Annotated in this window: 53 protein-coding genes and 3 tRNA genes (1 of these 56 running past the window's edge); 36 read left to right on the top strand and 20 right to left on the bottom strand. The window is 70.5% G+C overall.

From position 1 onward, the window contains the following. The 3 genes from M3667_RS12170 to M3667_RS12160 form a co-directional block, all read left to right on the top strand. Positions 1-117, top strand: partial view of a PfkB family carbohydrate kinase gene (locus M3667_RS12170; RefSeq protein ID WP_251508357.1) — the 3' end only. Its footprint begins 765 nt before the window's first position; only the last 117 of its 882 coding nucleotides appear in the window; its start codon lies off the left edge, out of view; it ends in the stop codon at positions 115-117. A gap of 91 nt (positions 118-208) precedes the next feature. Then, a tRNA-Tyr gene (locus M3667_RS12165) sits at positions 209-293 on the top strand. Between the two features lie 566 nt (positions 294-859). After that, on the top strand, positions 860-1,264 hold the full coding sequence (locus M3667_RS12160; protein WP_251508354.1) for a hypothetical protein: 405 nt from the start codon (positions 860-862) through the stop codon (positions 1,262-1,264). A 237-nt stretch (positions 1,265-1,501) separates the two neighbouring features. Here M3667_RS12160 and M3667_RS12155 read toward each other — a convergent pair whose 3' ends face one another. Further along, positions 1,502-2,377: an IS3 family transposase gene (locus M3667_RS12155; RefSeq protein WP_308196462.1), complete on the bottom strand. Its 876-nt coding sequence runs from the start codon at positions 2,375-2,377 to the stop codon at positions 1,502-1,504. A 1,505-nt stretch (positions 2,378-3,882) separates the two neighbouring features. Here M3667_RS12155 and M3667_RS12150 point away from each other — a divergent pair. Then, complete coding sequence (locus M3667_RS12150; protein WP_251508352.1) at positions 3,883-5,139, top strand: hypothetical protein; 1,257 nt, start codon at positions 3,883-3,885, stop codon at positions 5,137-5,139. Further along, positions 5,136-5,630 carry a hypothetical protein gene (locus M3667_RS12145; protein ID WP_251508350.1) on the top strand — a complete coding sequence of 165 codons (495 nt, stop codon included), beginning with the start codon at positions 5,136-5,138 and terminating at the stop codon, positions 5,628-5,630. Before M3667_RS12150 ends, M3667_RS12145 begins: the two co-directional genes overlap by 4 nt. 580 nt (positions 5,631-6,210) lie before the next feature. Here the strand turns inward: M3667_RS12145 and M3667_RS12140 are convergent. Further along, positions 6,211-6,558 (bottom strand): hypothetical protein, encoded by a 348-nt coding sequence (locus M3667_RS12140; RefSeq protein WP_251508348.1) that lies wholly within the window; start codon positions 6,556-6,558, stop codon positions 6,211-6,213. A 91-nt stretch (positions 6,559-6,649) separates the two neighbouring features. Next, positions 6,650-7,018: a hypothetical protein gene (locus tag M3667_RS12135; RefSeq protein WP_251508346.1), complete on the bottom strand. Its 369-nt coding sequence runs from the start codon at positions 7,016-7,018 to the stop codon at positions 6,650-6,652. Positions 7,019-7,160: 142 nt separating this feature from the next. Here M3667_RS12135 and M3667_RS12130 point away from each other — a divergent pair, with 142 nt between their 5' ends. After that, positions 7,161-7,589: a MarR family transcriptional regulator gene (locus tag M3667_RS12130; protein ID WP_251508343.1), complete on the top strand. Its 429-nt coding sequence runs from the start codon at positions 7,161-7,163 to the stop codon at positions 7,587-7,589. Here M3667_RS12130 and aztA read toward each other — a convergent pair. After that, positions 7,561-8,211: a zinc ABC transporter ATP-binding protein AztA gene (gene aztA, locus M3667_RS12125; RefSeq protein WP_251508341.1), complete on the bottom strand. Its 651-nt coding sequence runs from the start codon at positions 8,209-8,211 to the stop codon at positions 7,561-7,563. The two genes, M3667_RS12130 and aztA, sit on opposite strands and share 29 nt — an antisense overlap. A 56-nt stretch (positions 8,212-8,267) precedes the next feature. On the opposite strand from aztA, the gene aztB reads away from it, so the two are divergent. From aztB to aztD, 4 genes are read left to right on the top strand one after another with little or no spacing between them, the layout of a single operon-like run. Continuing rightward, positions 8,268-9,122, top strand: a complete 855-nt coding sequence (gene aztB, locus M3667_RS12120; protein WP_251508339.1) for a zinc ABC transporter permease AztB — start codon at positions 8,268-8,270, stop codon at positions 9,120-9,122. A gap of 14 nt (positions 9,123-9,136) precedes the next feature. Further along, positions 9,137-10,345, top strand: coding sequence for an ABC transporter (locus M3667_RS12115; protein WP_251508337.1), 1,209 nt, complete (start codon positions 9,137-9,139; stop codon positions 10,343-10,345). Between the two features lies 1 nt (position 10,346). Then, entirely contained in the window at positions 10,347-11,246 is a 900-nt protein-coding gene (aztC, locus tag M3667_RS12110; RefSeq protein ID WP_251508335.1) for a zinc ABC transporter substrate-binding protein AztC, read from the top strand. Between the two features lie 31 nt (positions 11,247-11,277). Continuing rightward, entirely contained in the window at positions 11,278-12,483 is a 1,206-nt protein-coding gene (aztD, locus tag M3667_RS12105) for a zinc metallochaperone AztD (RefSeq protein ID WP_251508333.1), read from the top strand. Between the two features lie 48 nt (positions 12,484-12,531). Here the strand turns inward: aztD and M3667_RS12100 are convergent, their stop codons facing one another. Beyond that, positions 12,532-13,419, bottom strand: a complete 888-nt coding sequence (locus M3667_RS12100; RefSeq protein ID WP_251508331.1) for a LysR family transcriptional regulator — start codon at positions 13,417-13,419, stop codon at positions 12,532-12,534. A gap of 99 nt (positions 13,420-13,518) precedes the next feature. On the opposite strand from M3667_RS12100, the gene M3667_RS12095 reads away from it, so the two are divergent. Continuing rightward, entirely contained in the window at positions 13,519-16,989 is a 3,471-nt protein-coding gene (locus tag M3667_RS12095; RefSeq protein WP_251508330.1) for a bifunctional proline dehydrogenase/L-glutamate gamma-semialdehyde dehydrogenase, read from the top strand. Between the two features lie 322 nt (positions 16,990-17,311). Here M3667_RS12095 and M3667_RS12090 read toward each other — a convergent pair whose 3' ends face one another. Then, positions 17,312-17,986: a pyridoxamine 5'-phosphate oxidase family protein gene (locus tag M3667_RS12090; RefSeq protein WP_251508327.1), complete on the bottom strand. Its 675-nt coding sequence runs from the start codon at positions 17,984-17,986 to the stop codon at positions 17,312-17,314. 81 nt (positions 17,987-18,067) lie between these two features. On the opposite strand from M3667_RS12090, the gene M3667_RS12085 reads away from it, so the two are divergent. Beyond that, the gene (locus M3667_RS12085; protein ID WP_251508325.1) at positions 18,068-19,474 is read left to right on the top strand and encodes a PLP-dependent aminotransferase family protein; all 1,407 of its coding nucleotides are present in this window, start codon (positions 18,068-18,070) and stop codon (positions 19,472-19,474) included. On the opposite strand, the gene M3667_RS12080 is transcribed toward M3667_RS12085, so the two are convergent. Then, the gene (locus M3667_RS12080) at positions 19,471-21,060 is read right to left on the bottom strand and encodes an NAD(P)/FAD-dependent oxidoreductase (protein ID WP_251508323.1); all 1,590 of its coding nucleotides are present in this window, start codon (positions 21,058-21,060) and stop codon (positions 19,471-19,473) included. The two genes, M3667_RS12085 and M3667_RS12080, sit on opposite strands and share 4 nt — an antisense overlap. A gap of 61 nt (positions 21,061-21,121) precedes the next feature. On the opposite strand from M3667_RS12080, the gene M3667_RS12075 reads away from it, so the two are divergent. From M3667_RS12075 to M3667_RS12060, 4 genes are all read left to right on the top strand, one after another. Further along, entirely contained in the window at positions 21,122-21,919 is a 798-nt protein-coding gene (locus M3667_RS12075) for an inositol monophosphatase family protein (RefSeq protein WP_144832600.1), read from the top strand. A gap of 253 nt (positions 21,920-22,172) precedes the next feature. Beyond that, complete coding sequence (locus M3667_RS12070) at positions 22,173-23,546, top strand: M23 family metallopeptidase (RefSeq protein ID WP_251508321.1); 1,374 nt, start codon at positions 22,173-22,175, stop codon at positions 23,544-23,546. A gap of 67 nt (positions 23,547-23,613) precedes the next feature. Then, positions 23,614-23,685, top strand: a tRNA-Thr gene (locus M3667_RS12065). Between the two features lie 34 nt (positions 23,686-23,719). Beyond that, positions 23,720-23,793, top strand: a tRNA-Met gene (locus M3667_RS12060). Positions 23,794-23,976: 183 nt separating this feature from the next. Here M3667_RS12060 and M3667_RS12055 read toward each other — a convergent pair. After that, positions 23,977-25,359 carry an aminotransferase class V-fold PLP-dependent enzyme gene (locus M3667_RS12055; RefSeq protein ID WP_251508319.1) on the bottom strand — a complete coding sequence of 461 codons (1,383 nt, stop codon included), beginning with the start codon at positions 25,357-25,359 and terminating at the stop codon, positions 23,977-23,979. 354 nt (positions 25,360-25,713) lie between these two features. Between M3667_RS12055 and M3667_RS12050 the strand changes: the two genes are divergently transcribed. From M3667_RS12050 to M3667_RS12040, 3 genes are all read left to right on the top strand, one after another. Then, positions 25,714-26,847: an adenosylhomocysteinase gene (locus tag M3667_RS12050; protein ID WP_251508317.1), complete on the top strand. Its 1,134-nt coding sequence runs from the start codon at positions 25,714-25,716 to the stop codon at positions 26,845-26,847. Positions 26,848-26,860: 13 nt separating this feature from the next. Continuing rightward, on the top strand, positions 26,861-28,330 hold the full coding sequence (locus M3667_RS12045) for an MFS transporter (protein ID WP_251508315.1): 1,470 nt from the start codon (positions 26,861-26,863) through the stop codon (positions 28,328-28,330). Positions 28,331-28,563: 233 nt separating this feature from the next. Continuing rightward, entirely contained in the window at positions 28,564-31,998 is a 3,435-nt protein-coding gene (locus M3667_RS12040) for an Ig-like domain-containing protein (protein WP_251508313.1), read from the top strand. Positions 31,999-32,163: 165 nt separating this feature from the next. Here the strand turns inward: M3667_RS12040 and M3667_RS12035 are convergent, their stop codons facing one another. Then, on the bottom strand, positions 32,164-33,132 hold the full coding sequence (locus tag M3667_RS12035; RefSeq protein WP_251508311.1) for a LacI family DNA-binding transcriptional regulator: 969 nt from the start codon (positions 33,130-33,132) through the stop codon (positions 32,164-32,166). A gap of 199 nt (positions 33,133-33,331) precedes the next feature. On the opposite strand from M3667_RS12035, the gene M3667_RS12030 reads away from it, so the two are divergent. From M3667_RS12030 to M3667_RS12010, 5 genes are all read left to right on the top strand, one after another. Then, positions 33,332-34,153, top strand: coding sequence for an ABC transporter permease (locus tag M3667_RS12030; protein WP_251508310.1), 822 nt, complete (start codon positions 33,332-33,334; stop codon positions 34,151-34,153). Beyond that, positions 34,150-34,947: an ABC transporter permease gene (locus M3667_RS12025; protein WP_251508308.1), complete on the top strand. Its 798-nt coding sequence runs from the start codon at positions 34,150-34,152 to the stop codon at positions 34,945-34,947. The genes M3667_RS12030 and M3667_RS12025 overlap by 4 nt, the downstream gene beginning before the upstream one ends. Continuing rightward, positions 34,944-35,933 carry an ABC transporter ATP-binding protein gene (locus M3667_RS12020; protein ID WP_251508305.1) on the top strand — a complete coding sequence of 330 codons (990 nt, stop codon included), beginning with the start codon at positions 34,944-34,946 and terminating at the stop codon, positions 35,931-35,933. Before M3667_RS12025 ends, M3667_RS12020 begins: the two co-directional genes overlap by 4 nt. 84 nt (positions 35,934-36,017) lie before the next feature. Further along, the gene (locus M3667_RS12015; RefSeq protein ID WP_251508303.1) at positions 36,018-37,094 is read left to right on the top strand and encodes a PotD/PotF family extracellular solute-binding protein; all 1,077 of its coding nucleotides are present in this window, start codon (positions 36,018-36,020) and stop codon (positions 37,092-37,094) included. Between the two features lie 116 nt (positions 37,095-37,210). After that, positions 37,211-38,344, top strand: a complete 1,134-nt coding sequence (locus M3667_RS12010; RefSeq protein ID WP_251508301.1) for a hypothetical protein — start codon at positions 37,211-37,213, stop codon at positions 38,342-38,344. Between the two features lie 10 nt (positions 38,345-38,354). Here the strand turns inward: M3667_RS12010 and M3667_RS12005 are convergent, their stop codons facing one another. Next, positions 38,355-38,555, bottom strand: a complete 201-nt coding sequence (locus tag M3667_RS12005) for a zf-TFIIB domain-containing protein (protein WP_251508299.1) — start codon at positions 38,553-38,555, stop codon at positions 38,355-38,357. Between the two features lie 54 nt (positions 38,556-38,609). On the opposite strand from M3667_RS12005, the gene M3667_RS12000 reads away from it, so the two are divergent. After that, a complete protein-coding gene (locus M3667_RS12000) occupies positions 38,610-39,524 on the top strand; it encodes an aldo/keto reductase (protein ID WP_251508296.1) in 915 nt (304 codons plus the stop codon). A 7-nt stretch (positions 39,525-39,531) separates the two neighbouring features. On the opposite strand, the gene M3667_RS11995 is transcribed toward M3667_RS12000, so the two are convergent. From M3667_RS11995 to M3667_RS11980, 4 genes are all read right to left on the bottom strand, one after another. Continuing rightward, on the bottom strand, positions 39,532-39,915 hold the full coding sequence (locus M3667_RS11995; RefSeq protein ID WP_251508294.1) for a hypothetical protein: 384 nt from the start codon (positions 39,913-39,915) through the stop codon (positions 39,532-39,534). After that, positions 39,912-40,907 (bottom strand): hypothetical protein, encoded by a 996-nt coding sequence (locus tag M3667_RS11990; protein ID WP_251508292.1) that lies wholly within the window; start codon positions 40,905-40,907, stop codon positions 39,912-39,914. The genes M3667_RS11995 and M3667_RS11990 overlap by 4 nt, the downstream gene beginning before the upstream one ends. Further along, positions 40,894-41,409, bottom strand: coding sequence for a sigma-70 family RNA polymerase sigma factor (locus M3667_RS11985; RefSeq protein WP_251508290.1), 516 nt, complete (start codon positions 41,407-41,409; stop codon positions 40,894-40,896). The genes M3667_RS11990 and M3667_RS11985 overlap by 14 nt, the downstream gene beginning before the upstream one ends. Positions 41,410-41,726: 317 nt before the next feature. After that, complete coding sequence (locus M3667_RS11980) at positions 41,727-42,128, bottom strand: PaaI family thioesterase (protein ID WP_251508288.1); 402 nt, start codon at positions 42,126-42,128, stop codon at positions 41,727-41,729. A 172-nt stretch (positions 42,129-42,300) separates the two neighbouring features. Here M3667_RS11980 and M3667_RS11975 point away from each other — a divergent pair, with 172 nt between their 5' ends. Beyond that, complete coding sequence (locus tag M3667_RS11975) at positions 42,301-43,626, top strand: MFS transporter (protein WP_251508286.1); 1,326 nt, start codon at positions 42,301-42,303, stop codon at positions 43,624-43,626. An 86-nt stretch (positions 43,627-43,712) separates the two neighbouring features. Here M3667_RS11975 and M3667_RS11970 read toward each other — a convergent pair whose 3' ends face one another. The 4 genes from M3667_RS11970 to M3667_RS11955 all read right to left on the bottom strand — a co-directional run bounded on the left by M3667_RS11970 (position 43,713) and on the right by M3667_RS11955 (position 46,933). After that, positions 43,713-44,333: a TetR/AcrR family transcriptional regulator gene (locus M3667_RS11970; RefSeq protein WP_251508283.1), complete on the bottom strand. Its 621-nt coding sequence runs from the start codon at positions 44,331-44,333 to the stop codon at positions 43,713-43,715. Between the two features lie 12 nt (positions 44,334-44,345). Beyond that, positions 44,346-45,755, bottom strand: a complete 1,410-nt coding sequence (locus M3667_RS11965) for an NAD(P)/FAD-dependent oxidoreductase (RefSeq protein ID WP_251508281.1) — start codon at positions 45,753-45,755, stop codon at positions 44,346-44,348. A gap of 75 nt (positions 45,756-45,830) precedes the next feature. After that, entirely contained in the window at positions 45,831-46,094 is a 264-nt protein-coding gene (locus tag M3667_RS11960) for a hypothetical protein (RefSeq protein WP_251508279.1), read from the bottom strand. Continuing rightward, positions 46,091-46,933 (bottom strand): NAD(P)-dependent oxidoreductase, encoded by an 843-nt coding sequence (locus M3667_RS11955; protein WP_251508277.1) that lies wholly within the window; start codon positions 46,931-46,933, stop codon positions 46,091-46,093. Before M3667_RS11955 ends, M3667_RS11960 begins: the two co-directional genes overlap by 4 nt. Positions 46,934-47,124: 191 nt before the next feature. Here M3667_RS11955 and M3667_RS11950 point away from each other — a divergent pair, with 191 nt between their 5' ends. From M3667_RS11950 to M3667_RS11925, 6 genes are all read left to right on the top strand, one after another. Continuing rightward, a complete protein-coding gene (locus M3667_RS11950) occupies positions 47,125-47,667 on the top strand; it encodes an RNA polymerase sigma factor (RefSeq protein WP_251508274.1) in 543 nt (180 codons plus the stop codon). 5 nt (positions 47,668-47,672) lie between these two features. After that, positions 47,673-48,242, top strand: coding sequence for an Asp23/Gls24 family envelope stress response protein (locus M3667_RS11945; RefSeq protein WP_251508272.1), 570 nt, complete (start codon positions 47,673-47,675; stop codon positions 48,240-48,242). After that, positions 48,242-48,562, top strand: coding sequence for a hypothetical protein (locus M3667_RS11940; protein ID WP_251508269.1), 321 nt, complete (start codon positions 48,242-48,244; stop codon positions 48,560-48,562). Before M3667_RS11945 ends, M3667_RS11940 begins: the two co-directional genes overlap by 1 nt. A gap of 70 nt (positions 48,563-48,632) precedes the next feature. Next, positions 48,633-49,481 (top strand): SDR family oxidoreductase, encoded by an 849-nt coding sequence (locus M3667_RS11935; protein ID WP_251508267.1) that lies wholly within the window; start codon positions 48,633-48,635, stop codon positions 49,479-49,481. Between the two features lie 126 nt (positions 49,482-49,607). After that, positions 49,608-50,612 carry a pyridoxal-phosphate dependent enzyme gene (locus M3667_RS11930; protein WP_251508264.1) on the top strand — a complete coding sequence of 335 codons (1,005 nt, stop codon included), beginning with the start codon at positions 49,608-49,610 and terminating at the stop codon, positions 50,610-50,612. Then, positions 50,609-51,769: a cystathionine gamma-synthase gene (locus tag M3667_RS11925; RefSeq protein ID WP_251508262.1), complete on the top strand. Its 1,161-nt coding sequence runs from the start codon at positions 50,609-50,611 to the stop codon at positions 51,767-51,769. The genes M3667_RS11930 and M3667_RS11925 overlap by 4 nt, the downstream gene beginning before the upstream one ends. An 81-nt stretch (positions 51,770-51,850) precedes the next feature. On the opposite strand, the gene M3667_RS11920 is transcribed toward M3667_RS11925, so the two are convergent. Continuing rightward, positions 51,851-52,486 carry an NADPH-dependent F420 reductase gene (locus tag M3667_RS11920; protein WP_251508260.1) on the bottom strand — a complete coding sequence of 212 codons (636 nt, stop codon included), beginning with the start codon at positions 52,484-52,486 and terminating at the stop codon, positions 51,851-51,853. 266 nt (positions 52,487-52,752) lie between these two features. Between M3667_RS11920 and M3667_RS11915 the strand changes: the two genes are divergently transcribed. The 4 genes from M3667_RS11915 to M3667_RS11900 are packed head-to-tail and all read left to right on the top strand — an operon-like array spanning position 52,753 to position 55,634. After that, a complete protein-coding gene (locus M3667_RS11915; RefSeq protein ID WP_308196461.1) occupies positions 52,753-53,607 on the top strand; it encodes a sulfite exporter TauE/SafE family protein in 855 nt (284 codons plus the stop codon). Between the two features lie 40 nt (positions 53,608-53,647). After that, entirely contained in the window at positions 53,648-54,097 is a 450-nt protein-coding gene (locus M3667_RS11910) for a MaoC family dehydratase N-terminal domain-containing protein (protein WP_251508257.1), read from the top strand. Continuing rightward, positions 54,094-54,498, top strand: a complete 405-nt coding sequence (locus M3667_RS11905; protein ID WP_251508255.1) for a MaoC/PaaZ C-terminal domain-containing protein — start codon at positions 54,094-54,096, stop codon at positions 54,496-54,498. Before M3667_RS11910 ends, M3667_RS11905 begins: the two co-directional genes overlap by 4 nt. Continuing rightward, positions 54,498-55,634, top strand: coding sequence for a UDP-N-acetylmuramate dehydrogenase (locus tag M3667_RS11900; protein WP_251508253.1), 1,137 nt, complete (start codon positions 54,498-54,500; stop codon positions 55,632-55,634). The genes M3667_RS11905 and M3667_RS11900 overlap by 1 nt, the downstream gene beginning before the upstream one ends. A gap of 71 nt (positions 55,635-55,705) precedes the next feature. Here M3667_RS11900 and M3667_RS11895 read toward each other — a convergent pair whose 3' ends face one another. Further along, a complete protein-coding gene (locus tag M3667_RS11895; RefSeq protein WP_251508251.1) occupies positions 55,706-56,362 on the bottom strand; it encodes an endonuclease domain-containing protein in 657 nt (218 codons plus the stop codon). Positions 56,363-56,852 lie beyond the last annotated feature (490 nt).

Genomic DNA, 56,852 nt, shown 5'->3' with positions numbered 1-56,852 from the left:
GTACGCGACCGGCTCCCCGCGGATGCGGGGGAGTGGGATGCCGTGCTCTCGCGCGCCATGGACGTGGCGGCCGCAACCTGCCGCCACGAGGGTGCTCTGCTGCGCACGCCGGAGTGAAGGTGGCGATGGTTTCGAGCATCGCCCGCGGGATAGTAGAGTGGTCTATCGCGCCTCCGGTCGACTGAACAAGCCGGACGGGTGCGCACCTGGCGAGTTACCCAAGCGGCCAAAGGGATCTGACTGTAAATCAGACTGCATTGCATTCGGGGGTTCGAATCCCTCACTCGCCACCACGGGGTATCCCCTTATCTCAGGGATTTTGTCCCCGTATCTCAAATCTCCAGGCCAGGCCCGAAATCGGACCTGGCCGGAGGTGTTTTTGGGTCGAACGACGCCCCCGTGTCCTCTCGACGGGCTCACGTTGCGCGTGTGGAGCAAGCCCTTGAGCGGCAGGTCCAGCTCATCCAGGGCCGCCGCGACACCTGCCAGGAGGAGTCCACGGGACGCCATCGGCGCCAGCCGGCGGACTCGTCCGATGTGATGAAGAATCCCCTTGAACTTCGGACGCGGAAGCTCTCAAACCCGGGCCGGTTCTGAGCCCATGGTCAACCCACGAGCGCGCTCTCCTCTTGTTCCAAAATGTCTTGTGGTGTCGGGCGCGGGCAGTTGCCGCGAGAGTTCGCGAGGACCTCACCCGGGCCCCACGCCCGCTTTTGCGGAACCCTCGCGCTGAATTTCGCTCGCATGACTTCGCTGGTTTCCGCAGGGTGACTCGACCAGTCCTCGGAGCAAGAATGCGCTCGAGGTGTGCGGCGCTTCAGCGGCGAAGGATGTCGGGGGTGCCAGTTACGGTCACTTGGTGGCCATGAGCAAAGACCAGCAGGTGAAAGAAGTCGTAGAGGCAGTTGCCCTCGCAGTGCTGCAACTCGGGGTGCGCGCCGTCACGAGCAACAAGATGTCTCTGGAGTTCGCGTTCAATCACGCCTGGCGTAGATGGGGATGCACACGATTATTCCCCAGCATTAAAGGGCACGACCCGGGCAATCAGTTCTGGATCGGCGTCGGACGTTCGGAACGCCGCCGTGGCGCCTTCGCAGCGTGGGAGACCGGTGCGTGGGCACAGCCTTACGTGAAGATCGCTTCTTGGACCGCGGAGGAAGCGTTGCGGGCGCACGCCAGCGAGGAGATCTCTTACGAGGACTGGATGGAGTTGGGCCGATTGTTCGTCGAGTACTTCAAGCCCGAAGAGGTGGACTATGTCTGATGAGGTCGCGCTGCGTGAGCGGTTCGACGGCTTCAATTACGACTACCGGATGCGTTGTGAGTGTGGGGCGACAGTCACTCTTCACGCGGAGGCGTACAAGCGTGAGAGCACGCGCGGCGCTCAGACTCCCTGTGAGAGCTGCGGGGGCTCCGTCCATTTCGGCCCGAGTGTTGCGGCCATCAGGGACGCACACGATCGGAGCTTGACCCGGTTTCCCGGACAGTTTTTATGTATTGATCATGCCGCGATTTCTGTGGTGGTGTGAAGGGCTTCGTAGTCGGCGGGGCTGAGATATTCGAGCGCGGAGTGCCGGCGGCGGGGGTTGTAGAAGCCCTCGATCCACTCGAACATCGCCGACGCGAGCTGCGCCTTCGAGTCCCAGGTGGTGCGGTCGAGGAGCTCGCGTTGCATGGTCGACCAGAAGCTCTCGATGAGCGCGTTGTCGACGCTGGATGCGACTCTGCCCATCGATCCAAGGAGGCCGGCTTGACGAAGCCGGTGCCCGAAGATCCAGGAGGTGTATTGCGCTCCTCGATCGGCGTTAACGATGGTGCCGGGTTCGGGTCGGCGGCGCCAGCGCGCCATCTCGAGCGCGTCGACGACGATCTCCGCGGTGATCCGGTCCGAGATCGACCATCCCACGATCCGACGCGAGTATGCGTCGATCACGGCCGCGCAGTAGACCCACCCGTCTTTCGCGCGATGCTGGGTGATGTCGCAGAACCAGAGCCGGTTCGGCGCGTCCGCTCGGAACTGCCGTTTCACGAGGTCCTCGTGCGTGGCGGTGTCCGGCTTCCAGCCGCGCCGCTTCCGGCGATGCGAGACCCCGACCAAGCCGTCCAGCCGCATCAGCCTGGCAACGCGTTTGCGGGCGACGTGAATGCCGAGTCCGAGCCGCAGCTCCGCCAGCACCCGAGGAGCACAGTAGGTCTCCCTGGAGTCAGCGTGGATGCGGCGGATCGAGGTCGTCAATTCCGCGTCCGCGATCGCGCGCGCCGACGGCGGCCGGCTGACCCAGTCGTAGTACCCCGACCGAGAGATGTTCAAGAACCGGCAGGCCACCGCGACGGGGATTCCGTCCGCGGCGAGTTCCTGGACCAGCCGGAACCCTATTTTGGGAGCACGTTCTCCCTCGCGAAGTACGCCGACGCACGCTTGAGAATCTCGTTCTCCATCTCCAACACCCGGATTCGCCGGCGAGCTTCGACGAGTTCCTGGTGCTCATCCGACGTCACGCCAGGCTTGCGGCCGGCGTCGATCGCGTCGCGGTTCATTCAGTTCCGCAGACACGACTCGCTGATCCCGAGATCACGAGCGGTCTGACCGACGGGATTGCCCTGCGCGACAAGATCCAGGGCTCGACGCCGGAACTCCGGCGGGTGGGCAGCAGGCATCTCACGGACTCCTTCCGAGACGATCATCGCCTCACAGTTGGTGTCCGGGGAACCGGGTCAAGCTCCCATGTCGCAAAGGTGGCGAGATGTCGTGTCGCGACGTCGACTCAAAAACGCTGAGGTCGTTCGACGCTGCGGCGACTCAGATGATCTGGTCGCGATGCTGCGAACCGTGATTCGAGCAGGGTCTTTCAGAGCACGATCTGATGAGCCCGGGCCAGCAAATCAGCAATGGGTCCCTGCCCTACGCGTCGGAGGTAAGGGATGAGGAATGTCATCGGCGGGTGGCCTGATCGGTACGGGTTGTCATCTGGTCCGGTATACAGGCCACCGCCGGGACCGGTATAGAGCCCGCCACCAGGACCGGTGTACAGCCCCCCGCCGGGCCCCGTGTACAGCCCTCCTCCAACACCCGTGTAGAGCCCGCCCCCGACTCCGGTGTAAAGACCGCCTCCTACGCCGGTATATGCACCTCCACCGACACCTGTGTCGAGACCGCCCCCGACGCCGGTGTAGGCGCCGCCTCCGACACCCGTGTACAGGCCCCCGTCCACACCGGTGTACAGCCCTCTGCCGACGCCGGTGTATCTGTTGCGGGGCCATGTGTTCTGGGTCATGGTCACATCATGCATGTCGTATCGACTCGCGCTCGGGACCGGTGATATTTGCTTGTGGGTAGTGGAACTGCTCTCATTTCGGCCGGCCCGGTTTTACCAGAGCGATTATCGAGCGCACGAGGAGGGTCAGAGCCCAGATAAACAAAATCTTCCGGGAGCTATACACGAACAGTTTTCATCCGTTCGGACGAGCAGGCTCGTGTCTCGCAACCGACTCCGTGCACGCGCGATGCGGACCCAGCAGATGTTCGGGAGCTTCAACTGAAGTCTGTTCGCCGTGTCAGTCACCCACGGGCTCCGCGGCGTGGCACCCAAATGTGGGTCGCCCGTTGACGCGCCATGGATGCACCTCGATTCCCCACTATGTTTGGCCTGATGCTTTGCATCTGCTGTGTCACCGAACAGAGGAACCTACTTGCGGCTGTTAAATCGTCGGCGCCTTACCGCGACCCTTACGTCAATTTCCTGTATAGCGATCATCGGCTCGATAGCTCTCGCTGCTCCCGCCACCGCATCGGCCACTGCTGAAGGAGAGGCGAACGAGCCATCTACCGCCATCGTTGCATCCGAGTTGTCCCCCGACATTCCGGATGACCGAGTCCTAATCGTGTACTGGGATGGTGACGAAGCCGACCTGACATCTGAACAGGCGGCGGCGCTCGACGAAGCGGGCGTTGACCTCAACGCCGAGCCTGAATCGGAGCCGCACTCGGAGGTCAATGACGAGCTTCTGGACGAGGCTGGCGCCTGCGACATCGCGCTCGGGGCGGATGTAGTGAACGCGCTGGAGGCGTGTGCCGCAGACGACGAGGGAAACCCTTCCGGCATGAGGTCCCTCGCGGTCGAGTCCACCAACGTGGAGGAGGTGGACGACGAGGGGGCGGAGCCCGATCTGGAGAGCATGTCGGAGATTGCGACCCTCAGCGCGGCAGAAGCTCCGCCCACGACCTCGCCATGCATGAAAATGCAGTGGGAGGTGCGGTATATGAGCCGCACCCAGGCATGCATCGCCAACTCGCACCAGGTTTATGCCGTCTCGGATAAGACCGGCCAGGTAGTCGGAGATTTCCTACTCGAAGTCGTGACGCACACCATCACCCAGCGCTCGCTAGTGATGGAGGCAACGAACTACACGTGGCTGAGGGCTAGTTTCGCTACGGGGTATGCGCTCGGGAGGTCAGTAACCGCGTCCGGCACCTACGGATGTAACACGGCGGGCTGCGAGACGGGCGCCACTGGGTTCACTGGCGCCATCTACGGCACATGGAAAAAAGCCCAAGCCTCGAGCAGATTCACTTTTAAGCCGACGGCAGGTGTCAGCAAGCCCCTGTCAGAGAATTGGACGTTCTCGGTCGGCGTCTCGGGAGCAAAGCCTGTAAAGATTCAGGGGTTGGCCCTCAAGCCTCGGTGTGACAACAACGCGATTAGCGGCCTCAATAAGGGATGCGTCTATCCCCAGTACATTCCCACAATGAACATCCCTGCAACAGGGTCCTCCGCCGCAGCCGGTCAACACATTGCCAAGGCAATCGCATCAGGGTTGCCAAGTCTGTTGAGCCGGACATCCCCAGCCGAAGCCGAGACCAACCGCAAGAGATCCTGCGCGTCTGTGGCTTCGCTTCCTCGGATCGATAAGTGGCAGTGCGACGAGTACCCGTTCGCCTCCTCCGAGCAAGGGGGCAGCATCGACCGACGCATTCTCAAGGGATGCGTGTGGGGCGAAAAGCCCGGGAGCGGTCCGGGAGGCGTGAGTGTGTGCTTGATTCCAGAAACCGACAATAATAAGGGAGGCGCTCTAATGGCCGAATTCTATCGGGTCAACCGCATACTCGAGGGCGACGACTTTAGGGTGCGTGTACCGTGACCGATGATCGAGACTCGTACGAGATCAAAGTTGGATCGTGGTTCCATTCGTTCTGGATCGGCGATGAAGAATGGGCTTCAGGCCGGGGACCGTTGCAAGCAGGCCTTCTGGAGATCGCTGACACCCGAAACGGCCTGTTCGTCGACACCGCGGTGCATTCGGGCCTCGTGAGTGTCAGGATTCAAGTGTTACTCGACCCTCCACGCACCCCGCTGTCGCAATGGGACGATATCGCCGAAGCATCTATCCGATTGAGCAGCGACCAGTTGTACGTGATACCCCTAGGCGGTTTGGGGGATATGTTGGAGGCACCCGTTCGTCGTGCGGGAGAATTTGGTATACAGGTCGCGGGCAAATGCCGCGATCAGGACGCTGACTTGGGTCAGCTGGAGTCATACCTAATCTCGGTCTGGCCGGTGAATGAGGTTATCGAACCAAAGTCGCTCCGCCTTTCATCCCCTCGCGCAAAGGAGAAAGGGTCGTCTACCTGAACGGTAGCTTCCATCTGCAATAGCGACCAGTGTGCGCCCGTGGCAGTGCCACGGGCGCACACTTTGCGCGTCGTCGGATTCAAACTTTTCGAACGACCTCGGATGCGTCCCGGGGCAGGAATGGACATTCCGCAGGGCTTGCCTCTGAACTATAGGGGGACGTCGCCCTCCGTGCCGCCGCCTCGGTTCACACAGATGGGCCCGAGCGGGCAGGAGAAGAATCCGTACAGGTACGCCTCGGGCAACCCCATCAACGCCATCGATTCGCGTGCGCTCCTTTCAGCCGGTGAACGACGGGCTTCTGGCAAATCCGGCCGACAAGTTCGTCCTTGCGAGTGAGGGCGTCAGCTCTTGCCGAGCGCCAATGCTCGTCGCGCAGCCGCGAGGAAGGCGGCGCGTGCGGCGAGTTCGCCAGACTTGCCCGTGGGAATATCGATGGGAGCGCGTGGGAAACCGCGTCGGAAGGGAGGCCCGAGATCCCTTTCGCCTCGAGGGCTCGGAGAGATCCGGGGAAACCCCACCACGAAGAAAAGGGCACCCGGATCGGGTGCCCTTTCTCGTTGCCGCCGAGGATCGCTGCTTAACTCGCCGCGAGCAGTGCCTTCGACTTCGTCTCGAGGAAAGCGACGAGGGCGCCGAGCACGTTGACCTCGTTGCCGAGGTTCACCAGTTGCACGGCGCCGAGTTCGATGGTGTCTTCTCGGGCCTCCATCGTCGCCTTCCAGCTGCCGTCGCCGCCGGCGATCGGCTGAAGGTACGTGATGGTCTTCGCCTCGCTCAGGTCGACGACGATGAGCCCGGTGTCAGGGTCGGTCTCGTCGTCACGTTCGAGGACGCGGATGTCGCTGCCGGTGAGGTAGCCCATCGCCCGGAACTCCGCGAGCCAGGCGTCGAGAAGTGCCATGTCGATCAGCGTGCGTACGGGCACGGGCGTCTCCGATCCTGGCGCGTGAGCGTCACGCGTCCGACCAGTATGAAGCCCGCTGCGCCATTCTGGCGAGCGGGCGTCATTCGTGCTATCAGGCGGCGCGGACAGAGCGGCCGACGGGGCGCGCGGAGCGCACCGGAGTGCGGGTCGCCTCTTCGGCGGATTCCCACGTGCGGGTATCGATGACGAGACCCGACGCGGCGTTGGCCTGGTCGGCCAGGCTGCGGAGGTAGTCGCCGACGAGCTGCTCCGGTTCGACCGAGTCGAAGACGAAGCGCAGGGGGATGGCCGGCTGCAGCCAGATGGTCGAGCGGCCGGCCTCCTCGGCGGTGCCGGTCCACGTCAACGTGAATGACTCTCCGCGACGGAGTTTCGTCGACGTGATGACCTTGACGTAGCCCATCAAACGGTCGGGCAGGTCAATGGGAGCGGTGTCAGAACCGTAGTAAAGCTTTGCCATGACGATCTCCTTCAGTCGGGGTCGGCGGGCTGATCACTAACGTACCAGAAATTCAACGAGATTAATTAACGTCGCAAAATATTCAGAAACTTCACTAGGGTGGGGTTGTGGCCGGCCGGGCCACGCCGAGGAGGTGGTGACAGTGGCACACACCTCTGTGCTCATGCAGGCGCTCGATGAGTACGTCGCGGTGCGCGACGAGAGCATCGCGAAAGCGCGGATCGACCTCGGTGTGAGCGAGCTCGAGGCTGAGGCCCTCCGGTGCATCGGCGAGGATCCCGGCATCCGCCCCTCGAACCTGCGCGGTCACCTGGGCGTGACGGCTGCAGGGGTCACGACGCTGGTCGATCGGCTCATCGGCCGCGGTCTGTTGCGCCGCGAACTCGATGCCGAAGATCGCCGCGTCAATCACATCTACCTGCAGATCGATCTCGACGCCGAGCCCTGGTCCGCGTTGCGCAGCTTCCCCCGTCGGGTGGAGCGGGCCGTGGCCGCGGAGCCGGTCGAGAGCGCGCGGGCGGCGGCTGAGCTGCTGCGTCGCGTCACCGAGCGGGTTCGTTCTCGCGCCTGAGTCGCCCTGCCTCGATGCGGATCACCTGATCCGCTGACGAGATCAGTCTGTCGTCATGGCTGACGCAGACCACGGCGACCCCGCGCTCGACCTCATCGGCGATCGCCGCGTGGTTCAAGGCCGCGCTGGTGGCGTCGAGTCCGGTCGTCGGCTCGTCGAGCAACAGGATGTCGGCGGTGCGCGCCAGGCCCTGGGCGAGCAGGGCGCGCTGGCGCTGGCCGCCCGACAGGGTCGAGAACGGGTGTCGGGCAAGATCCGCGATGTCGAGCCTGAGCATCGCGGCGTCCACCGCCCGACGGTGTGCGCCGGTGACCCGCCTGAACAGTCCGACGCCGCCCCACGCGCCCACGACGACCACGTCGCGCACGGTGAGGGGGAGGTCATCGGCGACGGCCGCGCGCTGGGGCACGAAGGCTCGCGAGCGGGGTCCGGCGTCGACGGTTCCGGATGCCGGCGGCCGCGCTCCCGCGAGGATCTCGAGCAGTGTCGACTTGCCCGCTCCGTTGGGTCCGACGATCACGGTGAGGGCGGCCTCGGGGATCTCGACATCGACCTCGGTGAGCGCGGGGATGCCGCCGTAGTCGGCGTGAAGGTCTGTGCCGATCAGGGCGCGGGAGATCATGGCATCCATCATACGAGTTTGAGAATCGTTCTCACTTCACGCTACGGTCGAGCACCATGACCTCGCTCACCGATCCGTTCGCCCTGGAGTTCGTCCAGCGGGCGATGCTCGGCGGCACGCTCGTGGCGATTCTGTGCGCCGTCGCCGGCACCTGGGTCGTCGTGCGGGGGATGGCGTTCCTCGGTGAGGCGCTCGCCCACGGGATGCTGCCCGGTGTGGCTCTGGCGACCGTTCTCGGGCTGCCCGTGCTGCTGGGCGCCGCGGCGAGCGCCGTCGCCATGAGCCTCGGCATCGGCGCGCTGCGCAGACGCGCGAAGCTCTCGTACGACACGAGCATCGGCCTGCTGTTCGTCGGCATGCTCGCGCTCGGCGTCATCGTCATCTCGCACGCCGGGAGCTTCGCGACGGATGCCACGGCGATCCTCTTCGGCGACATCCTGGCCATCGGCGCGGGCGACCTCGTCGTGCTCGCGATCGCGGTCGTCGTCGGCGTGGGAGCGGCCACCCTGGCCCACCGGTCATTGGTCGCCCTCGCCGTCGACGAACGCGTGGCGCGCGTGCTGGGCCTCGCGCCGCGTCTGGCCCAGACCGTGCTGGTCGGTCTGGTCACCCTCGCGGTGGTGGCGTCGTATCAAGCCGTCGGGTCGTTGCTCGTGGTGGGGCTCCTCGTCGCCCCCGCCGTGGCGGCGCGACAGTGGACGACGCGCCTCGTCTCGACCATGGCCCTCGCCGCGGCCATCGGCACGGCCGCCGTCGCCGTGGGCCTCGTCGTGTCGTGGCACGCGGCCACCGCAGCCGGCGCCACCGTCGCCGCCACCGCGATCATCGCCGCCGGGCTGTCGTGGGCCCTCCGCGGCGTCGTCGTGGCGGTGCGCCGCCGCACGGCATCCCCCCTTCCCCTGCCCGTCTGACCTGGAAAGCCCCCATGCCCCACCTCTTCACCCGACGACTCCCCGTCGTCGGCCTCCTCGGCGTGCTCGCCCTGACCGGCTGCGCGGCCCCCGCCGACGCCCCCGCCGCCGAACCCGTCGATACCCACGGTGCGATCGCCGGCGCGTCCGAACTCGCCGAGCCCGCTCTCGGTCTGACCACGATCGATGCCGACGGACAGGTGTCGCACCTCGACCTGCTCGAGGAGACGACGGCCGATCTCGGACGAGTGCGTGCGCCGCAGGCGGTGCACTCCGACGGCCGCTACCTGTTCGCCGCGGATGCCGCGGGCCTGTCGATCGTCGACAGCGGGGTGTGGACCTGGGATCACGTCGACCACTTCCACTACTACCGTGCCCCCGCCCGGGTGCTGGGCGAGGTCGCGGGGGAGGGGGTCGCCACCGTGGCGACCTCGAACTCCTCGACGACCGGCGGGACTGGGGTGTTCTTCCCCGACTCCGGCGAGGCGGTACTGCTCGATACCGAGGCGCTGTCGAACGGCGAGATCGTCGAGCGATTCCGTCTCGAGCGCGCGGCCGGAGAGGGCCTCGTCGTTCCGGTCGGGTCGTTCGCGGCCGTCGCCTCGAGTGACGCGGTGACCCTGCACGAGGCGGACGGCACCGAGCTCGCCGGCAGCACCCCGTGCGCCGCGCCGACGGGCACGATCACCACGCGCGTCGGAGCGGTGATCGGCTGCCAGGACGGGGCCCTTCTCGTGACGGTCGCCGACGCCGGGCCCGTCGTCGAGCAGATCCCCTACCCGGCCGGGACGACCGCGCCGCGCGCGACCGCGTTCTCCAACCGTGAGGGTCGGCCGACGGTCGCCGCCGTTGCGGGCGACGCGGGCGTGTGGATGCTCGACACCCGGGAGCGGTCGTGGACACTCGTGCCGACCCCGGAGCCGGTCGTGCAGGCGAGCGCCGTCGACGACAACGCGCAGAACCTGCTCGCGCTCACCGCCGATGGGCGGGTGCTCGTGCTCGACGGCGAGACGGGGGAGCTGCGGGCGCAGACGCCCGCGCTGGTCGGCGCGAGCCTCGCCGCCGGCCAGTCCGTCTCGCTGATCGCCGACCAGCAGCGGGCGTACCTCAACGGCCCGGCCGAGGGACGGCTCTGGGAGATCGACTTCGCCGACGGCGCGCGCGTCGCCCGCGAATTCGAACCGTCGCAGACCCCGTTGTTCGTCGCCGAAACGGGACGCTGACATGCGCCGGATCTTCGTCGCCGCCCTGGCCGCGGCCCTCGTCGCACTCACCGGATGCGCCGGCACCTCGGCATCCGACCGCCCTCTCGTCGTCGTGTCGACCAACATCCTCGGCGACGTCGTCTCGCACCTGGTCGGCGACCACATCGAGGTGCTGACCCTGATGCGCCCCGGGAGCGACCCCCACTCGTTCGAGATCTCCGCGGCCGAAGCCGCGCGGATGCGCTCGGCCGACCTGCTCGTCACCAACGGGCTCGGACTCGAGGAAGGGCTGCAGCAGCACATCGACGCCGCTGCGGCCGCGGGGGTCGAGACGGTCGTGGCGGGGGACGCCGTGCGCGTACTGCCGTACACGTCGACGGATGCCGACGGAGCCGACGACCCGCACTTCTGGACCGACCCCGCGCAGATGATCGCCGTCGTCGACCGGCTCGCCCCGGTCCTCGAGGAGCTCGGCGACCCGGCCGTCACCGCGCGGTCTGCCGACTACCGCGCGCAGCTGGAGGCCCTGGATGCCGACATGACCGCGACCTTCGCGGCAATTCCGGCCGAGCGCCGGGCGCTGGTCACCAATCACCACGTCTTCGGCTACCTCGCCGAGCGGTTCGACTTCCGCCTCATCGGGGCCGTCATCCCCGGCGGCACGACGCTCGCCGCACCCAGCTCGAGCGATCTGGCCGACCTCGTGTCGGCGATCGACGAGGCGGGCGTGCCGACGATCTTCGCGGAATCGTCGTCACCCGACCGACTCGTCCGGGCGCTCGCGGAAGAGGCCGATCGTGACGTCGTCGTGACCGAGCTGTTCACCGAATCGCTCACCGACGCGAGCGGTGCCGCCCCCGACTACCTAACCATGATGCGCGTGAACACGCAGCGCATCGCCACCGGGCTCTCACCCTGACGAGCCCCACCCCCAGAAAGAGAAGAATCACATGCACATCTCCCCCCTTCGCCGCGCGGGCCTCGTCGCCCTCGCGCTCGGTGCGACCGTGGGTCTGGCATCCTGCGCCGGCGGTGCCGGCACCGGCGCGGCTGCTCCCTCGTCGAGCGCCCCCGCCACCGACACCGCCACTCGCGTCGCGCTGTCGTACCCCGGCGGCATCTACGTCCTCGACGGCGAGAGCCTCGAGGTCGTCGCCGACCTCTCGTCGGAGGAGTTCACCCGTCTGAACGCCGCCGGCGACGGCCGTCATGTCATGGTGACCACGAGCGAGGGCTTCCAGGTCTTGGACGGCGGCACCTCGTCGGACGAGCCCGAACTGACGGATCTGGTCTTCGCCGCCGCCAAGCCGGGGCACGTCGTGACGCACGGCGGCAAGACCGTGCTCTACGCCGACGGCACGAGCGACTCGACCATCTTCGACACCGACGCCCTGCTCGCCGGCGACGACGAACTGCCCGAGGTCGAGACGATCCCGGGCGTCGAGGCGCACCACGGCGTCTCGATCGTGCTCGAGGACGGCACCTTCCTCACCACCGTGGGCAACGCCGACGGCCGCAACGGCGTGGTGGCGAAGGACGCGTCCGGCGCCACCATCGCCGAGAGCAGCGACTGCCCCGGCGTGCACGGTGAGGGCACCGCGAAAGACGAGGTCGTGGTCTTCGGGTGCGAGAACGGCGCTCTCGTGTACGACGACGGCGCCTTCACCAAGCTGACCGCCCCCGACCAGCCCTACGGCCGCATGGGCAACGCCTACGTGAGCGAGGACAGCGCGCTCATCGTCGGCGACTACAAGAACGACCGGGATGCCGAGGGCTACCTGCTCGACCAGCTCGCTCTGATCGACACGGCGGCGAAGACCCAGCGCGTGGTCGACATGCCCGCGGGCGCCGAGTACACCTTCCGCGACGTCGCCCGCGGTCCCGGTGAGCTCGCCTACGTGATCGCCTCGGACGGCGCGATCCACGTGCTCGACCCCGAGACGGGAGCGTTCACGGAGTCGTTCCCCGTCATCGACGCGTGGGAGGGTCCGGTCGAGTGGCAGGACGCCCACCCCGCCATCAAGGTCTCGGGTGACATCGCCTACGTGACCGAGCCCGCGAAGAACGCCGTGCACGCCGTCGACCTCACCACGGGCGAGGTCGTGAAGAGCGTGACCCTCGACGAGACGCCGAACGAGATCGCGCTGACGAAGTAAACGGGCGCCCCCTTCGCAGAGACCGGTGCGGGATCTGCGAGGGGGCCTCTATCGACCGCCCCGGTCGTACGCCACCTGCAGTGCCGCGCGCACCGCGCGTACGCCGGGGCGGTCGGCCGTGCCGCGGCGAACCGCCGTGAACACCTCGCGCCGCGGCTGGCCGGGCAGGCCCACGAGCCGCACGGGCGGGGCCTCGCCCGCGAAGACGAGGTCGGGGATCATCCCCACGGCATGACCGGATGCCACGAGCCGGGCGTGCGCGGTGAGGTCGGCCATCTCGAAGCGTACGTCGGGCTCGAATCCCGCGGCCCGGCACTGCTGCGTAGCCCACTGGCGGGCGGCCGTTCCCACCGGCTCCATCACCCAGGCGCGCTCGCGGAGGTCTTCGAGGTGCTGCGCCGGGTCGTCGCGCGCGACGGCCAGACGGATGGCATCCCGCCCGAGGAGCCCGCGCTCGAGGCCCTCGCGGTGCTCGCGCGTATGACCGGGGTACTGCTCGGCGACGGCGAGGTCGAAACCACGCGCCGCGACCTCGAACAGGCCCTCCTCGGGGGCGAGCTCGGCGACCTCGACGCGCAGCTGCGGCTCGCTCTCGACGAGCGCGTCGAGGGCGCGGGGGAGAAGGCCGTGCGCGGCGGACTGCATCACGGCCAGACGCACCGGCGCGAGGGAGGGGCGCATGCGCTCGAGCTCGGCGCGCGCGGCCTCGTCGGCGGCGAGCATGCGGGCGGCGTGGGCGGCCAGGGCGGCGCCCTGCGCGGTGAGGCGCACGCGGCGTCCGTCAGGCTCGAGCAGGGGGACTCCCGCCTCTTTCTCGAGCAGCGCGAGCTGCTGCGAGATAGTCGACGGACTGTAGGCGAGCGCCTCGGCGACGGCCGCGAGGGTGCCGCGCACCGACAGCTCGTGCAGCAGGCGCAGACGGCGCAGATCGAACATGGCATCCCTTCGGCTCCATCGATCAGTATGCGTCAGGAATCATCGCTTTTCTCGAACGGATGCGAGCCCCATGCTGAAAGCATCCGAGGAAGGATCGCCATGTCGCTCACCGATGTCCCCGACACCACGTCCGGCACCACCCCCACGTCGCCGTCCGCCCCTGAGCTCGTCTCTCCGCACGAGCTCGCCGACGAGGCGATCGCCCTCGTGCGCCGCTGGCTCGCCGAGAGCCGCGACGAGCCCGTCGACGCCGCCGCCCAGCGCCTCGCCGGAGTGCTCCGCGACCCGCACGGCCTCGACTTCACCGTCGGCTTCGTCGACGGCGTCGTACGCCCCGAAGACGTACGCGTCGCCGCGCGCAACCTCGCCGCCCTGACCCCGCTCATCCCGGGCTTCCTCCCGCTGCACCTCAAGGCCGCGATCCGCCTCGGCGCCTTCGCCGCGCCGATCCTCCCGCAGGTCGTCGTGCCCGCCGCCCGCACGGCGCTGCGCTCGATGGTGCGCCACCTCATCGTCGACGCCACCGACCGCAAGCTCGGCGAGGCCATCACCTCGATCCGGGGCCGGGGCGACGGCATCCGCCTCAACGTGAACCTGCTCGGTGAGGCCATCCTCGGCAAGAAAGAGGCGGCGCGCCGCCTGGCCGGCACCCGCAAGCTCCTCTCGCGCGACGACGTCGACTACGTCTCGATCAAGGTGTCGTCCACCGTCGCCCCGCACACGCCGTGGGCCTTCGATGCCGCCGTCGCCGACGCGGTCGCCGCCCTTCGCCCGCTGTACCGGGTGGCGAAGGAGACGGGCACGTTCCTCAACCTCGACATGGAGGAGTTCAAGGACCTCGACCTCACCCTCGCCGTCTTCGAAACGCTGCTGTCGGAGCCCGAGTTCCACGGCGTCGAGGCCGGTATCGTGCTGCAGGCCTACCTGCCCGACGCGCTCGCCGCGATGATCCGCCTGCAGGAGTGGACCGCCGCGCGCGTGGCATCCGGGGGAGCTCACATCAAGGTGCGCGTGGTCAAGGGCGCGAACCTGCCGATGGAGCGGGTGGATGCCGATGTGCACGACTGGCCGCTCGCCACCTGGCCCTCGAAGCAGGCCACCGACGCCTCGTACAAGGCCGTGCTCGACTACGCGCTGCGCCCCGAGCACACCGCGAACGTGCGCATCGGCGTCGCCGGGCACAACCTCTTCGACGTCGCCCTCGCCTGGCTGCTGGCCGAGCGACGCGGGGTGACCAGCGGCATCGACGTCGAGATGCTCCTCGGCATGGCGACCGCGCAGCAGGCGGTCGTGCGTCGCACGGTCGGCTCAATCCTGCTCTACACCCCCGTGGTGCACCCGCAGGAGTTCGACGTCGCGATCGCGTACCTGATCCGCCGCCTCGAAGAGGGCGCGTCGAGCGAGAACTTCATGTCGGCGGTGTTCGACCTCGACACCCACGAGGCGCTGTTCTCGCGCGAGCGCGACCGCTTCTTGGCCTCGCTCGCCGACATGCCGTCGGGAGTGCCAGAGTCCAACCGCGTGCAGGACCGCACGGCTCCCGCGGCGCCCACCCCTACGCACGGCTTCCGCAACACCCCCGACTCCGACCCGGCGATCGAGGCCAACCGCGACTGGTCGCGGGCGATCATCGCGCGTATGGAGGACTCGACGCTCGGCGCGCAGACCATCGCCGACCACACGATCATCGACGAGGCCGCGCTGAACGCGCTGATCGAGGATGCCGCGACAGCCGCCGCGGGCTGGCGCGAGCTCGGGGCCGCGAAGCGCGCCGAGATCCTGCACCGCGCGGGCGACGCCCTCGAGAAGCACCGCGCCGACCTGCTCGAAATCATGGGCGCCGAGTGCGGCAAGGTCATCGAGCAGAGCGACCCCGAGGTGTCGGAGGCGATCGACTTCGCCCACTACTACGCCGAGCAGGCGCGCACCCTCGAGGCCGTCGACGGCGCGACCTTCACCCCGGTCGGCGTGACGGTGGTCACCCCGCCGTGGAACTTCCCCGTCGCGATCCCCGCGGGCTCTACCCTCGCCGCGCTCGCCGCGGGCTCGGCCGTGGTCATCAAGCCCGCGGGCCTGGCCGAGCGCTCGGGCGCCGTCATGGTCGAGGCGCTGTGGGAGGCCGGCGTCCCGCGCGAGGTGCTGAAGCTCGTGCAGGTGTCGGAGAACGACCTCGGTCGCCAGCTGCTCACCCACCCCGCCGTGGAGCGCGTCGTGCTCACCGGGGCGTACGAGACGGCCGAGCTGTTCCGCTCGTTCCGCCCCGACCTGCCGCTGCTGGCCGAGACGAGCGGTAAGAACGCCGTGATCGTCACCCCCAGCGCCGACCTCGACCTCGCGGCGAAGGACGTCGCGATGTCGGCCTTCGGCCACGCCGGACAGAAGTGCTCCGCGGCATCCCTCGTCGTGCTCGTCGGATCTGTCGCGCGCTCGCGTCGCTTCCGCGACCAGCTCGTCGACGCCGTGACCTCTCTCGAGGTCGGCCTGCCGTGGGACGAGGCCTCGCGCATCGGACCCCTCATCGAGCCCGCGAACGGCAAGCTGCTGAAGGCCCTCACGAGCCTCGAGCCCGGCCAACGCTGGGTAGTCGAGCCGCGCAAGCTCGACGACGAGGGGTCGCTGTGGCGCCCCGGCATCCGTGAGGGGGTGCAGCCCGGCAGCGAGTTCCACCGCACCGAGTACTTCGGGCCCGTGCTCGGCATCATGACCGCCGAGACGCTCGACGAGGCGATCGAGATCGTCAACGCGATCGAATACGGCCTCACCTCGGGTCTGCACGCGCTGGACGAGGCCGAGATCCAGCAGTGGCTCTCGCGCATCGAGGCGGGCAACGTCTACGTCAACCGCGGCACCACCGGCGCGATCGTGCAGCGTCAGCCGTTCGGCGGATGGAAGAAGTCGGCCGTCGGCGCGGGCACCAAGGCCGGCGGACCGCACTACCTCTACGGGTTCGGAACGTGGGCGGATGCCGAGACCTCGGCGCCCCGCACGCCCGACGCCCTCGCCGCCCCGGCGCTGGCCGCCGTGCCCGCGGCCGACCGCGAGTGGGTGGCATCCGCCCTCTCGAGCGACGCGGCCGCTTGGGCCGAAGAGTTCTCGCTGGCCCGCGACGTGACCGGCCTGGAGTCGGAGCAGAACGTGCTGCGCTACGCCGCGGTGCCCGTGACCGTGCGCCTCGAAGACGCCTCGGAGGCCGCGCTGGTGCGCGTGGTCGCGGCGGGCGTCCGCGCCCGCTCGACGGTGACGGTCAGCTCGGCGCGCGAGCTCTCACCCGCCGTGCGCGCGTGGCTCGAGGGCGTGGGCGTTCGGGCCTCGGTCGAGGACGCCGCCGACTGGGGCCGCCGCGCCGCACGTCTGGCCCGCACCGGTGCCCGTATCCGTCTGCTCGGCGGATCGCCCGTGGCGGTGGCCGAGGCGACGAACGGCTCGCCCTCGGTGGCCGTGTACGCCGGCGAGGTCACCCGCGCCGGGCACGTCGAACTGCTGCCGTTCCTGCGCGAGCAGGCCGTGTCGATCACGGCGCACCGCTTCGGCACGCCGCGCCGTTACGAGGTGCCGCCGCTGGTCGGCTGACGACCTCGCGGACGGGGCTGCACCTTCGGGGGCGGCCCCGTCCGTCGTTTCCGTGGCGGACCGGTGCCGGGACTACCGTCGTGCGGATGCCGCGGGCGACACGCCGGTCGGTGTGGTCGGGGAACGGCGTGTCGGGGCTGGCGTCCGCACGACGGTCGTCCCCGACGGGGTGGGGCCTTTTCGACTGGAGTCGTCGGGGACGTGTCGTCGTCCCCTGCACGGGACCGCCGTCGTGCGGATGCCGCGGGCGACACGCCGCCCCAGGGCGCGGGGCCGCGGCGTGTCGGGCCCCGCATCCGCAGGACGGCGGGGCCCGAGGGGCTCAGGCCGTGCCCGAGGCCGCGACGCGGCGCGCGGCCCGGCGGACCGACTCCGGCACCGGCGTGCCCGCCACCGTCTGCGGTGAGGTGACGGGGTCGCCGGCGACGACCCGCAGCGGCAGCATCCCGGCCCACACGGAGCGATCCTCGCCGTCGTCGTCGACCTCGACGAGCGAGCCCGCGTTGTCTTTCACGCTCGCCTCGGCCAGCGGGATGCGCAGCACCAGGGTCGCGGCGATCTCACGCGCGGTCATGGGTCGCACGTCTTCGCTGCGCCCCGGCATGAGGTGTTCCGACAGGGTGAGCAGGGCCGCCTCCTTCTCTTCGGGAGGGACGACGGATGCCACGGCGTGCACGACCGCGCAGCGGTAGCGCATCGAGCTGTCGAAGAGCGAACGGGCGTACTTCAGGCCCATCAGGTGCGTGATCGTCAGGCTCACCGGGACTCCCTCGGCGATGCGGCGGAAGAAGTCGCTGCCGGTCGATCCGTGCACGAGCAGGTCGTCGCCGTCGCGACCGATGCCCACCGGGAGGGCCACCGGGCGGTCGTCGCGAACGATCGCGAGGGTGGCGTACAGGGCGGTGTCGATCACGTCATACAGGGCGGCGCGGTCGGTGCGCTGGTGGTGGGCCCCACGGCGGACGCGCGTCAGGGTGGTGAGCGGGAGATCGGTCATGTCCCCATTGCAGGGCATCCGATGGCCCAGTGCGTAGTCCGGTTCTGCGCCGATCGAATGGACCAGTGGCAGAATCGTCGCGTGATCGACGTCGGCATCCTGGACCGTGGCGCCCCCGCGCCCCTGCACGAGCAGCTCGCCCACAGCCTGCGCGCGTCGATCCTCGCCGGTCGGGTGACCAGCGGCGAGGCCGTCCCCTCGACGCGGGCCCTCGCCGCCGACCTGGGGCTCGCTCGCGGCACGGTGGTCTCGGCCTACGAGATCCTCACGGGGGAGGGGTACCTGACGGCCCGGCCCGGCGGCGGCACCGTCGTCGCCGAGATCGTGCGTCCCTCGGAGCCGCGGTCTCTTCCGGCCGTCGCCGCCGCACCCGAGCCCGCCCCGGCCGTGATCGACCTGCGTCCGGGGCGGCCCGGGACGGCGGGAATCGTCGACGCCGCATGGCGCTCGGCGTGGCGGCGCGCGAGTGCGCTCGAGGTCGCCGCCGACGTGGCCGACGTGCTCGGCGAGCCCGCCCTGCGCCGTCAGATCGCCGCGCACCTCGGCCGCACGCGCGGGCTCGACGTCGCCCCCGACGATGTCATCGTGACGGCGGGGACGAGCGATGCGATGCTGCTCACCGTGCTCGCCCTCGAACCCCGCGGGGCGCGGCTGCGGGTCGGCATCGAGAACCCCGGGTACCCCCGCGTGCGGCATCTACTCGGCCGCGTGGGCGTCGAGGCGGTGCCGATCGCGGTGCGACTCGGCGCGGGTCTCGACCTCGACGACATCGAGGCGCGCGACGACCTCGACGCGATGATCGTCACCCCGCACCACCACTACCCTCTCGGCAGTCGGCTGGATGCCGCGGCCCGGGCCCGTCTGCTCGCGTGGGCGGCCCGCACGGGAGCCGTCGTCGTCGAAGACGACTACGACAGCGAGTTCCCCCACGGCCGCGTGCCGCTGCCGCCCTTGCACCTGCTCGATCCCGCGAACGTGGTGCTGATCGGTTCGCTGTCGAAGGTGCTCACCCCGGCCCTGCGCTGCGGGTGGATCGTGGCGACCGGGGCGTGGCGCGAACGCCTCGCGGCCGCGCGCGCCGAGCTCGATCCGTCCGTCTCGCAGGTGCAGCAGCAGGCGCTGGCCCTGTACCTCGGCGACGGAGCCCTCGCTCGCCACACCGCCCGGCGCCGCCGCGACTACCGCCACCGGCGCCGGCTGATGCTCGAGGCGTTCGCCGGTGTCGAAGGCGTGACGCTCACGGCCACCGACGGGGGATTGCACGCCGTCGTCCTGCTGCCCGGCTCCGCGCGCGAGGCGGAAACCCGCGTGGTCGCAGCGCTCGCGGCCCGCGGCATCGTGGTGGCGCCCCTCGCGGGATACGCGGTGCCGGGAACCGAGACCGAGCTGCCGCCGGGCCTGGTGTTCGGGTACGCCGAGCCCTCGACTCCCGCTCTGATGAGGGCGGTCGAGACGATCATCGCGACCGCCCGTGCGGCGACGAGCTAGCCGCCGAGCATCTCCAGCGCCGCCATCGCCGCGTTCTGCCCGCCGATGCCGCTCACCGCGCCGCCGCGCTGGGCGCTCGAACCGCACATCAGCACCCGCGGGTGAGGGGTCGCGACGCCCCACCGCTCGGCCGGGGTCGAGGCGGGCGCCTCGAGCCACGGCCACGACAGCGCCCCGTGGAAGATGTCGCCGCCGGCCATGTTCAGCGCGCGCTCGAGGTCGGTCGTCGTGCGCGCCTCGATGCACAGGCGCCCGTCGGGGGCACGGTAGATGCAGTCGCGCAGCGGCTCGGCCAGCACGGAGTCGAGCGAGGCCTGCGCCGCGGCCAGCAGGCGCGCTCCCGCGGCGACGGGGTCGGTGTCGTCGAGCAGGCGGTGCGGCACCTGCAGGCCGAACATCGTGAGCGTCTGCGCCCCCGACGCCTGCAGCTCCTCGCCGAGGATCGACGGGTCGGTCAGCGAGTGACAGTAGATCTCGACGGGCAGCGGGTCGGGGACGAGGCCTCCGGATGCCGCGGCGTAGGCGGCATCGAGCTGTGTCATGGTCTCGTTGACGTGGAACGTGCCCGAGAACGCCTCCTCCGGCGTCACCGATTCGTCGCGCAGGCGCGGCAGGCGCGAGAGGAGCATGTTCACCTTGACCTGCGCTCCCTCGGGCTCGTTGCCGCCGATCGTGGCGGAGCCACCGGCCGCGAGCAGGCCGTCGAGCACCGCGCGTCCGACCCCGCTGAGCACGAGGTCGCCGCGGAAGACCTCGGAGCGGTCGGTCATGGTGTGCACCTCGCCGTCGGGGCCGATCGAGACCACCTCGACGCCGGTGAAGATCTCGACACCGGATGAGCGGGCGGCGCGTTCGAGCTCGGCGGTCACGGCGCCCATGCCGCCGACGGGCACGTCCCAGTCGCCCGTCCCTCCGCCGATCACGTGGTAGAGGAAGCACCGGTTCTGCGCGAGCGAGGGGTCGTCCGACGTCGAGAAGGTGCCGATCAGGCCGTCGGTGAGGGCGATACCGCGCACGAGGTCGCTCTGCAGCGACCGGCGCAGGAGGTCGCCGAGGGGGCGGCTCGTGAGGGCCTCCCACAGCTCGTCGTCGCAGAGGTGCTCGCGCACCTCGTCCGCGGTGGGCAGGGGCTCGGTCATGGTCGGGAAGACCGCGCGGCCGAGGGGCGCCAGGCGCTCGCCGAAGGCCGAGAAGCGTTCGGCCTCGGCGGCACCGTCGTCGCCCAGCGCGCGCGTGAACGACGCGGCCGTGGCCTCGGCGTCGTGGGTGTCGACGAGGATCCCGCGCGAGGGGTCCGCCGGGTCGGGCGTGTACGACGAGTACCGCCGGCGCTCGAAGGTGATCTGCAGGCCGAGGTCGTCGATGATCTGCTGCGGCAGCAGGCTCACGAGGTACGAGTAGCGCGACAGGCGGGCGTCGACTCCGCGCCACGGTCTCTCCGACACGGCGGCTCCGCCCACGGCATCCGCCCTCTCGATCACCGCCACGCGGCGCCCGGCGCGCGCGAGATAGGCCGCGGAGACCAGGGCGTTGTGCCCGCCCCCCACGATGACGACGTCGTACTGGCGAGAATCCGAGGCGGTCATGAGCCCACGCTAACGACGGCGAAGAAGTCGGCCGAGGGGGTGGCGCAGTAGCGTGGATGCCATGACCTCACCCGCGGATCTGCTCGAGCTCGCCACGCGTATCGCCCGGGAGGCCGGCGAACTGGCCCACCGTCGCCGCCGGGAGGGGGTGACGGTCGCCGCCACCAAATCGGCCGCCGCCGACATCGTCACCGCCGCCGACCGCGAGGTCGAGGCGTTCATCCGTGCGGAGCTCGCGCGCGAGCGGCCCGACGACGGGTTCTTCGGCGAGGAGTCGGGCGCCGAGAAGGGCACGAGCGGCATCACGTGGGTCGTCGACCCGATCGACGGCACCGTCAACTACGCCTACGGCATCCCCGCATGGGCGGTCAGCATCGCCGCGGTCGAGGGCACGGCCGAGACCGCGTCGTGGACGGCGCTCGCCGGGGCCGTCTTCAACCCGGTCACGGGGGAGCTCTTCACCGCGTCGCGCGGCGGGGGAGCGTGGCTCGGCGACCAGCGCCTGTCGGTCAGCGAGGTCGGACCCGCCGGTGGTCTCGTCGCGACCGGCTTCGGCTACGACCCCGAGACGCACGGACCCGCCCTGGCCCAGTTGTCGCGCGTCATGCCGATCGCGCGCGACGTGCGCCGCATCGGTGCGGCCTCGCTCGATCTGGCCTCGGTGGCCGCAGGGCGGGTCGACGCGTACTACGAGCGCGGCACCCACCCGTGGGACCACGCGGCGGGCGCCCTGCTGGTCGAAGAGGCCGGCGGCACGGTCGGTGGCGCGCCGGGCGGGCGTCCCGGCAACGGCATGGTCATCGCGGCAGGGCCCGGATTCTTCGGTCGCCTCGAGCCGCTGCTCGATTACGCGAGGTGAGTCGGGCACCTGTCATGGCATTCACAGACCCGTCGGGGTAGGGTGTTTACCAGTTCGTTATCTTCCGCAACCCGAACCTGCGGAGATGGTCAAGCCCCGAAGCCCGAAGCCGTCGCGCCTGCGACACGACACGAGAGCCCCTTCCGCGTTGCCGTCTGAAGCCTCCGAGACTGAGCCCGCCGTCACCCGACGGTCTCGTCGCCCCCTCCCCGCCAGCGCCCCCGATGCAGAACCCCGGCTCACTCGAGCCGAGATGCGTCGCCGGGCAGCGAGCGTCGCCACCCTCGACGCCCCGGCCTCCGCCGACCAGAAGGCGGCCGATCCGGCCCCCGTCGACGCCGAGTCCGCGAGCCAGCCCGCGATGGTCGAGGCCGTCGCCGCCGCCGTCGTCGAGACGGTGATCGCCGCCACGATCGAGCCGACCCTCCCCGCGTCCGACGCCCTCGTCGAGAAAGCGGATCCCGCCGATGCGCTCGAGGTCACCGTCGTCGAGGAGCACCGCTCCGATGACGTCGCCGTGATCCTGCAGAGCGCCGACAGCGACGCCGCGACCACGCCGGTCAGCCTCCCGACCTCGCCGATCACGCTCCCCGTCTCGCGCCGCTCGCGTCGTCGCCCCGTCGCCGACGCCGTGATCATCGACTCCGCCGTCGACGCTTCGGTCGCCGACTCCGAGCCCGTCGAGACTCCGGATGCCGCTGAGCCCGAGGTCGCGGCCTCCGTTTCGGCCCCCGTCGACGACGTCGCCGACGAATTCGCTTCGGCGGCCCGCCTGTTCGCCTTCACCGGCGAGACCCCCACCCAGCAGGCCGCGCCGGTCGCCCCGGCCGCCGAGCCGGTGTCGGAGGGCCTCCCCGCCGCTGCGGCTCCCCGCTCGCGCCGCACCGCCCGTCGCATCGCCGCGACCTCGTTCTCGGTCGGCGTCATGGGCGTCGTGGGCCTGCTCACCGTCGGCATGACCATGCCGGTCAGCGCACTCGCGTCGGCCAGCGGCACCGACAACGTCGCCGCGCCCGAGGTCGCGACCACGCGTCTCGCCGTCGCCGGCGACGTCGCGGCATCCGGTGCGAACGACATCCAGGCCTACGTCGCGCCCGCCCAGGCGCAGTCGGCCGCGGTCGACCGCGCCGGTGACGGATACTCCGCCACGACGTACACCAAGATGGCGCTCGACTCGGGCATCACGCGGCCCTCCGACTTCTACACCAACGACCCGACGGCGCCCATCCAGTGGCCCTTCGCGGTGGGTGTCTCGATCTCGTACGGCTTCGGCATGCGCGACGGCGGCTTCCACGAGGGTGCCGACTTCGTTCCCGGTGAGGGATCGCCCGTGCAGGCCATCGCCGACGGCACCGTGCGCATCGCCACCGAGCAGGGTGGCGCCTTCGGCGTCACCGTGCTGATCGACCACGAGATCGACGGCCAGCTCGTCTCGAGCCGCTACGGCCACATGCAGTACGGCTCGCTGCAGGTCACGCAGGGCGAGAAGGTGCACGTGGGCCAGTTCCTCGGCCGCACCGGCAACACCGGACGCTCGTTCGGCGCCCACACCCACGTCGAGATCCTGCAGAACGGCACCACGCCGATCGACCCGATCGCGTGGCTGCGTCAGCACGCCGGAGGGTGACCCTCGATTCGTGTGAGAGTGTCGCGATCTGATATTCTCTTCTAGTTGCCCGGAGCGATCCGGGTACGCCCCGATAGCTCAGTGGCAGAGCACTTCCATGGTAAGGAAGGGGTCGTCAGTTCAATCCTGACTCGGGGCTCAAGGCATCCATTTCTGAATACCGGATGCCGTGCGGCGGGGTAGCTCAGTTGGTGAGAGCGCACGACTCATAATCGTGAGGTCGCGGGTTCAAGCCCCGCTCCCGCTACGGATGAAGCCCCGGTCGCCCGGGGCTTTTTCATTGCCGCGGCGCCTGTCTGCGCGTCGAGTGCGAGCACAACCCCGGGACATCTCCCGAACACGCCGCGGCGGTCGCCCGCCTGGCGGCGTGTCCTCGATGATCCCCGCGGTTGTGCACTCCCGCCCCGCCGACGCGGCGTCGGGCCCGGCGTCAGAGCATCGTGTCGAGGATCCCGACCAGGTCGTCGAACGTCGTGCGCGGGTTGAGGATCGCGAAGCGCGCGTTGACGCGGCCCGCGTGGCTCGAGGGCGTGACGAACGCGTGCTGGTCGTCGAGCAGGCGGGCCGACCAGCGGTCGTAGTCGGGTTTGTCCCAGCCGACGCGTTCGAAGACGACGACGCCGAGCTGCGGTCGTCGCACCAGTGTGACCTCGGGGCGGCGCTCGATCTCGTCGGCGATGCGTTCGGCGAGCTCGATCGCGGCCGTGATGGCCTCGCGGTACACCGCGGCGCCGTAGGTCGCGAGCGAGAACCACAGAGGGAGTCCGCGCGCCCGGCGGGTCAGGTGCGCCGCGAAGTCCGACGGGCTCCAGTCGCTCGTCTCGGTGAGGGTGTCGAGGTACTCGGCGTGCTGCGTGTGCGCGCGGCGACCGAGTTCGGGATCGCGGTAGATCAGCGCGCACGCGTCGAACGGCGCGAAGAGCCACTTGTGCGGGTCGACGACGAGCGAGTCGGCGTGCTCCACCCCGGCGAAGCGGTGCCGGGCGCGGGGCGAGAGCATGCCCGTGAGCCCATAGGCGCCGTCGACGTGGAGCCACGCGTCGGTGCCCTCGATGGCGCGGGCGATGTCGGCGATGTCGTCGACGATGCCGAAGTTGGTCGAGCCCGCGGTCGCCACGACGGCGAAGACGCTGTCGCCGTGTTCGTCGAGGGCCGCGCGCACGGCATCGCCGCGCAGCACGCCGTCTTCGCCCACGGGCACGCCGACGACCTGGACGTCCATCACCCGAGCAGCCGAGGCGATAGAGGAATGCGCCTCGACGCTGCAGACCACGCGCCACGCGTCGGGGCGCGGCGTGCCGGCATCCGCGAATCGATCCCGTGCGGCCTCGCGCGCCGCGACGAGCGCCGACAGGTTGCCGAGGGTGCCGCCCTGCACGAACACCCCACCCGCTCCGGCGGGCAGGCCGAACTCGGCGGCGAGCCAGCGCAGCACCTCGTTCTCGGCGTGCACCGCGCCCGCGCCCTCGAGCCACGATCCGCCGTACAGAGCGCTCGCCGACACGACGAGGTCGAACGCGGCCGCCGCCTTCGTCGGCGCGCTCGGGATGAACGACAGGTACCGCGGGTCGTCGGTCGTGATGCAGGCGGGCGCCAGCACGTGCTCGAACACCCCGAGCGCCTTTCGGGCGCCGATGCCGGCCTCGTCGATCGTGCGACCCGCCAAACGGGTGAGCTCGGCGGCGGGGAGGGGCTTGTCGAGAGGGGTGTCCTCCGCCAGCAGGCGGGTGCGGGAGTAGTCGAGCACCATGTCGACGATCGCGCGCGTCTCGTCGGTGACCTCGTGCATGCGGCCGGGAGTGCTGTTGGTCATCGGGGTTCTCCGGGTGTGGTGTCGTCGCCTGCAGGGGGTGCGCGGGCGGAGGCGTCCTCGCCCCGGGCGCCGGCGATTGCACCGTCGCGGGTCGCGGGCCTGGGGAGGTCGATCGCACGATCGACAGAAGGAGCGTAGCGACCCCCGAGGGCCAGGGCGACCGCACAGGACTCCCATGCGAGTTCCGAGGCCCTCCCCCTCCGCTCACGGGCATAGGCTCAGCGCATGTCGATCGCCGCGGGTCACGGCGGCGGGTCCCACCCCGCCCCGATCTTCGGCGATCACTCGTACCGGTCCGAGCTCTATCAGTGACGCGGGTGTCGTTCTTCGCCACCCCTCACTGATCGGATCACCATGACCACCCGTACCTACCCCACCCCTCCCGCGCCCGGCCTCGAATGGGCCGATGCGCACATGCCCCTCACCCGCGAGGCCGTCCGCGAGCTCGCTCCCGTGTTCGACGGTTTGCGCATCGCGATGTGTCTGCACATCGAACCGAAGACGGCGGTGCTCGTGCGCCTGCTCGTCGAGGCCGGAGCGCAGGTCTCGCTCACCGGTTCGCCCGGGACCACCCGCGAAGACACCGTCGCCGACCTGCGGGATCGCGGTGTCACCGTGCACGCCGCCCGCGACGACGAGGCCCCGCGCGTCGCCGCCGTGCTCACGAGCGACCCGCACCTCATCCTCGACAACGGCGGCGACCTGTTCCGCGGCGTGCTCGACGGTCACCCCGCCCCGCACCTGCGCGGCGGCACCGAAGAGACGACGACCGGCGGGATCGTCTTGCGCCGTCGCGAGCACGAGGTGCGGCATCCGATCGTCGTCATCAACGACAGTCCGCTCAAGCTCCTGGTCGAGAACCGCTTCGGCGTCGGGCAGTCGGTCGTGCAGGCGTTCATGAACGCGACGAACCTCATGATCCCCGGCTCGCGCGCGACGGTCATCGGGTTCGGTCCGTGCGGGCGGGGGACCGCGCACACCCTGCGCCAGCTCAGCGCCGTCGTCACCGTTGTCGACACGGATCCCTACCGCGCCCTCGAGGCTTCGCTCGAGGGCTTCATCGTCGCCGAGCTCGACGAGGCGCTCGCGCACGCCCGGTTCGTCTTCCTCGCCACCGGGGCGCCCGGGGTGCTCGGAGCCGCGCAGATCGCGCACCTCCCGCACGGCGTCATCATCGCCGGGGTCGGTCATCACCCGTGGGAGATGGATCTGGCCGCGCTCGGCCGGCCCGTCGCGACCGAGGGATTCCACGCGACCCACGCCCTGCCCGGCGACCGCGCGGTGCACGTGATCGCCGACACCAACATGGTCAACCTCGTCGCGGGGCTCGGCAACCCGATCGAGGCCATGGACCTCGGACTGACGCTGCAGGCGCGCTCGTTGGCCGCCGTCGCGCGGGGCGAGGTCGTCACCGGGGTGCATCCCGTTCCGAATGCCGTGGACCGAGGCGTCGCCGAGGCCTTCCTGCGTCTGCGCACGGCGAGCTGATTCGCGGCGCCTCGTGACGGCATCCGCCCCCGCTCCCGACCCGCGTCGATGGCGTGCGCTCTCGGTGATGCTGATGGGGCAGTTCGCCGCCCTGCTCGACGTCAGCGTGACGAATGTCGCCCTGCCGTCGATCGGACGCTCGACCGGGGCGGATGCCAGCGAACTCCAGTGGATCGTGACGGGGTACGTGCTCGCGTTCGCGCTCGTGCCGGTGATCGGCGGACGACTGGGTGACGGGTGGGGGCGGCGGCGCATCTTCACGATCGCCGTGCTGGGATTCGTGATCGCGAGCGCCGCGGTGGGGCTCGCCCCGAACGCGGGCTTGCTGATCGCGGCGCGGGTGGTGCAGGGGCTGTTCGGCGGCATGATGGGGCCGCAGGTCTCGGGCTTCATCCAGAACGCGTTCCCGGCCTGGGAGCGGGGCCGGGCCTTCGGGCGCCTGGGGCTCACGGTCGGCGCGGGCACCGCCCTCGGCCCGGTCATCGCGGGACTGCTGATCTCGGCGGGCGGGCCGGACATCGGTTGGCGCCTGGTGTTCTTCATCAACGTGCCGGTCGGTGTCGTCGCGGTGCTGCTCGCCCGGCGGTGGGTCCCCGCCGACGAGCCGGTGGCCGCAGCATCCGGTCAGCGCGTCGACGTGCTCGGGGCGGTGCTGCTGGGCGCCGGCGTGCTGTGCCTGCTGTTCCCGATCGTCGAGACCGGTCAGGGTGGCGGCCCGCTCATGCTGCTCCTGCTGATTCCGGCGGCGGTCTTCCTGTTCGGGCTCGTGCGGCACGAGGCGCGTTTGACGAGGGCGGATGCCGGGCCCCTTCTCGACCTGCGCCTGTTCCGCGTGCGCTCGTTCGTCACGGGCGTCGTGTTCGCGATCGTCTTCTTCTGCAGCAACACCGGCATTCCCCTCGTGCTGGCGCTGTACTACCAGGACGGACTCGGCTTCACCGCGCTGCAGTCGGGCCTCGGCGTCACGGCGTACGCGATCGGATCGGTGGTCGGCGCACCCGTCGCCGGTCGCTTCGTCTCGCGGGTGGGGCGCCCTCTGCTGGTCGGTGCGGTCGCGGTGTTCACGACCGTCACGGTGATCCTCGGGGTTCTGGTGCAGACGGCGGCCGACGCGACCGATCCGGTCAGCGTGATCCTGCGCCTGTGCGTGCCGCTGTTCGTGCTCGGCGTCGCGGGCGGTGCGATCGTCACGCCCAACCAGACCCTCACCCTCGCCGACGTCGACCCCCGACGAGGCGGGGTCGCCGGGGGAGTCGTACAGACCGCGCAGCGCGTGGGATCGTCGATCGGTCAGACCGTGCTGGGCACGAGCTTCGTGCTCGCGGTCGGGGCCGCGGCCCGTGCGGGCGGTCCGGGGTCTCCAGCACCGGATGCCGTTCCCTTCGCCGACGCGCTCACCCTCGCCCTCGCGGTGTCGGTGGCGTTCTCGGGCGCGGCGATGCTGCTCAGCGCGATCGAGGTGCGCCGCCACCGCGAGCGGTAGTCCGCTCGAGCGGGATGCCCGTCCGCGCGACACGGGTGGACGTGCAGGTGATTCCCGTGTTTCGCGACGTTGCCGGGCGGTGAAGGCCGCGCTGGAACGCCTCGGGGCCCGCGTCCGCGGGCGTGCCGGAGGGCCCGGACGACGACGGGGCGGACCCTACCCTGACGGGGCGTACCGACACGTCGGTGCGATGCGATACCCGATTCCCGCACTCGACCCCGCATCGGAGCCTCATGCGATCTTTCGCGTCCTCGCGCGCACGCTGGTCCGCCCTCCCGGCGACCGTCCTGACGTCCGCGCTCGTCCTCGGTCTCGCCCCCGCGGCGACCGCCGCCCCGCCCGGGGGCGTCCTCGCCTCCGGCGACGACTGGTCCGTCTCATCGGCCCCCGGGGGCTACCTCGTCACCTACGAACTCGACGAGCCGCTGCCCATCGTGAGCGACGCGCCGACCCTTCTCGTCGACGGCGAGACGATCGGTCTCGCGACCGAGTCGGCCGACGGACTCACTCTGTCGGTGTCCACCGCCGACTCCCGCGTCGTCTCCGCGCACGACGTCGAGAAGGGCTGGGCGTCGGGCGGAGGGGACAAGGCCGCCGAGAGCCCGACCGCCCGGACGTCCTGGCGCACGGAAGAAGAGGAGTCCGCGCCGCGGGCGACGACGTTCTCGGGAGCCGAGGACCCCGCCGACCCGGGCCCGAACTCGGTGACAGAGGTGGAGTACGACTTCGGTGACCGCGCCATCGCGCTGCAGGGGATCGGCGGCATCCGGGGTGAGATGACCGGGAAGATGTACCTCACGGACGCCCCGGGTGAGCGCCCCACCGTGATCCTGCTGCACGGCCGCCACGCGTGGTGCGCGACCGGAACGGCGAACACCCTGCGCTGGCCGTGCGACCCCAGCCAGGTCAACGTGCGGTCGTATCAGGGCTACGAGGGGACCGGGCGCGCTCTGGCCTCGCACGGCTACAACGTCGTGTCGATCGCCGCGAACGCGATCAACGCCAACGACAACCCGTTCGCCCTCGACTTCGGCGCGCGCGCCCGCGGGCAGCTCGTGCTCGACACCCTCGACATGCTCGCGGCCGTCGACGCCGGTCGACCCGTTTCGTACGACGACGTGAGCTGGCCCGACGCGCAGGGCTCGTCGACCACCGTGACGCGCACCCTCGATCAGGCGCTCGCCTACGCGACGACCCGCACGGACGCACCGGCGACCGCGGCGGCGGGGGTGACGGCCGCGAGCCTCGCCGGCCGCTTCGACCTGGACGACGTCGGGATCATGGGGCACTCCCGAGGCGGCGAGGGCGTGACCGCGGCGGTCACCCTGAACGCCGCGCGGACCCAGCCGTTCCACATCACCGCCGTGCTGCCCCTGGCGCCCGTCGACTTCGGCCGGATGACCGTGCCCGACGTGCCGATGAGCGTGGTGCTGCCGTACTGCGACGGCGACGTGGTCAACCAGCAGGGCCAGCACTTCGTCGACGACTCGCGCCACGCCTTCGGCGACGACGTGCTGCGTTCGGCGGTGTGGGTGATGGGCGCGAACCACAACTTCTTCAACTCCGTGTGGACGCCCGGCCTGTACCCCTACTCGACCGGCGACGACTGGAGCACGAAAGACCTCACCTCGAGCTGCTCCACGACCGACTCCACCCGGCTCACGGCCGCTGCCCAGTATCAGGTGGGCGTGTCGTACATGACGGGCTTCTTCCGGATGACGATGGGTCACGAGAAGCAGTTCCAGTCGCTGTTCGACGGGTCGATCAAGCCCTCGACACCGCGCACCGCCTCCGCGGACGTGCGGGTCATGGCGGCGCAGCCCGGGTCGGCGACGAGTCTGGTGACCGACTTCGCCTCGGCGAGCACCCTGGTGCGCACCACCGGTGCGGCCTCCGCCCAGGTGTGTGCGAACGCCGAGACGTCGTCGTCGATCCCGCCCGCGATGCCGTACTGCACCACGCGCGACATCGGGTCGGCCCGCGTGCCGCACTGGACGCCGGCGCGGTTCGGGCTGAACGTCGAGGCGACGCCCGTCACGCGCTTCATCTGGACCGGCGGGACCGACCCCGCAGCCCCGAGCACCGGAGAGCTGCGGGTGTCGTTGCCCTCGGGCTCGCGCGACGTGTCGAAGCGGTCGCAGCTCACGGTGAAGATGGCGCCCGACCGCACCGTCCCCTCGGGCACCGACGCGGTCATCAGCCTCGTCGACGGCTCCGGCCGCGTCTTCAGCCGCAAGGTGTCGGACATCAACCCGCTCGCCGTCAACCGCATGCCGGGCGGGTCTCAAGCCGTGCTGAACAAGTTCGTGCTGCAGCAGGTGACGATCCCGCTCGCGGCGGTGAGCGGCATCGACCTCACCGACGTCCGTGAGGTGCGCTTCTCGGCCGCGGTCGGCGCCGACGGGACCGGGGCAGGCGGGCTCTACCTCTCGGACCTCGCCTTCGACACCCCGACCAGCATCGCCGCCGACGTTCAGAAGCGGACCACGGTGGGCGTCGGGTCGACCCTCGTCGAGGAGACCGACGGTCCGAGCACCGCGCAGGTCGCGGTGGCGCTGAACCACGCCGACCCGGCGACGGTGACCGCCTGGTTCAGCGTGCTCGGCACCGGCGTCGTGTCGTCGGCCTCGCAGAAGGTCGTGTTCACGCCGGGCGAGACCTGCAAGACCGTGACGGTTCCGATCGTCGGCAACGACACCCCGTCGGCCACGCCCTCCTCGTCGTTCGTCATCAGTGCGACGAACTCGACGGATGCCGTGATGGGGGCGGACGCGTTCGGAACCCTCGCCGTGCGCGAGGACGACGGAGTGACGGGCACCAGTCCCGAGCTGGATCCGGTCGGCGTGCAAGGGGACGCCTGCGCGGAGCTCGCGGCGACGCTCACCCCGGGCGTCCTCTCGGCCTCGGCGACGCAGGTCGCGCCGGGCGGGACGGTGACCCTCAGCGGCTCGGGCTTCCGCCCCGGTGAGGCGGTGCGGTTCACGCTGGCCGACGACGAGATCGCCACCGTCGTGGCGGATGCCGACGGGAAGGCGGCGGTCGCCGTCGCGATCCCGGCCGACAGCCCGCTCGGTGCGCGTTCCGCTCGCGCGGTCGGCGAGGGATCGGGTCGAGTCCTGGGCGTCGACATCGCGGTGCTCGTGCCGACGTCGACCACGCTCGCACTCGACGCGGACGTCACCGCCGTGGCGGGTGGTCCGCTCCGCTTCACGGCGACCGTCGACGGCGCGACCGATGGCACGGTGCGGCTCGTGGCCGTCGACTCGGCGGACGATCCCACCGCGGGAACGGTGCTCACGACGGCCGAACTCGAAGACGGCGTCGCTCGGTTGACGCTCGCGGAGGGTCTTCCTGCGGGACGTCAGGTCGTCGTCGCGGTGTTCGAGGGCACGGATGTCGCCGCCGGCTCGGCATCCGCCCCCCTCTCGTTCACCGTGGCGGACGCCCCGGCGTCCGGCGGTTCGGGAGGGTCGCCGTCGGCCGGTGCTCCCGCCGGCACGGGCGGGTCGTCGACCGCGCACCAGACCAGCGGCCAACTGGCGCAGACGGGCGCCGCGCAGGCGTGGGCGCTCCTGGCGGTGGCTGCCGGACTGCTGGGCGCCGGTGCTCTCGCCATGAGAATGCGGCGCCGTCGGCCCGGCATCAGCGGGGAGATCGAGTGGGTCTGACCGCGATTCCGACCCGCCCGGTCGAGCCCGGCGCCTCGTGCGCCGGTGCCTCGGCCGGGCGGGTCTCGTTGTGGGCGCGATCGGCCCGTAGACACACTCATCACCGCGATCCGCGAGCGGAAACGCGTGGAGAGCGTGTTCACGCGCGCAGATCGCGTGTGTGCGTCACACGACCGGCGTCGTCTCGGGCCAGTGCACGGCGACGTCGAGGCGGCGGCGCGCACCGGTGTCGAGGCCCGACGCGAGCATGTCGACCAAGGCCGACATGGCCTCGCGACCCAGCTCGTCGCCGTCGACGTCGATCGCGGGCACCTCGTCTGCGCCGATGGCTTCGGCGACCAGCCGTTCGGCGCTGACGACGATCTCACCCGGCGACGAGATACCGCGGGCGCGAAGGGCGAACACGAGCCCGAGACCGAGCGAGGTGGCGTACGGGACGACGGCGGTGGCGTTCGAGGCGATGACGGAGTCAGCGGCACCCACGCCCGCGGCGAAGGTCGCCGGGAACGGACCGAGGCGGGTCAAGGTGGCGCGGTCGCCCACGGCATCGGCGATGGCCGCGCTGCGCTGGGCGTCCTGCCACGACCCCACCGGTCCGCCCAGGTAGGCGATGGCGCGGTGCCCCGACGCCACGAAGCGCTCGCTGAGGTCGGCGAAGGCGCGCGCGGTGTCGGCGACGAGCGAGGTCAGGCCCGCGACCTCGCGATCGACGAGCACGGTCGGACCGAAGGCTGCGACCTCGTGCACGACCTCGTCGCTCGCGCGCGGGGCGACGAGGATGCAGCCGTCGACCTGGCGCATGAGTCGACCGAGGTCGACGACGTCGTCGGCGTCGTCGAGCGGGTGCACGGCGACGGTGAGCTGCAGGTCGGAGGCCCGAGCGCGGACCTGTGCCCCGGCGATGATGGGCGTGAAGAAGGCGTTGTCGAGCGTGGGCACGACCAGGGCGACGATGCCGCTGTTGCCTCGCGCGAGATGGCTGGCCGCGCGGTTCGGCACGAATCCGAGCTCGACCGCTGCGGCGCGCACGCGCGCGACCGTCTCGGGGGCCACGAGGTCGGGGCGCCCGAGCGCGCGGGATGCCGTCGACTTGGCCACGCCCGCCAGAGCGGCGACATCGGCGAGCGTCGTCACGAAGCCCCCTTCCGCTGACGCGAGGCTCGCGCACAGTCCGATCATCCTACTGAGGGCTCACAACCGGTTGCGTTGCGGGTGGGGCGGCGTTTTACACGCTGTTTACACGCCGGGTCGCATTTCGGCTCGCGAGCGCCCTACGGTGGTAACAACCGGTTGCGCAACCGGTTGCAAACCCCCTCACGAACGGAGTCCGCCCGTGCTGTCACGCCGCACCGGACTGCTCGCCCTGCCGGGGCTGGCGCTGCTGCTGGTGGGGTTCCTCATCCCGTCGGTGGCGATGCTCTTCGCGCCTCCCGGAGTCAGCGCGCTCGACATCTTCGAGCGCCTCGGCCGCATGCTGACCGACCCCTACGACCTCGCCATCATCGGACGCACCGTCGGGCTCGGACTCATCGTCACGATCGTCTGCATCGTGCTCGGTTTCCCGATCGCCTACCTGCTCGCCCGCTCGGCCTCCCGCTGGGCGGGCGTGCTGCTGGCGCTCGCGATCTTCCCCCTGCTGCTCAGCAACGTCGTGCGCACCTTCGGGTGGCTCGTGCTGCTGGGCTCGAACGGCGCGGTCGGGCAACTGCTCGTCGGGCTTGGGCTCGTCGAGAAGGCGCCCCAGCTGCTCTACACGGAGCTGGCGATCGTGCTCGGCCTCACGCAGCTCTTCCTCCCGCTCGCGGTGATCTCGTGCTACTCCGCCGTCGCCCAGGTCGACCCGGGCCTCGACGACGCCGCCCGCGGACTCGGCGCCGGACGCACGCGCACCTTCTGGGGGATCGTCGTGCCGCTGTCGGCCCCCGGCATGGTGGTGGCGGCGACCCTGGTCTTCGCCGGGAGCGTCACCGCCTACACGACGCCGTACCTTCTGGGCGGGTCGAGCCAGCGCATGCTGTCGACCCAGCTGTACTCCTACTCGAGCGTCAGCATCGACTGGGCCGCCGCCAGCGCCACCGCGATCATCATGACCGTCCTGGTCTTCGCGGTTTCAGGGGTCTCGGCCTTCGTCGGACGACGGGGGGCCACCTCGTGAAGACCTCGCGTCCTGTCGCGGCCTCGCTCGCCGTCGCCGGCTACATCGTCATGATCGTGCCGATCCTCTTCGTGGTCGCCACCGCGTTCACCGCCGGTCGCTCGCTGAAGTTCCCGCCCGAGGGTTTCTCGCTGCGCTGGTTCGAGGCCGCCTTCTCGTACGACCCGTTCCTGTCGGCCCTGGTGTCGAGCCTCGAGCTCGCCCTGCTCGCCACGCTGTTCGCGCTGGTGATCGGCGTGCCGGTGACCCTGGCGATCCACCGCGGCCGTCTTCCCGGCAAGGGCATCGTCGAGGGGCTCTTCCTCTCGCCGCTGATCGTGCCCGAGCTGGTCGTCGGTCTGGCGCTCTACCAGCAGCTGATCATCGGCCTGCGCCTCGACAACTTCCCCGTGCTGCTGATCGGTCACACGGTGCTGATGCTCCCGTACGCGGTGCGCGTGACGGGTGCCTCGCTCGCGCTCGCCGACCCCGGTGTCGAAGAGGCCGCCCGCGGCCTCGGTGCCTCGCCGGTGCGCACCTTCTTCACCGTGACCCTGCCGCTGCTGCGCCCCGGCATCTTCTCCGCCGGCCTGCTGAGCTTCGTCACCTCGTTCAACAACGTGCCGCTGTCGCTGCTGCTCCAGAGCCGCGACTTCCGCACGCTCCCGGTCACGATGCTCGACTACGTGCAGCAGAGCTACGACCCCATGGTCGCGGCGACCAGCACCATCATCCTCGCGGGCACGGTCGTCGTGGCCGTCATCGCCGAACGCACGGTCGGCTTCGCCCGCATCTTCGGAGGGATCAACCGATGACCACTGCAGCAGAATTCGTCGGGGTCACCCAGCGCTTCGGCGAGTTCACCGCCGTCGACGACATCGACCTCGCCATCCCCACGGGCAAGCTCACGACGCTGCTCGGCCCGAGCGGGTGCGGCAAGACCACGTCGCTGCGCATGCTCGCCGGCTACACGCAGCCCACCTCCGGGCGCATCATGATCGCGGGAACGGATGCCACGCGCCTGCCTCCCGAGAAGCGCGGCCTCGGCATGGTGTTCCAGTCGTACGCGCTCTTCCCGCACATGAGCGTGGCCGAGAACGTCGGCTACGGGCTGAAGCTGCGCAAGGTGGCCCCGGCCGAGCGCAAGCGCCGGGTCGCCGAGGCTCTCGACCTCGTGGGCCTCGGGCACCTCGCCGCGAGCCGGCCCAAGAAGCTCTCGGGCGGGCAGCAGCAGCGTGTCGCCCTCGCCCGCGCGATCGCCATCCGCCCGACCCTGCTGCTGCTCGATGAGCCCCTGTCGAACCTCGACGCCCGCCTGCGCGTGCAGATGCGCGCCGAGATCCGCCGCATCCAGGCCGAGACCGGACTCACCGTCGTTCTCGTCACCCACGATCAGGACGAGGCCCTCGAGATGTCCGACCGCATGGTGCTCATGCGCGCCGGCCGCATCATGCAGGAGGGGGCTCCCTCCGAGGTGTTCGGCGCTCCGGCCAACCGGTTCGTCGCCGAGTTCCTGGGGTACGAGAACTTCGTGACGGATGCCGACGGGTCGCTGACCACCGTGCGGCCCGAGCACCTGACGCTCGGCGCGTCGGCGGCATCCGGACTCTCGATCGACGGCGTCGTCACCGACGTGGCGTACCGCGGCGTCGATCGCCTCGTCACCGTCGAGACCGTCGACCGCGCCGGAGAGACGGTCCGCCTGGTCGCCGATGTCCGCGACGAAGACGTCACGGCCCGCCCGGGCCAGAACGTCACCGTCTCGGCGCCCGCCGCCCGACTCATCCGGCTCGCGGCCTGACCCGCGCGCTTCCCCTGCCTGCTCCACCCGCCCCGCCCCACCGCACACGTCGGCCGGCCCCGCCCGCCGTTCGAGAGGACACGCATGAACCGCACCCCCCGCCGCATCCTCGCGGCCTCGTCCGTCTTCGTCGCCACGGCGCTCATCGCCACGGGATGCTCCGGCTCCTCCGGTGGCGGAGACGCCGCGGCGAGCGACACGATCGTCGTCAGTACCTTCCCGTTCGGCGTCGAGGAGTTCCAGAAGGCCGTCATCGACCCGTTCACCGAGAAGACCGGCATCAAGGTCGACGTCGAGACCGGCAGCAACGCCGACCGTCTGTCGCAGCTGCAGCTGGCCGCCGGAGACCCCGGCATCGACGTGATGCTCATCTCCGACACGTTCGCGGCATCCGGGCAGGAGAAGGACCTGTTCCAGTCGTTCGACGAGTCGAACGTGCCCAACCTGGCGAACATCGCCGACTTCGCCGTCGAGGAGGGCTTCGACGGCCCCGCGTACAGCTACCAGCTCAACGGCACGATCTACAACACCGGCGAGGTCACCGCGGCGCAGGCCGCCGACTGGTCGCTGTACGCCGATCCCGCCCTGAGCGGTCGCCTCGCGTTCCCCGACATCTCCGTCACCGCCGGTCAGCTCGCCGTCTCGGGTGTCGCCGACGCGTTCGGCAGCGGACCGTTCGACATCGACACGGCCTACTCGACCATCGGCGGCTGGGCTCCCGGCATCCTGCAGTTCTACTCGTCGTCGACCGAGGTGACAAACCTGCTCACGCAGGGCGAGATCGTCGCCGCCGACGCGCTCAGCGGGTTCGCGACCACGCTGATCGCCTCGGGCGAGCCGGTCGCGTGGACCGCGCCGACCGAGGGTCGCTACATGGCGACCAACCGCGCGATGATCCCCGCGGGGGCACCGAACATCGAGGGCGCCTACGCCTTCGTCGACTACCTGCTCTCCACCGAGGCCCAGAGCCAGTCGGCCAAGATCGTCGGCGACCTGCCCGTCGCCCTCGACGCCGAGATCCCCGCCGAGATCACCGCCGTCGTCGGCGACATCGCCGCCGACCCGGTCGCCGCCGGCTACTCGACGCTCGACCCGGCAGAGATCCTCCCCAACCGCGGTCAGTGGGTCGAACGCTTCGCCCGTGAGGTCACCTCGCGCTGACCGCCCCCGACCGGTCGTCCGTGCCCCACGCCGGACGGCCGACCGCCCGGCCACCGAGTTCCCCCCGCTCGGTGGCCGGGTGCCCCTCTGCTCCACCACGCACGAACGGCTCCACCATGACCGCACAGCCCCTCCCCGCCGCGTACCTCCACCGCCTCCCCAAGGCCGATCTGCACTGCCACCTCATCGGCACGGTGCGCCCCGCGACGTTCGCCGAGCTGGCGCGACGGGAGTCGCTCGCCCTGCCCGCCGACCCCGAGCGCATCTTCGCCGACATCAACTCGCTGCCGCCGGATCCCGCCCTCTACCGCCACACGCGCATCCCCGTCCCCCAGGAGCGCATCGCCTATGAGCCGGCGGTGTCGTACTCGCTGTTCCAGGTGTCGAACTGGGTGGTCGAGGTGCTGCGCGACGCCGACGATCTGACCCGCATCGTCTACGAGGCCTTCGAAGACGCCCACCGCCTCAGCGGTACCCGTCACCTCGAGCTCTTCTTCGATGCGCTCCCGCCGCATCTCGCCTCGCTCGGCTACACGGGCGCGGTCGAGGCCTACGCCGAGGGCATCCGCCGTGCCGAGCGCGACTTCGGCATGACGGGACTCATGATCCAGGGCATCGACCGCAGTCGCAGCGGTGACGAAGCCCTCGAGGTCGTGCGCCGCGTCGTCGACAACCCGCACCCCTACGTCGCCGGCATCGGCCTCGACAACCTCGAGACCGCAGGTCCCCCCGAGCGCTTCGTCGACGCGTACCGGCTCGCGGGTGAGGCGGGCCTCGGCCGCACGGCCCACTCGTCGGAGCACGCGCCCACTGCCGTCAACACGATCACGTGTCTCGACGAGCTGGGCTGCGACCGCATCGACCACGGCTACTACGTGCTCGAAGACGACGACGTCGTCGCGCGTCTGCGCGACCAGCAGGTCGCCTTCACCGTCGCCTCGACCACCTCGCGCCGGTCGTGGCGGCCGTGGCGGCGCGCGTCGATCTCGGCGATGCTCGACGCGGGTCTCAACGTCATCCCGTGCTCCGACGACCCCGGCATGTTCCCCACCACGCTGGCATCCGAGTACCGCATCGTCTCGGAGCAGATCGGCGCCACCGCCGACCAGGTGCGCCGCATGGCCGTCGCCTCGATCGAGGCGTCGTGGCTTCCCGCCGCCGAGCGCGCGCAGGCGGTCGCCGCGGCCGAGGCGGAGATCGCGGCGCTGGACGCCGAGTTCGACCTGGTGCCTCAGACAGCCGGGCGGTGAGGAGCGCCCCTCAGCTCTCGTCGGCCCAGCGGTCCCGGTAGCCGCGATCGTCGTCGGACCGCGCGGCATCCGGCGCCGCCCAGTCGACCTGGAACCCGCACTCGCGGCACTCGTCGGCGGTGATCTGCTCGTCGAGCAGCGGATGCATCGTCACCCCGCACGACGGGCAGATGGGCTGCCGGTCGTCGGCGTACGGGTCGCGCGAGGTCATGGCGGGTGCAACCGCGCGCTGTCGTGTCGTGTTCCCCGCCGCTAGCGTCGGAGCATGCACGTCGCCCGCCTCGGTCTCGGCCTCGCCGCCGTCGGCCGCCCCGCCTCCATCACCACGGCCCGTGACGCGGATCTGGGCGACCCGGCCTCCCGTTCGATCGACGCGATGCGCGACCGCGGGCACGTTCTGCTCGACGAGGCGTGGGGTCTCGGCATCCGCTACGTCGACGCGGCCCGTTCGTACGGGTACGCCGAGGAGTTCCTCGGGTCGTGGCTCGCACGGCATCCGGAGCGTCGCGCCGCGCTGACGATCGGTTCGAAGTGGGGCTACGCCTACGTCGGCGATTGGCGGATGGATGCCGCGGTGCACGAGCGCAAAGAGCACTCGGTCGCCATGTTCGACCGGCAGTGGCCCGAGACGCTCGCGGCGCTCGGCTCTGCCCCGGACCTCTATCTCATCCACTCGGTCACCCCCGACAGTTCCGCGCTGTCGGATGCCGTCCTGCTCGACCGGCTGCGCGCCCTGCGTGACCGCGGCGTCCGCGTCGGCCTGTCGACGAGCGGGCCGCACCAGGGCGAGGTGATCCGCGCCGCCCTCGCGATCGATGCGCACCCGTTCTCGGTGGTGCAGTCGACGTGGAACCTGCTCGAGACCGCGGTCGCGCCCGCGCTGCAGACGGTCCACGACGCCGGCTGGACGGTGGTGGTGAAAGAGGCTCTCGCCAACGGCGAGCTCGCGCGCGCCGAGCCCGGCAGCCGCCTCGACCGCCTGGCATCCGGGATCTCGCCCGACGTGATCGCCCTCGGCGCCGCACGGGCGCAGCCCTGGGCCGACATCGTGCTCAGCGGAGCGACGACGGCCGCGCACCTGCGCCGCGGGGTGCAGGCGCGCCCCGTCGCGGCCCCGGACGAGCTCGCGACCGATCCCGACGACTACTGGCGCCGGCGGTCGGAGCGTCCCTGGCGGTGAGCTGCGCTCAGGGCACGCACTTCAGCGTCGCGACGGTTCCCGAGACGTTCGCCCACGAGGTGGCGATCGCTGTGGCCAGCACCGCGCCCGACGACGAACGCGCCTGGACGTAACCGGAAGATCGCGCGTCGGCGATCGAGCGCACCGTGATGCCGGGGGAGTAGGTGCCGCACGTCGAGAACGACACGCGCGTGCCCGACAGGCTCGATCCGCTGAAGGCGCAGACGTTGCCGTCGGCGCAGCTTCCGACCGCCCGCTCGGTGCCGGAGGGGACGTCCATGGTCATGCCCAGCTCGGGCCATTCGGCGTGATGGGAGTCGATGACGACGCCACCCGGGATCTCCCGGAGGGCCGCGGCGATGTCGGGGTGCAGCTGGTCGGTGCTGGTCATTCGGTGTCCGCCTTCCTGTCGAGGACATCCCAGAGGGTGTAATCGGTGATCGACCCCGCGGGCAGCTTCAGGGTCTCGCTGTCGGTGAGGAGCGCCGATTCGAACCCGACGATGCGCCCCGTGTCGGCCGACAGCAACAGGGTCGACTCCGACGTGGTCAGCCCCGACGGCACCGCGGCGAGACCGACGACCGGGCGGCCGAGGCGGTCGAAGGCCGTTCCGACCACGCGGAGCCCGGGGGCCTGGGCGACGACCTCGAGCAAGGCGGCCTGCTGCGGACCGGTGAGCGTCCATTCGCCGAGCAGGGCACGTGCCCCGAGCATCGCATCGCCCGCCGTCAACTGGTCTCCGGCGCCCGTCGAGGTGAGCACCAGGGCCCTCATGGCGTCGACCGTCGGCTCGGGTGGCGTGGGGGAGAGGGGCGCGAACTGGTTCTGCACGAAGGTCAGATCGCCCACGACGGTGCCGGGCGTCGGTTCTCCGGCCGGGACCGTGTCGCCCGCCGCGTTCGTCGCCTCGGCGGCGGTCGTCACGACCGACCCGGACAGGTCGGCGTTCCACCGGACGTCGACCCACTCGCGGCGGAACACCGTCGCTTCGGCCGCGTCGGGCGATCCGCTGAAGTACCAGCCGAGAGAGAGCGAACGGCGCTCGGGCTCGGCGGGTCCGGTGCCGTCGGTCAGGCGTTGCCGCGCCTGCGCGATCACCTGAGAGGCGTCGTCGGAGATCACGGTGAACGCCAGGGGTTGGGGAGTGAGGGCGGATGCCGGGGAACTCGGCATCCACAGGACTCCGGTCACGATCGCCAGCGCGAGCACGACGACCGCGGCGGCGGAGCCCCACGTCACGAGGGCCGGTCGACGCCGCGTCTTCTGTGCGGACGAGGCGAAGGCGCGGGCGCGACGTTCGGCGTCGAGCGGGATCGGGGCGTCGAGGGGGGTGAGCGCCGGATCGAGGCGCCGCATGGCCCGGGTCAGATCATCGTCGGTCATCGAACACCTCCTCCGCGGAGACGGCGGTCCCCTCGAGCAGGGGGCGGAGTTTCGCCCGCACGCGGTTCAACCGGGTCCAGACGGTCCCCGCGCTGGCGCCGACGACGATCCCCACCTCGGCCGCCGAGAGTTCCTCCCAGTACGTGAGCCAGAGGATCTCGCGCTCGCGTTCGGAGAGCTGGCGTATCGCATCGACCAGGCGTTCGATCATCTCGCCCTCCGACGAACTCGAGAGCGTGCGCACCTGGTCTTCGATGTGCGTCCACAGTGCCCCCTCCCTGTCTCGTCGTCGGTACTCGTTCGCGATGAGGTTGCGTGCCGTGCGGTACAGCCACGGCAACCCGAACGGCTCTCGCGGATCGCGCTTGCGCCACGCGATCTCGAAGCACTCCATCGTCAGGTCGTCGGCGGCCTCGCGATCCGACACGCGTCGCTCGATGAAACGTCTGACCGCGTTGTAATGCTCACGGAAGAGCGCCACGAATCCCGCGTCGTCCGTCACCGCCGTCTTTCCTCGTGCTCGTACCCGGGCTGTGTCGCCAGGGCGGCGAACCTTACGGCAGGCCCGCGGAAAAAACTTTTCGACCCCGGTGTAAGGAATGCGGCGGGGGTGACACAGCACTGGTGGGGGTGGGTGCCGTCTCCGGCTTCGAGAGGGCACCCGCACGCCCGTCGTCCGATGTTCGGGTCTGACGACGACGGGCGAGGGGTTGCGCCGCATGGGGGTGGCGCAACCCCTCGGATACCCGTCATGCGATCCAGGATGTCAGAGTCGCGGTGTCTCTCCCCGCGCCAGGCGTCGCGGATTGCGTCGTTCGGCTAGCCCTGCGCGTCCGGGTCGACGAGCAGGTTCGTGATGCGCGCCGTCGCGATCGGCCTGCCGTCGTCGTCGGTGACGTGGACGTCGTAGGTCGCGAGACGTCGACCCCGGTGCGCCGCCGTGGCGACGGCGTGGATCCGCCCGTCACGTGCGCCGCGGTGGTGCGTGATGTTGAGGTCGACCCCGACGCAGACCTTGTCGTAGCCCGACGCGTGGATCATGGCCGCCCACGAGCCGACGGCCTCGGCGAGGGCGGCGGTCGCCCCGCCGTGCAGGCGCCCGAGCGACTGCGTGTTGCCCTCCACCGGCATCGAGGCCACCACCCGATCGGCCGACTGCTCGGTGACCGTGATGCCGAGGCGCTCGTCGAGGGCTCCGGGGACGATGCTCCACACCGGCATGGTCACTCCTTCCGCCGCGCTCGCGCGCGGCCGGTTCGTGCGCTCTTGTCGAGCGCGTCCGGCTCTCGCGCTCTTGTCGAGCGCGTCCGGCTCTGACACTATTACTGAACGCTCGGTCGGTAACAGATTCGATCGAGATCCACCGCCCTGACCACAGAACGACGGAGTTCTCATGGCCACCACCCAAGCCCCGGCATCCACCCGTGCCACCGCAGCCCTCTCGCGAGAGGAACGGCGCGTTCTCGCCGGCACCCTCGTGGGCACCTCGATCGAGTGGTACGACTTCTTCATCTACGCCCAGGCGGCGGGCCTCGTGCTCGCGCCGCTGTTCCTCGCCCCCCTCGCCCAGACCGATCCGGCCATCGCGCAGGTGCTGTCGTTCGCGACGATCGGCATCTCGTTCCTCTTCCGCCCGCTCGGTGCCGTCGTGGCCGGCCGGCTCGGCGACCGTCTCGGCCGTAAGAAGATGCTCGTGCTCACGCTCATCATGATGGGCGTGTCGACGGCCCTCATCGGCGTGCTGCCGACCTACGCCGCGATCGGGGTGGCCGCCCCCATCCTGCTCATCCTCCTGCGCGTGCTGCAGGGCTTCTCGGCCGGTGGCGAGTGGGGCGGCGCGGCCCTGCTCTCGGTCGAGCACGCCCCGGTCAACCGCCGCGGCTACTTCGGCGCGTACCCGCAGATCGGTGTTCCGGTCGGCATGATCCTCGCCACCGCGACGCTGTGGATCCTCACCTCGTCGATGTCGGCCGAGGCCTTCCTCGCGTGGGGCTGGCGCGTACCGTTCCTCTTCTCGATCGTGCTCATCGTCGTCGGATACGTCATCCGCCGCGCGGTGGAGGAGAGCCCCGTGTTCGAAGACCTCGTGCGCCGCCGCAAGGAGTCGTCGGCCCCTCTCGGTCAGCTGTTCCGCAAGAACTGGCGCCAGGTCGCCCTGACGGCGTTCGTCTTCATCGGCAACAACGCCGCGGGCTACCTGCTCATCGCGTTCTTCGCGACCTACTCCGTCACGGCGTTGGGCATGGATCGCCCCACCGTGCTGCTGGCCACGACTCTGGCATCCTTCGGCTGGCTCGGCTTCACCCTGTGGGGCGGCCGGCTCTCGGACCGCCTCGGTCGCGTGCGCACCTTCCAGCTCGGCTACCTGCTGCTGGCCGTGTGGGCCGTGCCGATGTGGTTCCTCATCGACACCGCGAACATCGTCTGGTACTTCGTCGCGCTGTTCGTGATGACGCTCGGCCTCGGCCTGTCGTACGGACCGCAGGCCGCGCTGTACGCCGAGATGTTCCCCGCGAACGTGCGATACTCGGGCGTCTCGATCGGCTACGCGCTCGGCGCGATCATGGGCGGAGCCTTCGCCCCGATGATCGCCGAGGCCCTGCTGCGCTCGACCGGTGCCTCGTGGACGATCGGCGTCTACATCGCGGTCGCCGCGCTCATCTCGCTCGGCGCGGTCTCGCTCATCACGGAGCCGAAGGGCGTCGATCTGCGGGCGTGATCCCGGATGCCGAGGAGGGGCCCCTGCGCACCGCGCGGGGCCCCTTCTTCGCGTCGTGGGACCACGCGCGATGCGGGGGCGCCGGGTCAGGCGGTGCGCAGGCCGTCGAGCGCGATGCGCACGATGTCGGCCCCGAGGCGGTCGCCGTCGACGCTGCCCCCGGGGCGGTACCACTCGACGACCGAGTTGATCATGCCGAACAGCAGGCGTGCGGCGACGGCGGCGTCGACGTCGTCGCGCACGCTGCCCTCGTCCTGGGCTTCGGCGACGAGGCCGGTGACGCGGTGGTCGAAGACGCGCCGCCGCTCGAGCGCGGCCTGCTCCACGGCGCTGTTGCCGCGCACCCGCAGCAGCAGCGTGACGGCGGGCAGCTGCGCCACCAGTACGTCTGTCGCGCCGGTGAGCACGTGACGCAGGCGGTCGGATGCCGCGCCCTCGCGCGCGCCGGGCTCGTCGAGCACGGCCTCGAGTCCGCCCAGGGCCGCCTCGAGCGCGACCGCGAGTAGCTCCTCCTTCGACGAGAAGTGGTGGTACAGCGCCGACTTGGTCAGTCCGAGACGCTTGGCGAGGTCGGCCACGCTCGTGGCGTCGTAACCCTGCTCGTTGAACAGCTGCACGGCGACCGCCAGCAGGCCCTCGCGGTCGTAGCCGGGCCGCCCGCGGCGCGCGGGAGCGCTCGAGGTCGTGGCGGAATCGGCGATGCTCACGATGTCAGTGTGTCACTCCAGGAGGGCGGGGGAGTCCGCGTGCAGAAGCGCACGCGCCGCGTTGCCGATGACCGCGCTGTAGGTCGGATACGCGAAGCGCACCCCCGCGAGGGTCGCCACATCGATTCCCGCGGCCATCGCCGTGGTCACCGACTGGATGACCTCGACCGCGTTCTCGCCCACCGCGTGGGCGCCGAGCACGAGCTCGCGCCGGCGGTCGGCGATGAGCATGAGGAAGCCGTTCTCGCGGTCGTCGATCACGGCCCGGTCGAGGTCGGCGAAGCGCACGGTCGCGACCACGCACGAGGGGTCCCGGTCGCGCGCCTGCTCCTCGGTGAGGCCGACGCCCGCGTAGTCGGGGTCGGTGAACCCACCGGCGGGCAGCAGGTGGTGCGGGGTTCGCCTGTTCGCCCCGAGCACGGCGTTCTCGGCCGCCGCCTCGCCCTCGAACTGCGCGGCCTGCACGAGCATGTCGCGTCCGTTGGCGTCGCCGACGGCGAGGATGTGCGGGACCATCGTGCGGAAGTACCGGTCGACGGGGATCGCCGAGCGCACGACCTCGACCCCGGCGTTCTCGAGGCCGAGGTCTTCGACATCGGCGGGCCAGCCGGTGGCCATGATGACCGCGTCGACCTCGGTCGTGCGGGTGTCACCGTCTTCTCTCCACGCGAGCGTGATGGCTCCGTCGGGGGACTTCTCGAGGCTGTCGACCGTGTCGATGCCGGTGCGCACGTCGACACCGTTCGCGCGGAACGACGACGCGATGACCTCGGAGATGCGGGCGTCGGATGCCATGAGCACACGCGGCGCGACGTCGAGCAGGGTGACCTCCGACCCGAACGAACGGAACACGGTCACCAGCTGCGCTCCGGTGTTGCCGGCGCCGATGACGGCGACGCGGCGGGGGAGCGCGGTGAGCGACAGGACGTCTTCGGGCACGGTCGCCAGCTCGGCACCGGCGATCGGCAGACGCCGCGAGTGACCGCCGACGCACACCAGGATCGACTCCGCCCGGATCCGGCGTCCGCTGTCGAGGACCAGGGTGTGATCGTCCGCGAAGCGCGCGCGACCTTCGTGCACCAGGTCGACACCGGCTGCGGCGAAACGCTCGGCCTCGCGCTTGATGGAGCGCACGGCATCCACCCGCTCGTGGACGCGATTCACGACGGCGGCCCAATCGATGCGCGGTTCGTTCACGACGATGCCGTAGTCGTCGGCGGAGCGCGTCTCGCGCATCAGCCGCGCGGCCTTGGCGAGCACGCGCGTCGGAACGCAGCCGGTGTTGACGCAGGTGCCGCCGACGCGTCCGGCCTCGAGCACCACCACCGAGGCGCCGAGCTCGGCGGCGCGCAGGGCGGCCGCGGTGCCCGCGGGTCCTGCTCCGATCACGGCGATGTCGTAGGTGTCGGCGTCGTGGTTCACGGTGATCCTCCGGGCGGGTCGAGGACCCCAGTCAATCGCTCGAGGGCTTCGGCGCGTGCGGGCTTGCGCGCCGCCTCAGAACCCCTCGTACAGCTCGGTCGCGGTGAGGCCCTTTCCGCCCAGCGCGTGGACGCCGGGCGCGGGGATCACCTCGAACGTCTCACCGTCGTGGCGCAGCTCGGCGGTGTAGTCGCCGCGGGTGTCGAGCTTGAGCTCGAATCGGCCCGTGTCGATGAGGCGGAGGGTCACCACCGCTCCGCTGCGGGCGAGGAAACTGACTTCCTTCTCTTGGGCGGTCGGCAACGGGATGACGGGCTCGTCAGAGGCGTGCTCGCTCATCGTTCGTCCCTCCACGAGTGCTGCGGGTCGTAGCCGAGCAGCCGTCGGGCCTTGTCGATCGACAGCAGCGTGCGGGTGTCGTCGAGGTCGCCGCGCGTCTCGACGTCGGGGAACACTTCGGCCACGAGATCGGCGTTCGACCGGGTCATGACGGTGTCGGCCGCCGCGATGATGAAGGTGTCGAACCCGGCGGGCGCGGTCTCGAGCGCACGCTCGATCGCCTGGGCGCCGTCGCGGGCGTCGATGTAGCCCCACAGGTTCCACTTGCGCGTGCGGGCGTCGTCGTCGAACGGGAACTCGGCGTAGTCCTCGGGCACCATGACGTTCGAGAAGCGCAACGCCGTGATCGAGAGGTCGGGGTGCCAGCGCACCAGCTCGACCGCCATGCGCTCTTCGAGCGTCTTGACCAGCGAGTACACCGACTCGGGGCGCGGCGGATACTCCTCGTCGACGGGGATGTACGGCGGCGGTGCGTCGAACGGCAGACCGAGCACCGTCTCGCTGGAGGCGTAGACGATCTTGCGGATGCCGAGTCGCACGGCCGCCCAGAACACGTTGAAGGTGCTCGTCATGTTGTTGTGGAAGGTCGCGATGTCGGAGCGGATGCCGGGGGCCGGGATCGCGCCGAGGTGCACGAGCGCGTCGAAACCGTCGTGCTGGTCGTTCACGCCGGCGAGGGCGTCGATCACCTGGCCGTAGTCGGTGAGCTCGACCTGGACGAAGCCGGGGCCGCGCTCGCCGCGCACGTCGAGGCCGATGACGTCGTGACCGGCCGCGCGCAGTTCGCGGGCGACGACGGTGCCGAGCTTGCCGGATGAACCGGTGAGGGCGATGCGCATGGGAGTCCTTCGGGGATCGTGGGGTGGCGCTGACGATAGCGGCGTCCTCCGACATCGCTCCGCGGGTTGACGGACGGCCTCGTCCTCTTGCCACGTCGTGAGGCGTTCGTCAAGATGTCCGCCCCCTTTCGGCCCGGGGTGTTTCGCTATGCCCACGGCCCGATTCCGAACCCGCGCCGACAGGAACCGCAATGCCCTCTCTGTCCTCCGCCACCGATGCGTTCCTCGCATCGCGCGCGGCCGATGGCGACCACCTCGCGTTCGGCGTGCTGGTGCGAAGGCACGCTCCCTTTCTGGTGGCCTTCGCCACGCGCTTGACCGGCTCGCGCGCCGACGCCGATGACTGCGTGCAGGAGGCCCTGATCACGGCGTGGCGGCGTCTGCCCGACCTCACCGAACCCGAGAAGGTGCGAAGCTGGCTCACGACGATCGTGTCGCGCAAAGCGACCGATCGTCTGCGCTCCCGGAAGATCTCGGAGGAGATCGACGAGGAGATGGTGTCCGGTCGCGACGACCCGGAGCGTTCGGTCGTGGCGTCGTCGCAGATGGATGCGTTGAAGAAGGTGCTGGCCGAGCTCCCCGAAGACCTTCGCGTGGTGTGGGTTCTGCGCGAGGTCGGCGGCCACAGCTACGACGAGATCGCCGTCGAGGTCGGAGAATCCGCGGCGACCGTGCGCGGTCGACTGGCTCGGGCCCGCAAGACCGTGTTGGAACGAATGCAGGAGTGGAGGTGACCCGGATGAGCGAGCACGACGACGACATCGGGGGGTCGGGCTACTCCCTCGAAGACCTCTCCGCGTATCTCGACCGCGGACGCACCCCCCGCATCCCCGCGATCGAGCGCAATGCCGAGTGCCAGGCGATTCTGGCGTCGATGGAGCGCATGGGACGACTGTCGCGCGAGATCATCGACGAACAGGCGAGCGAGCCGATCGCCGAGTCCTGGTACGACAGCATCATGCGCGAGGTCATGCGCGAATTTCGAGCCGGCCGCGACATCCCCCTGGCGCGCACCGACGACGGAACCGAACTGGTCGTGACGGAGGGTGCGCTCTACGAGCTCATCCGCACGGTCGGCGACCGTATCGAGGGACTGCTGGTCGGACGCGTGCGCCTCGACCAGCCCGAGCCCGACGCGCCGCTCGACGTGACCGTCACGGTGAGCGTGCGCTTCGGTCGCGCGATGACCGAGGCCGTCGACGAGATGCGCGACGGCATCCGTTCGGCCATCGACAGGCAGGGCGACCTGCGGGTCGGACGAGTGGACGTCACCGTCGGCGACGTGCACATCGACGAGGGGGAAGAGTGATGACCAGCATCAGCGCCGCGGAACTCGCTCCGCGCATCGACCTGGCGGTGACGGCGGTGCAGGGCGTGCGCGAGTGCTATTCCGCGCGCCCCGTCGTGGCTCGAGCCTTCGAGCACGTCACCGACGTCGAAGGGTCGCTCGCCGCGGTCGACGAGGCCGGCGGAGCGCGGGCGATCACCGTGTGCATCGGCGTGTCGCTCGACGACGACGCGGCGGAGGTCGCGGCGTCGGTGGCTGCCGCGGCCCGCGCCGCCGGGGGAGACGACGTGCCCTCGTCGGTGCGCGTGCGCGTGTCGCGACTGGTCGCTCCCGCCTCCTGAGCGGATCCGGGCCCGACCGGGGCAGGGCGGCTTACGCTGGGATCACCGTCCCCTCGTCCCCGGAGGCCGCATGTCCACGCCGCCCGTCATCGCCGTCACCGGTTCCACCGGCTCCGTCGGAGGGCGGGTCGCGCGCGACCTCGCCGCCCGCGGCATCCGTCAGCGTCTGATCGTGCGCGACGCGACGCGCGCTCCCGACCTGCCCGACGCCGAGGTGCGCGTCGCCCGCTACTCCGATGCGGATGCCGCGCGCGCGGCCCTCGAGGGGGTCGAGACGCTCTTCATGGTGTCGGCGTCGGAGACGGCCGGCCGCGTGGAGCACCACCGCACCTTCGTCGAGGCCGCCGCCTCGGCAGGGGTGCGCTCGATCGTCTACACCTCGTTCCTCGCGGCGGCGCCCGACGCGGTGTTCACCCTCGGGCGCGACCACGCCGCCACGGAGGAGATCATCCGGGCGTCGGGGATGTCGTGGACGTTCCTGCGCGACAACTTCTACATGGACATGATGGAGCTCTTCGCCGGCGACGACGGCGTGATCCGCGGCCCCGCCGGCGAGGGACGCTGCTCGCTCGTCTCGCGCTCCGACGTCGCCGCGACCGCGGTGTCGGTGCTCCTCGACCCGGCCGCCCATGCCGACACCTCGTACGACCTCACCGGCCCCGAGGCGCTGACCCTCGCCGAGGTGGCCGAGAAGATCTCGGCCGTCCGCGGCAACCCCGTGCGCTTCCACGACGAGACCGTCGACGAGGCCTACGCCTCGCGCGCGGGCTATGGCGCGCCGCGCTGGCAGGTCGACGCATGGGTCAGCACCTACACCGCGATCGCGAGCGGAGATCTCGCGGCGGTGTCGTCCGATGTCGCGACGGTGACGGGGCGGCCGGCGCAGAGTTTCGACGAGTTTCTCGGCGCCGTGTCATGAACCGCGCGCTCGGGTATGCTGACCGCGTGCTGACCTGTCGCTGTTGTCGCTGAACGCCCTCGCGTTCTCTTTCGACGACCCCGTCAGCCGCGCCGCCCCGGCGCACCGATCCCACAGGACTCCACCGTGCGTTACGCCCAGAGCGTCGCCGACCTCGTCGGCAACACCCCCCTCGTCCGCCTCTCGCGCGTCACCGATGGCATCGCCGCCACGGTGCTCGCGAAGATCGAGTACTTCAACCCCGGCGGATCCGCCAAAGACCGCATCGCCGCGAACATCGTCGATGCCGCGGAGCGTGACGGCCTGCTGCAGCCGGGCGGCGTGATCGTCGAGCCCACCAGCGGCAACACGGGCGTCGGTCTCGCCCTCGTCGCGCAGCAGCGCGGGTACCGCTGCGTCTTCGTCGTGCCCGACAAGGTCGCCGAAGACAAGCGCGCGGTGCTGCGGGCCTACGGCGCGGAGGTCGTGGTGACCCCCACGAACGTCGAGCCCCACGACCCGAACTCGTACTACAGCGTGTCCGACCGCCTGGTGCGCGAGATCCCCGGGGCCTTCAAGCCCAACCAGTACGCCAACCCGAACGGCCCGCGCAGCCACTACGAGACCACCGGTCCCGAGATCTGGCGCGACACCGAGGGCCGGCTCACGCACTTCGTCGCCGGCGTCGGCACGGGCGGCACGATCACCGGCACCGGCCGGTACCTCCGCGAGGTCGCCGGCTCGGCCGTGCGCATCGTCGGGGTCGACCCCGAGGGCTCGATCTACTCGGGCGACGACATCCACGGCTACGACGTCGAGGGCGTCGGCGAGGACTTCTGGCCGGCGGCGTTCGACCCGACCCTCGTCGACGGCTACGAGCGCGTCTCCGACGCGGAGTCGTTCGCGATGACCCGCCGCCTCGCCCGTGAGGAGGGGCTGCTCGTCGGCGGCTCCAGCGGCATGGCCGTCGTCGGCGCGCTGCGCGTCGCGCGGGAGCTGCCGGCGGAGGCCGTGGTCGTCGTGGTCCTGCCCGATCACGGCCGCGGCTACCTCAGCAAGATCTTCGACGACGACTGGATGACCGCGCGCGGCTACGACGTGTCCGCCGCGGCATCCGTTCTTCCCACCCCCACCCAGGAGCACTCCGCATGAGCACCCACGACGCCGCCCGCGGTTTCGACAGCCTCGCCGTCCACGCCGGTCAAGAGCCCGATGAGGCCACCGGCGCGGTCATCCCGCCGATCCACGTCTCGACGACCTACGCCCAGGACGGCATCGGCGGCCTTCGCGGCGGGTACGAGTACGGCCGCAGCGGCAACCCGACCCGGACGGCTCTCGAGACGCAGATCGCGGCTCTCGAGGGTGGGGCGCGCGCTCTGTCGTTCGCCTCGGGCCTGGCCGGTGAAGACGCGCTGCTGCGCGCCGCCCTCGTGCCCGGCGACGAGGTGCTGCTCGGCAACGACGTGTACGGCGGCACCTATCGCCTGCTCGCCCGGGTGCTCGGGCCCTGGGGCGTCAAGCTGCGCGTGGTCGACATGAGCGATCTGGATGCCGTGGCATCCGCCATCGAGGAGCGCGCGCCGCGCATGGTCTGGGTCGAGACGCCGAGCAACCCGATGCTGCGCATCACTGACATCGCCGGCCTCGCCGCCCTCGGCCACGCGGCGGGCGCCCTCGTCGTGGTGGACAACACCTTCGCCTCGCCGGCTCTGCAGCGGCCGCTGTCTCTCGGTGCCGACGTCGTCGTGCACTCGGCGACGAAGTACCTGGGCGGCCACAGCGACGTCGTGGGAGGCGCGCTGGCGTTCGCCGACGCCGACCTCGCCGAGAAGGTGAAGTTTCTGCAGTTCGCCGCGGGCGCGGTGTCGGGGCCGTTCGACGCCTACCTGACCACGCGCGGCATCAAGACCCTCGCGGTGCGCATGCAGCGGCACGGCTCGAACGCGCAGGCGGTGGCCGAGCACCTGCTCGCCCACGACCGCGTCGCGAAGGTGTACTACCCGGGCCTGCCCTCGCACCCCGGTCACGAGCTGGCGGCACGGCAGATGAGCGGGTTCGGCGGGATCGTGTCGCTCGAGCTGGCGGACGGTGCGGCGGCCCGCCGCTTCGCGGAGTCGACCCGCCTGTTCACTCTCGCCGAGTCGCTCGGTGGCGTGGAGTCGCTCGTGAACTACCCGGATGCCATGACGCACGCCTCCGTCCGCGGTACGGAGCTCGCGGTGCCCGAGACCATCGTGCGCCTGTCGGTCGGCATCGAGTCGGTCGACGACCTGGTCGCCGACGTAGATCAGGCGCTCGCCGCGCTCTGACGCCCCCGCGTCCCGATACGACGAACCCGGCCTCCCGCGGAAGCGGGGGCCGGGTTCGTCCGTCTGCCTGAGGGGTGCGGGTCAGCGCTCGGCGCGGGCCAGGTTCTTCTCGAGCTCGTCGCGGTTCTGGCGCACGACATAGGCGGGCTGGTCGCGCTCGACGCGCCAGCTCTCGCTCAGCGGGCCGACGTTGACGGTGTCGAAGCCGAACTCGTCGTAGATGCGCGTGACCAGGGCGACAGCCTCGTCGGAGTCGCTCGAGGTGGCCAGGGCGCGACGGTTCTCGGTGCCGGCGGGGGAGCCGTCGGTCGTGATGTCGGCGGCGGGGATGTGGTTGAAGGCCTTCACCACGGTCGATTCGGGCAGGTGCTCCTGTAGCATCTGCGAGGTGGTGGTCTTCTTCTCGTCGAGCTCGGCGATGTGGCCGTCGCGCTCGAAGTAGTAGTTGTTCGTGTCGAGCACCGTCTTGCCCGCGAGCGGGGCGACGGGCACGGCGTCGATCGCCTTCAGCGGCACCGTCACCACGACGATGTCACCGGCCTCCGCGGCCTCCTGTGCCGTGGCCGCGCGGGCGCGCTCACCCACCGAGGCGACGAGGTCGCTCAGCGTCTCGGGGCCCCGTGAATTGGCGATGACCACGTCGTAACCGAGACCCGCGAAGCCCTTCGCCAGGGCCGAACCGATGTTGCCTGCTCCGATGATTCCTACAGTCGTCATGCAGGGGGGAACCGCGGCATCCGGTGGCTCATTCCCGGGAGCGGTACCAAACCTTCAGTGACCTAAATAACTAGCAGTCCTAGATATTCAAGTCAATGGGTCGGGACGCGGATGCCGCGGGTCATATCGTCATTCCTGTCGCACCCTCACGCGAGTGGTCGCAGTCCGGTGTTCGGGTCACCGTCCTGCTTGACCTGTGAGGGCGACAGCCCCCGGTGGACGCGGCTTCGGACCACCGGGGGCCGCTTTCGTTTTCTGGGGGAGTCATCGCGTCGGCATGCGCCGCGTCCGCGCTCCGCCCGGACGGTGGAAGACTTGTCGGCGTGATCTCCGAGACCCGCCCCACGCGCTCCGCCCGCCTGTATCTCGTCTGCATCGGCGTCGGACTCCTCGCCGGTCTCATGTCCGGACTGTTCGGCGTGGGCGGCGGCACGGTCATCGTGCCCCTGCTCGTGCTGCTGCTCGGCTTCGATCAGCGGCTCGGAGCCGGAACCTCGCTGGCGGCCATCGTCCCCACGGCATCCGTCGGTGTCATCACCTACGCCATCGACGGGCACGTCGCGTGGCTCCCCGCGCTGATCCTGGCCGCCTTCGCCGTGGTCGGCGCCCAGATCGGCACGTGGCTGCTTCCCAAGCTGTCGCAGACCGCCCTGCGCTGGGCGTTCGTGGCGTTCCTCGTCGTGGTGATGGTGAGTCTGTTCTTCGTGATCCCCTCGCGCGACGCGGAACTCGAGCTCACGTGGATCACCGGACCGGGCCTCGCGCTGCTGGGTGTCATCACCGGAACCCTGGCGGGTCTGCTCGGCGTCGGAGGCGGCATCATCGTCGTCCCCGCTCTGCTGCTGCTGTTCGGCACGAGCGACCTCATCGCCAAGGGCACGTCGCTGCTCATGATGATCCCCACGGCGATCTCGGGCACGGTCGGCAACCTGCGCCGCTCGAACGTCGACGTCCGCGCAGCCCTGTTCATCGGCGTCGCGGCGTGCCTCACCACCCCGGTGGGAGCCCTCATCGCGAAGTTCGTCGATCCGTTCGTGGGCAACGTGCTGTTCGCTCTCTTCCTCGTCTTCATCGCCTCGCAGATGGCGGTCAAGGCCGTGCGCGGGCGCCACCAGCGCTGACCCACCGCGGCGGCGCGAACCCGCTCGATAGACTGAGCGGGTGCCCGTGAACCCCGAACTCGCCGGTCGTGCCTTCGCGCCGACCGCCCCCTACCTGGTCGGCCGAGAGAAGGTGCGCGAGTTCGCCCGCGCCGTCTTCGCCGACGCCCCGCAGCACACCGACCCTGAGGCCGCGCGCGCCCTGGGATACGCCGATGTGGTGGCCCCGCCGACCTTCGCGATGGTCGTGCAAGACCTCACGCTGCAGCAGCTGCTCGGCGACCCCGACTCCGGTATCGAGCTGTCGCGCCTCGTGCACGCCGAGCAGCGGTTCCGCTACACGCGGCCCATCGTCGCGGGCGACGAGCTCGTCGCGACGCTCTCGGTCACCGGCATCCGCACCATGGGCGGCAACGCGATGATCACGAGCGAGGCCGAGATCGTGGATGCCGACGGCGCCCACGTCGTCACGACGACGAGCGTCCTGCTCGCGGGAGAGGCCGGCGCATGAGCCCGTTCACCGTCGGCGAGGTCGTCGCCGAACGCTCCGTCCACCTCACCCGTGAGTCGCTCGTGCGGTACGCCGGCGCCTCGGGCGACTTCAACCCCATCCACTACCGCGACGACGTCGCCGCGGCCGTCGGGCTCCCCGGCGTGCTCGCTCACGGCATGCTCACGATGGGCATCGCCGTCGGCACCCTGGCCGAGACCCTGGGCGACAGCGGGCGCATCGTCGAGTACGGCGTGCGCTTCACCCGCCCGGTGGTCGTCGACCCCGAGACCGGGGCCGACCTGCACGTCAGCGCGAAGGTCGGAGCCGTCGACGACGAGACCGCCCGCATCGACCTGACCGTCACGTTCGCCGAGACGACGGTGCTCGGCAAGGCGCAGGTGCGGGTGCGGCTCGGTTGATGCCCGCCGTCGAATCCGTTCCGCTCGCGCAGCTCACCACGCTGCGAACCGGTGGTGCGCCCGCGCGCCTGATCGAGGCGCGGTCGGCCGACGAACTCGTCGCGACGCTGCGCGAGGTGTGGGCCGAGGGTGAGCCGTGGTTCGTGCTCGGCGGCGGCTCGAACCTGTTCGTCGGCGACGAGCCGTTCGAGGGCACCGTCGTGCGCATCCGCACCTCGGGTATCGAAGAGCTGCCGGGCTCGCACGAGGGCACGGTGCGGCTGCGCGTGCAGGCCGGGCACGACTGGGACGCCTTGGTCGCTGAAACGGTGGCGCGCGGGTTCGCCGGCATCGAGGCGATGTCGGGCATCCCCGGCACCGTCGGCGCCGCCCCCGTGCAGAACGTCGGAGCCTACGGCCAGGAGATCGTGCAGACCCTCGTCGAGGTCGAATTGCTGGATGCCACCACGGGCGAGGTCTCGACCGTCTCGGCATCCGATCTCGGACTCGGCTTCCGCACCTCGGTGCTCAAGCACCACTACGGGTCGGAGCCCGAGCGGCCGGGGGTCATCGTGTCGGTGACGCTGGAGCTCGAGCGCGTCGGTGCCGAGGAGCGACCGATCGCGGGTGACCAGCTGCGCGGAGCGCTCGGTCTCGAACCGGGTCAGGCGGTGTCGCTGCGGTGGATCCGCGAGCACGTGCTCGCCACCCGCGCCCGCAAGGGCATGGTGCTCGACGCCGAAGATCCCGACACCTGGAGCGCGGGCTCGTTCTTCCAGAACGCGATCGTCTCGGAGGCCTTCGCCCGCACCCTCCCGGCCGAGTGCCCGAAGTGGCCCCTGACGCCGGTGCTCGATCCGGTGACGGTCATTCCGCTCGCCGCCTTCGACGGCATCCTGCCCCCGCCCCCCGTGGTGTCGCGGCAGGTCAAGGTGAGCGCGGCCTGGCTCATCGAGAACGCCGGTCTGTCGCGCGGCTTCCGCTTCCCGCGCTCGCGCGCCGGACTCTCGACCAAGCACACGCTCGCCCTGACCAATCGCGGAGAGGCGACCGCGGCCGAGATCGCCGAGCTCGCCCGCTTCGTGCAGAGTCGCGTGCAGGCGGAGTTCGGCCTGCTGCTGCAGCCCGAGCCGGTTCTGGTGAACGTCGAGCTGTAGGCCCGCCCTTCCTCGCGTGAGGGGTCATTTTGTGTCGCCTGCGAGCGAGCGAGGCGACAGTTCTTGACCCCTCACGCACGCGCTGGCGGGGCCAGCTCGGCGGGTGCACGCCCCAGGGCGAGGAAGCGCCGGATCCGCGCAAGCAGGGCAGTGGGGTCGTCGAAGTCTCGGGCGGTCACGCTCGTGTACCGGTATCCGAGGGATTCGAGTTCCGCGCGTCGGCGCTGATCCCGGCTCCACTGCTGCGGGTCGCGGTGATGGTCGCCGTCATACTCGAGGACGGTCCGCTTATCCCGGTAGAGCAGATCGACTCGCGCCACGAACCGAGGCCCGTCGTAGATCTCGACGTTGCACTCCGGCTCGGGAAGGCCCGCCATCACGAGGAGCACCCGCAGCTCGGACTCACGGGGTGACTCCGAGCCCTCGTTCGCGAGATCGATCGCGAGGCGTCTCGCCTTCGACCCTCGACCGCCGAGGAACCGTCGGTGCGTCTGCTCCAGCTGGTCACGCGTCGCCAGCGGCATCCGGCGCGCGATGAGGAAGTCGGATACCGCTGTCAGATGCGGAACCGGCAGCGTTTCCGCCAGCTCCGCCCACGTACGCAGAGGGGACGTGCACCGGATGCCGTAGACCTCGACGATGTCGTTCGCCTCGACGATCAGCCGTCGGCCGATGACGCCCGAGCGGCGGATCCGCGCGTGATCGTGCGGGACACCGATGACCGGCATCCGTCGGGCGTTCTCTGCGACGCGAAGGGGAAGGGGAAGCCCCTGCAGGACAGCGGCGGTCGCGCCGCAGAAGAACGCGGCTTCGGGGCAGGCACGAAGGAGCGCTGCCAGCCGTGCGCGGTCATCGTGCTCGGGGGCTACCCGCGTTCCACGGTGGGGCGCCCGCCAGGCAGCCGAGCGCAACGTCGTCGTCGAGAGCCCGGCGCGCCGCCCCTCTGCGACCGTGAATGCAGACGAGGGGGCGAGCGACGCGGGGGAGCGGGGAGTCGGCATCCGCCATTCTGTTCATCCGGCCCACCGGTCCGCTCCCTCTTTCCACAGGCCTGCCGCGCGTGAGGGGGCATTTCTTGTCGCCGAGCGAGAGGTGGTCTCCAGTTCTTAGCGCAACACCCTCGCGTGGGGAGGTTGCGGATGCCGAAGAAGTTGGCGTGGGAGGAGCGGGCTGCGGTTCTGCGGGCGGTGGCTGGGGGTCAGTCGATGGAGGCAGTGT

The organism is Microbacterium sp. P26 (assembly GCF_023712585.1).
Lineage (GTDB): Bacteria > Actinomycetota > Actinomycetes > Actinomycetales > Microbacteriaceae > Microbacterium > Microbacterium algihabitans_A.
This window is presented reverse-complemented; position numbering and strand designations above follow the sequence as displayed.

Bases quoted from the DNA above. Each gene is read 5' to 3' on its own strand.
- M3667_RS12135 (WP_251508346.1), bottom strand. From the start codon at position 7,018: ATGGCAAAGCTTTACTACGGTTCTGACACCGCTCCCATTGACCTGCCC.
- aztA (WP_251508341.1), bottom strand. From the start codon at position 8,211: ATGATCTCCCGCGCCCTGATCGGCACAGACCTTCACGCCGACTACGGC.
- aztB (WP_251508339.1), top strand. From the start codon at position 8,268: ATGACCTCGCTCACCGATCCGTTCGCCCTGGAGTTCGTCCAGCGGGCG.
- M3667_RS12115 (WP_251508337.1), top strand. From the start codon at position 9,137: ATGCCCCACCTCTTCACCCGACGACTCCCCGTCGTCGGCCTCCTCGGC.
- aztC (WP_251508335.1), top strand. From the start codon at position 10,347: ATGCGCCGGATCTTCGTCGCCGCCCTGGCCGCGGCCCTCGTCGCACTC.
- aztD (WP_251508333.1), top strand. From the start codon at position 11,278: ATGCACATCTCCCCCCTTCGCCGCGCGGGCCTCGTCGCCCTCGCGCTC.
- M3667_RS12100 (WP_251508331.1), bottom strand. From the start codon at position 13,419: ATGTTCGATCTGCGCCGTCTGCGCCTGCTGCACGAGCTGTCGGTGCGC.
- M3667_RS12095 (WP_251508330.1), top strand. From the start codon at position 13,519: ATGTCGCTCACCGATGTCCCCGACACCACGTCCGGCACCACCCCCACG.
- M3667_RS12090 (WP_251508327.1), bottom strand. From the start codon at position 17,986: ATGACCGATCTCCCGCTCACCACCCTGACGCGCGTCCGCCGTGGGGCC.
- M3667_RS12080 (WP_251508323.1), bottom strand. From the start codon at position 21,060: ATGACCGCCTCGGATTCTCGCCAGTACGACGTCGTCATCGTGGGGGGC.
- M3667_RS12075 (WP_144832600.1), top strand. From the start codon at position 21,122: ATGACCTCACCCGCGGATCTGCTCGAGCTCGCCACGCGTATCGCCCGG.
- M3667_RS12070 (WP_251508321.1), top strand. From the start codon at position 22,173: ATGCGTCGCCGGGCAGCGAGCGTCGCCACCCTCGACGCCCCGGCCTCC.
- M3667_RS12055 (WP_251508319.1), bottom strand. From the start codon at position 25,359: ATGACCAACAGCACTCCCGGCCGCATGCACGAGGTCACCGACGAGACG.
- M3667_RS12050 (WP_251508317.1), top strand. From the start codon at position 25,714: ATGACCACCCGTACCTACCCCACCCCTCCCGCGCCCGGCCTCGAATGG.
- M3667_RS12040 (WP_251508313.1), top strand. From the start codon at position 28,564: ATGCGATCTTTCGCGTCCTCGCGCGCACGCTGGTCCGCCCTCCCGGCG.
- M3667_RS12020 (WP_251508305.1), top strand. From the start codon at position 34,944: ATGACCACTGCAGCAGAATTCGTCGGGGTCACCCAGCGCTTCGGCGAG.
- M3667_RS12015 (WP_251508303.1), top strand. From the start codon at position 36,018: ATGAACCGCACCCCCCGCCGCATCCTCGCGGCCTCGTCCGTCTTCGTC.
- M3667_RS12010 (WP_251508301.1), top strand. From the start codon at position 37,211: ATGACCGCACAGCCCCTCCCCGCCGCGTACCTCCACCGCCTCCCCAAG.
- M3667_RS12005 (WP_251508299.1), bottom strand. From the start codon at position 38,555: ATGACCTCGCGCGACCCGTACGCCGACGACCGGCAGCCCATCTGCCCG.
- M3667_RS12000 (WP_251508296.1), top strand. From the start codon at position 38,610: ATGCACGTCGCCCGCCTCGGTCTCGGCCTCGCCGCCGTCGGCCGCCCC.
- M3667_RS11995 (WP_251508294.1), bottom strand. From the start codon at position 39,915: ATGACCAGCACCGACCAGCTGCACCCCGACATCGCCGCGGCCCTCCGG.
- M3667_RS11990 (WP_251508292.1), bottom strand. From the start codon at position 40,907: ATGACCGACGATGATCTGACCCGGGCCATGCGGCGCCTCGATCCGGCG.
- M3667_RS11980 (WP_251508288.1), bottom strand. From the start codon at position 42,128: ATGCCGGTGTGGAGCATCGTCCCCGGAGCCCTCGACGAGCGCCTCGGC.
- M3667_RS11975 (WP_251508286.1), top strand. From the start codon at position 42,301: ATGGCCACCACCCAAGCCCCGGCATCCACCCGTGCCACCGCAGCCCTC.
- M3667_RS11960 (WP_251508279.1), bottom strand. From the start codon at position 46,094: ATGAGCGAGCACGCCTCTGACGAGCCCGTCATCCCGTTGCCGACCGCC.
- M3667_RS11955 (WP_251508277.1), bottom strand. From the start codon at position 46,933: ATGCGCATCGCCCTCACCGGTTCATCCGGCAAGCTCGGCACCGTCGTC.
- M3667_RS11950 (WP_251508274.1), top strand. From the start codon at position 47,125: ATGCCCTCTCTGTCCTCCGCCACCGATGCGTTCCTCGCATCGCGCGCG.
- M3667_RS11945 (WP_251508272.1), top strand. From the start codon at position 47,673: ATGAGCGAGCACGACGACGACATCGGGGGGTCGGGCTACTCCCTCGAA.
- M3667_RS11940 (WP_251508269.1), top strand. From the start codon at position 48,242: ATGACCAGCATCAGCGCCGCGGAACTCGCTCCGCGCATCGACCTGGCG.
- M3667_RS11935 (WP_251508267.1), top strand. From the start codon at position 48,633: ATGTCCACGCCGCCCGTCATCGCCGTCACCGGTTCCACCGGCTCCGTC.
- M3667_RS11925 (WP_251508262.1), top strand. From the start codon at position 50,609: ATGAGCACCCACGACGCCGCCCGCGGTTTCGACAGCCTCGCCGTCCAC.
- M3667_RS11920 (WP_251508260.1), bottom strand. From the start codon at position 52,486: ATGACGACTGTAGGAATCATCGGAGCAGGCAACATCGGTTCGGCCCTG.
- M3667_RS11905 (WP_251508255.1), top strand. From the start codon at position 54,094: ATGAGCCCGTTCACCGTCGGCGAGGTCGTCGCCGAACGCTCCGTCCAC.
- M3667_RS11900 (WP_251508253.1), top strand. From the start codon at position 54,498: ATGCCCGCCGTCGAATCCGTTCCGCTCGCGCAGCTCACCACGCTGCGA.
- M3667_RS11895 (WP_251508251.1), bottom strand. From the start codon at position 56,362: ATGCCGGTCATCGGTGTCCCGCACGATCACGCGCGGATCCGCCGCTCG.